The following is a 56,528-nucleotide window of genomic DNA, read 5'->3' as shown; positions in this document are numbered from 1 at the left end:
GAAGATCAGCGTCGGAAACAGGATCTCAAAGTTGAGCTTGTCGAGCCCTTGCCAGGCATTTACCGACAGACGATTGCGCACCAGCCCGCCAAGGATGACCATCAGGAAACTGGGCAAAAGGCCTAGGAGGATCGTGAAAAACACCATGCGCCCATCTAGGCAGAATGACCGCCAACAGCAATCGTCAATGCAACAGAACCGTAGCCCTCTCTGCTCGTAACTGCGCATACCCACGGCAGGTTTGGAGCTTTCGGGCCGTCATGCTAGCGTCACCACTTTCACTTTCAAAGGATCTTTTCATGGCGTTGCATCGTGCGAACCTCCCCCAGACCACAAGCGACGTGTTCCTGGCTTATGTCGGCATGGAGACCGACCTCATCTTTACCCAAAGTATCGACCTGCCCGGCTTTGCGTCGTATCCGCTGTTGGAAACCGAAGAAGGGCGCGAGTTACTTCGCCGATATTTTCGGGAGGTTATGGCCGTTGCACGCGCATCCGGACTGGGCGTTATTCTGGAAAGCCCCACCTGGGTTGCAAGCAGGGATCGCGCCGAACCGCTCGGGTATACGCCGGATCAGCTGGACCGCCTGAACACCGAAGCTATCGCACTGATGGCCGAGGTACGTCAGGCCGAAGGGGACCTGCCAACCGTGATCAGCGCCAACGTCGGGCCGCGAGATGACGCCTATGCGCCCAGCGAACAGATGGATGCGAAAGAAGCCGAGCGCTATCATGCAGCGCAGATGGCCACATTGGCCAAGACAGATGCAGACCTGATCAGCGCCTATACGCTGGCCTATCCGGCCGAAGCCATTGGCATTGTCCGCGCCGCGCAAAAACACAATCTGCCCGTCATCGTGTCCTTTACGGTCGAGACAGATGGCCGGCTGCCCACTGGAACCTCATTGAAAGAGGCGATCGAACTCGTGGACAGTGAAACCGAAGGGTATGCCAGCTATTACATGGTCAACTGCGCCCACCCCGATCATCTTGCGGCACCTCTTGAGGACACAAGCAGGATGCCCCGGCTAAAAGGGATCATTGCCAACGCCTCGCGATGTAGCCACGCCGAGCTGGACGAGGCAACCGAACTTGACGCGGGCAATCCCGAAGAACTGGGGCAGCAGCTCGCCGATATTCGCCGCAGCCACCCTCAGATTTCAATACTCGGAGGATGCTGCGGAACGGACATGCGTCATATGACGCATATCGCGCAGAACGTCAGCTAAAGATATCAGAGCGACGCCGCGAGCCGTGTTCCCTGATTGATCGCGCGTTTGGCGTCCAACTCGGCCGCCACGTCGGCCCCGCCGATCACGTGACAGCTGACACCCTTGGCCTCGAGCGCATCCGCCAGTGACCGCTCGGGCAACTGCCCGGCGCAGATCACGACATTGTCGACCTCGATCACCTGCGGGTTTTCACGGGTCTCACCAAACGAGATGTGCAGGCCGGCATCGTCGATCTTTTCATAGTTCACGCCGCCCATCATCTGCACGTTCTTCATCTTGAGCGCGGCCCGGTGAATCCAGCCAGTCGTCTTGCCCAGCCCTTTGCCCAGCGCCTTGGCCTTGCGCTGCATCAGCGTGACCTCGCGGGCTGCGGCGTGGGGCTGCGGGCCTTCGGGGGCCAGACCGCCGCGAGTTTCCTCGGGATCGCCAACACCCCATTCCTTCATCCATTCCGGCAGGTTCTCGGTCAGGCTCTCGCCTTCGTGCACAAGGAACTCCGAGACATCAAATCCGATACCACCCGCCCCGATCACGGCGACGCGTTTGCCCACGGGTTTCTTGTCGCGCAGGACGTCGAGATAGCTCAGAACCTCGGGGCGGTCGCTGCCCGGGATGCCGGGATCGCGCGGCACGATGCCGGTGGCGATGATCACCTCGTCGTAACCCGCCAAGTCGTCCGCCGTGGCGGAGGTGCTCAGTTTGACCTCGATATCCGACGCCTCGACCATGGCCTCATACCAGTCGACAAGGCCCCAGAACTCTTCCTTGCCCGGGATTTGCTTGGCCACGTTAAGCTGACCACCCAGCTTGTCTGCGCGGTCGATCAGCGTGACCTCGTGGCCACGTTGTGATGCCGTCAGCGCCGTCGAGAGACCCGCAGGGCCCGCACCAACAACCGCAATTTTCCGTGCTTTTTCAGCGGGCTCCACCTGCAAATCCGTTTCATGGCAGGCGCGTGGGTTCACCAGACACGAGGTCAGCTTGCCGCCAAACGTATGGTCCAGACAGGCCTGATTACAGCCAATACAAGGGGCAATGAGCGCGGCTTTGCCTTCGGCGGCCTTGTTGACGAAATCCGCATCCGCGAGGAAGGGACGCGCCATTGAGACCATGTCGGCGCAGCCCTCTGCCAGAACGTCTTCGGCGACGTCGGGCATGTTGATACGGTTCGAGGTGATGACGGGAATGCCGACCTTGCCCATCAGCTTTTTTGTCACCCAGGCAAAGGCACGACGGGGGACCGAAGTGGCAATGGTCGGGATGCGCGCCTCGTGCCAGCCGATGCCGGTGTTGATGATGGTGGCCCCGGCCTCTTCCACGGCCTTGGCGAGCATCACCACCTCTTCATGGGTTGATCCGTTGGGGATGAGGTCGATCATCGACAGACGGTAGATGATAATAAAGTCCTCGCCCACGGCCTCGCGACAGCGGCGCACAACCTCGACCGGCAGGCGCATACGGTTCTCATAAGAACCGCCCCAGCGGTCGGTGCGCTTGTTCACATGGGTGACAAGAAACTGGTTCAGAAAGTAACCTTCTGACCCCATGATCTCGACGCCATCATAGCCAGCTTCGCGTGCACGCACGGTTGCCGTGACGAAATCCTGTATCTGTTTTTCAATGCCCTCTTCGTCCAACTCCTTGGGAGGAAAGGGGGAAATCGGCGACTTGATGGCCGAAGCCGAGACACATTCCGGCCCATAAGCATAGCGACCCGCGTGCAGGATCTGCATGGCGATCTTGCCGCCAGCGTCGTGTACCCGGTCCGTAATGACCTTGTGGTTGGCAATATCCTGGTCGTTGAAAAGTCCCGCCGCACCGGGGAACACACCGCCCTCTTTCGAAGGGGCCATACCGCCGGTGACGATCAGCGCAACGCCGCCACGGGCGCGTTCGGCATAGAATTCGGCGACGCGGTTCCAGTCCTTGGTTTCTTCAAGGCCGGTGTGCATCGAGCCCATCAGGACACGGTTTTTCAGCGTGGTAAAGCCAAGGTCGAGCGGGGCCAGCAAGTGGGGATAATGGGTCATGGGGAGCCTCCTCAGGTTTGCTTCACCAATACGTAAAGCAGAATTTTTGTCACCCCGAACGCCGCGTCAAAGGTTAAGGCGCCGTGCGGTGCCGTTGCGTCGGATTGGGGCAGAGCGGCGCAGAAGGCCATATTTTGCAAGGTTTTCGGCGATCTGTATCGCGTCGGTACAACGTCGGTATTGCGTCGGTGCGGGACCCGACGTCGCACGGAATTCTCAGTCGTTGTCTTGAGCAACACAGGCAAATCGTTAACAGACCCCGTGCCCCGAGGCTCGCTCCGCCCTCGGATCACGCATCTCGCAGGACCTCACCGGTGCGATTGTCGACAACCAAGGGCGTCTCGAAATACTCAAAGCTTGGGCGACTGCCATAGATGTCTTGTGCCATATCGCACCACGCCGCATCATGCGCCGCCAGCGCTGCGGCCTTGGTCTTCCACAGATAGATACCGCCACCGCAGGCGCCATCGGCGTCATAGAGGTATTGCTTGCGGATCAGATCAGGGTTCGATTGCCAGCGCGGAACTGTGGTCTCGAACAGGTCGATCACCCGGGCGCGGGGCATCTCTGCGGGCAGATCAAATCGGACGATTTCTGTAATCATGGGGCACCTCCAGCTGCGTGAGACCCAATGTGCCGGATAGCGGGCCATCTGAAAATGGTTTTCGGGACTGGCCCCATAGTTGACCGGTTGGCATGATGGGCCAAACAAACGGAGATCAAAATGCCCGACTACGGAGCTTTTTCACTGGCAGGACAAAACGCCCTTGTGACCGGATCAAACAGTGGCTTGGGCCTGGCCGCGGCGCAGCTTTTGGCCGAGGCGGGCGCGAAGGTCTGGGTCAATGGGCGCGACAGCCCCAAAACCGAGGCTGCGGCAGAGGTGATCCGGGTCAAGGGCGGCGCGGCCTTTGCCCTGCCTTTTGATGTGGCAGACGTAGATGCCGTGGCAGCCGCCTTTGACACGATCCGCGATCACGGTGGTCTGCATATCCTCGTCAACAACGTCGGCATGCGCGATCGGCGCACCCTGCCCGAGTTCAGCCGGGCTGATGTTCAGCGGCTTTTGGATGTGGACCTGGTGTCGCCCTTCATGATCTGCCAGCGCGCGGCGGCGATGATGGCACCCGGCGGGCGGATCGTGAACATCTCGTCGATTGCCGGTCTGATCGCCCAGCCTGGCGATGCCGTCTACACGGCAGCCAAAGCGGGGATCAACGGCATGACACGCGCGCTTGCCGCCGAGCTTGGCCCGCAGGGTATCAACGTCAACGCGGTTGCCCCGGGGTTTTTCAGGACCGAACCGAACAGGGCCGCGGCTGCGGACCCGGCCATCGCAGCGCGCCTGCAGGGTGCGACGGCATTGGGACGTTGGGGCGATCCAGAGGAACTGGCTCCGGCAATCCTGTTTCTGGCATCGCCCGCCGCCAGTTATGTCACCGGTCAGGTGTTGGCTGTGGATGGCGGATATACAGCGCATTACTGAACCTTGACGAAAGGCGCCGACGGGCCATCCTGAGAGGGAAAGCCCGAGAGAGGACACGCCATGCCCGTCTTGCCCCGCCTGATATGCTTTGCCTTATGTTTGCCGCTTGCCTCGCAAGGCGCCGTGGCAGACTCCTCGGAAACCCCCATTGGCGAGGCGGTGAATGACCTGCCGCTGTTTGATGCCCATATGCACTACAAGGAACCCGCGTGGGATCCCTATCCGGTTGAAAGCGTGATTGAGCTGATGGATCGCAACGGAGTGGCCATGGCGCTGGTGTCGTCCACACCGGACGAGGGCACGATCATGTTGTGGGAACATGCGCCGAACCGCATTGTGCCCGAGCTGCGCCCCTATCACGGAGATGCGAATTCCGGAAATTGGGCCAAGGCCGAAAACATGCGCAGCTATCTTGAAACGCGTCTGGCCGCCTATCCTCATGAGGGCATCGGAGAGTTCCACATTCACCGGCTCGATACCGCGGATGAACCCCTGTTCCGGGACGTTATCCGCATGGCGCGTGCGCGGGATATCTATCTGCATGTGCACAGCGGAACCGAGCCGATCCGATGGCTTTACAGCCTTGATCCCGAGGTCAAGATTATCTGGGCACATGCGGGGCTTGGGGAAAGACCCCCGGCGATCTATGACCTGATGGCCGAGTTTCCCGACTTGTTGGCGGATACCTCTCTCAAGGAATACGCGATTCTCGATAGCGGGCAGATCAGCGCCGATTGGAAAGCGATCATTCACAGGTTTCAGGATCGTCTGATGATTGGCAGCGACACCTGGGTGAACGGGCAATGGGACGATTATGACGCGATCATGCAATCGAACCGCCAATGGCTGTCGCTGTTGCCACGCGCGGTGGCCGAAAAGATCGCCTATAAGAACGCCGAGCGTTACTTTGACCGAACGATCTCGATCGAGCAGATCGGCACGCGGTGACGCGCGCTACATGGTTTCGACGCAATGCCGGCGAAAGGCGCGTTTCAGCATGTCGAGTTCGGCCCGCAGCAGGTCCATTTCCGCACGGATGTCATCTGCCAATACCTCGCCGGAAATCAGGGTAATCTTGTCCAGCAGAGTGTTTTTGGCCGCATCGGTGATCAAAAAGGTCTGAACCCCATCCGCAATGGCTTCGCTCGGGATCGGAACACGCAGGAGCCAGCGGTTTTGGGCGGCGTCCTCTTTCAGGCTGACACCCTGCACGGGGGAATCCAGATAGGTCACCTTGATGTCTGGCGTGGCGGTGCCCGCGTCGGTGCGGGTCAGCGCGCCTTCCCAGATGCCTTCGAACAGGCGGGTCTTTGTCAGGGTCCACTCACTCATGTGCTGTGCTCCTAGAATTCCGCGCGGGGGCGGCGGCTGAATGTGACATCGCGCAGGATCACCTGGTTCATTTCCGGCCCTTCGAAAATCAGGTCGACCCAGGCCTTTTCCACGCGCTTTTCGTTCAGCTTGGAGTAGGCCAGGTCAAATTCGACCACGATCTCTTTTTCGTTCAGGGGCAGTTCGCGCACGATCTGTTCGGTGTTGGGGCCATGTTTGACATTGAGCCGGGCAAAGATTTCCAGCGGTTTCTCAAGCTCGACAATCGTGTCCATGCGGATGACGTGATTGCGTCTGAGCCCGTCAGCGGCCTGTTGCGGCAGGTCGATGACCAGCGACAGGAACGATCCGTCAAACCGGAACACGTCGAGGCGCAGGCCAAAGGGGGCAAGGTCCGCTTCGCGGGTGTTGCGCAGCTGGCGCATGGTCAGTTCCGAGACACGACAGTCATGGAACAGGGTGACCTCATCCCCCAGCATTTCGCGGTTGGGCGCCGATGCCACACCCGGTCGCGAAAGGGGGCGTCTCCACAGGCTCGGGCGCCAGGCCCAGTCGGTGCCGTGCGGTTTGTGAAAGGCATTGGAGTCGACCAGCGGCAGAGCCAGGCGGCTTTCGGACACAGAGATCAGCGTATTGAGATGCTGGCGCAGCTTGCGGGCACGTTCGCGCTGATGGCGCAGCGTGCTGAGCTTGGTTTCGGACGCTTTGCGGGCGTTGCGCGCCCAATAACGTGTCAGCCCTCTTTGATAGAGCCGCTGAATGACCCCTGGTTTACCTTGCCCCATACACACTCTTCTCCACTGCGCTCACGTTTCCAATTCGGAAACAATGCCCTGCCGCGTTTTCCATTATGTACCGGATTGGTTTGCGCGAAACAAACAGGCAATCGTAGTTGCAGAGCATTTTATTCAAATCGTTGCAATCACTTGCCCGTACTGCGTCTGTCCCCTTGCCGGTGGCGCAAAAAACGGGCAAGCCGGAGGCATGAGCCGGTATCGATTGCACGAAGTTCTTGTCGCCCCTGCACGCCCGACCGCCGGGCTGGGACGTCTGGCCGCGGGCATTGGCCTGATCGTGGCAGGGTTCCTGATGCTGAACCTGATCTATTACCGGTTGCTGCAGCAATTGCCGGATTGGCCCGACATCCTGCCAGAGCTGTTTGAAGGCACAACGCCGCGTGCGCTGTGGATCATGCTGGGCAACTTCCTGCCTTTGCTGGTGGTCTTGGCGGTTGTGTTGCGGATGGTGCACGAGCGCAGCCTGCGAACCCTGTTGGGGCCGCGCATCATGCTGCAACTGGATTTTCGTCGGGTGCTGCGTCCGTTGGTGGTGCTTTTTGTGGTGGTGTCCCTGCTGCCGGCCAGGGGGTTTCTCGATCCGGAACCCAACATGGGTTTCAGCAACTGGCTGGTTCTGGTGCCACTGTCCCTGGCGCTGGTCCTGTTGCAGGTGTCCACCGAAGAGCTGTTGTTTCGCGGCTATCTGCAAAGCCAGTTGGCGGCGCGCGTCAATTCTCCTTTGATCTGGATGCTGCTGCCATCGCTGCTGTTCGGCGCTTTGCATTACGACCCGCAGACCTTTGGCCCCAACGCGCTGATGCTGGCGATCTGGTCAGTCGGGTTCGGGCTGGCCGCGGCGGATCTGACGGCGCGTGCAGGCAATCTGGGCCCCGCCATTGCCCTGCATCTGGTCAACAACGTGAGCGCCATGATGATCACCTCGACCCAAGGCTACTGGGACGGTCTTGCGCTGTATGTCGTGCCCTTCGGACCGCAGGATACCGAGATGATGCGCGCGGTGTTGCCGTTGGAGGCGCTGATGGTGCTGTGTTGCTGGCTGACAGCGCGAATTGCGATACGCCGCTGATTGCATTTTCTGACGTTGCGTCTTATCTGACGTCAAGCCGTTCTGTAACGGACCAGACATGAGAAGGATTGTGCATGAACTGGATCACCAACTATGTCCGCCCCCGGATCAACTCGATCTTTTCGCGTCGGGAAACGCCGGACAACCTGTGGTCAAAATGCGATGAATGCGGCACGATGCTGTTTCACCGCGAATTGTCGAGCAATCTGAACGTCTGTACCCAATGCGGGCATCACATGGCGATCACCGCCCGCGACCGGTTCAGTGCCCTGTTTGACGGCGGCATTTTCACCGAGGTCGCAGTGCCTGCGCCAACCGCCGACCCGCTGCATTTCCGCGATCAGAAAAAATACCCTGAACGCATGAAGGCCGCGCAGAAGAAGACCGGCGAAAAAGAAGCCATGCTGGTGGCCGAGGGTGAAATTGGCCGCACGCCGATTGTTGCCGCCTGCCAGGATTTCTCGTTCATGGGCGGCTCGATGGGCATGTATGTCGGCAACGCCATCATTGCTGCGGCGGAACGTGCTGTTGCGCTGAAACGCCCACTGATTCTGTTTTCCGCCGCCGGCGGCGCGCGCATGCAGGAGGGCATCCTGTCGCTGATGCAGATGCCCCGCACCACCGTGGCCGTGCAGATGCTGAAAGAGGCCGGGCTGCCCTATATCGTCGTGCTGACGCACCCGACCACGGGTGGGGTCACCGCGTCCTATGCGATGCTGGGGGATGTGCATATTTCGGAACCCAATGCGCTGATCTGCTTTGCCGGGCCGCGTGTCATTGAACAGACCATCCGCGAGAAGCTGCCCGAAGGCTTCCAGCGGGCCGAGTATCTGCTGGATCACGGCATGCTGGATCGCGTGACCCCACGCACCGAAATGCGCGACGAGCTGATCACCATCACGCGTATGCTGTTGGGACTGCCACCCGCGGTGAAAGGCGACCTGCCATCGCCCGAGGCGGTCGAAAAGGCCGAGGCCGAGGCCAAACCGGACACCCCAGAGGCGGACGACAAAAAGTGAGCGCGCAAGGCTCGGACGCCATCCTCGAGCGGATGATGGCGCTGCACCCGAAGATCATCGACCTGACGCTGGACCGTGTCTGGCGCCTGCTCGCGGCGTTGGACAACCCGCAAGAGCAGCTGCCGCCGGTGATCCATATCGCCGGGACCAATGGCAAGGGCTCGACCCAGTCGATGATCCGCGCCGGTCTGGAAGGTATGGGCATGTCGGTGCACGCCTATACAAGCCCGCATTTGGCGCGGTTTCACGAACGTATCCGCCTGGCCGGCGCGCTGATCTCGGAGGATCACCTGACCGAGATCCTGGACGAGTGCTATGCCAAGAACGGCGGCATCGACATCACCTATTTCGAGATCACCACCTGCGCGGCCCTCTTGGCCTTTGCGCGGACCCCGGCGGATTACACGCTGCTTGAGGTGGGTTTGGGGGGTCGTCTGGACGCAACCAATGTGATCGACACCCCCGCGCTGACCATCATCACGCCGGTGTCCATCGACCATGAGCAATTCCTGGGCAACACGCTGGCCAAGATCGCAGGCGAAAAGGCCGGGATCATCAAGCGGGGCGTGCCTTGTGTCGTTGGTCCCCAGCAGGACGAGGCGCTGGAGGTGATCGAAGCCACAGCCATGCGTCTGGGTGCGCCGCTGTTGGTGTACGGTCAGCACTGGCACGTCTCGACAGAACGCGGGCGGCTGGTGTTTCAGGATGACAACGGGCTGCTGGATCTGCCCTTGCCCGCCCTGCGCGGGGATCACCAGATCCTGAATGCGGGCGCAGCGATTGCGGGCCTGCGGTATCTGGGCGCGGATGAGGCGGCCTGTGAAGCGGCGATGACGAACGCCGAATGGCCCGCACGGATGCAACGCCTGCGACAAGGGCCGCTGGTTGAGGCCGCGCCAGAGGTCGAACTGTGGCTGGACGGCGGGCATAACGCGGCCGCCGGTGAGGCATTGGCCAAGGTGCTGGCCGATTTGCCGAAGCGCCCGACGCATCTGATTTGCGGCATGCTCAACACCAAGGACATCTCGGGCTATCTGCGCCCCTTGGCGGCGCAGGCAGCGAGCCTGACGGCGGTGTCCATTCCGGGCGAGGCCAACACCCTGCCCGCCGATGAGACCGAGGCTGCGGCCAAGGCTGTCGGCATGGTGGCGCGGTCTGCCGCATCGGTTGCTGAGGCACTGGCCGAGATCGTGGCAAAGGACCCCACGGCGCGGGTGCTGATTTGCGGCTCGCTTTACCTGGCCGGGGTCATCCTGCGCGAAAACGGCTGATAAACCCGCCCGCCGCAAAGAAAAAACCGAATCAAATCAAATGATTCGCATTTCTGCGAATCACCCCCCATTGACTGATTCGAATCACCGGGCCTATAGTCAAAAAAATTCGGTCCCCCTGCGAAGCAGAAGCAATGAAACGGGGGATCATGGCAGGCACGACGGGACAGGCAGGCAGGCAAAAAGGGGGGTGCAGGGGCGCCCCCCTAACAATTTGTGCGGTTTGGGTTTTCAGGGGCCTTGCCCCTCTGGGCCTGCGGCCCATTCACCCCAGGATATTTTTGGCCAAAAGAAGGCTCAGGATGCGTCCTGCCCCCATGTGTCGGACTGCATCTCGCGCAGGCGGCTGGCGGTGCGTTCGAATTCAAAGGTGCCGGTGCCCTCGACGTAGAGCATCTCAGGCTCCGCCGCGGCGGAACAGATCAGGCGCACGCGGGCCTCGTAAAGCGCGTCGATCAGGGTGACAAAGCGTTTGGCTTCGTTGAAGTTGTGGCGCGAGAGGCGCGGGATGTCTTCGAGCACCAGCACTTTGACCGCATCGGCGATGGCGAGGTAATCGCCCGGCCCCAGCATGGCGCCGCAGAGATCGAAAAAGCTGGCGCGGGCGACACCATTGCGAAAGGCGGGCAGGACGACCTCGCGACCTTTGACGGTGAGCGTGAGGGGCGCGGCTTCGCCGCCTGTGAGGTCTTTCCAGATGGACAGGATATCGGCGCGGGCCTCGTGGCCGGCCTGAACGAAATAGACCTGATTGCCCTGCAGGCGGTTCTGGCGATAGTCGTTGGGGCTGACCAGCTCCCAGACCCGCAGCTGTTCCTTGATGAGGCGGATGAAGGGCAGGAAAAGCTGGCGGTTGAGACCGTCCTTGTAGAGATCATCCGGCACGCGGTTGGAGGTGGTGACCACCACAACCCCCGCCTCGAACAGTTGTTCGAACAGGCGGCCCACGATCATGGCATCGGTGATGTCGGTGATCTGCATTTCGTCAAAGGCCAGCACCCGCACGGACTCGGCCACGGATTGCGCCACGGGCTGGATCGCGTCTTCGACGCCGCGTTGACGGGCTTCGTGCATTGCCGAATGGATTTCCTGCATGAAGGCATGAAAGTGCACGCGGCGCACCGGCACTGCGAGCGAGTCGACAAAAAGGTCCATCAGCATGGATTTGCCGCGCCCCACCCCGCCCCAGAGGTACAGCCCCTGCACCGGGTCAGGGGTGGCTTTGCGGAACCAGGTTTTCTTGACGGGTTTGTCTATCTCGGCGCGGATGCGTTCAAACTCGGGCAGCACAGCCTCTTGCGCGTCGTCGTGGTGCAGATCACCAGAGGCCACGGCGGCGGCGTATATCTTGGGCAGGGTCGTCATATCCATCCCTTAGCGAATGCAGGAAGCGGTGAAAAGGCAGACATGACGCATGATGATGAATAGCTTCACAAATGGTGAATTGACCCCTTTCGCACGCCCACGCATTCTGTACGGCGCGAACGAGGAGAGTTTCATGGAAACGCGCACGTCCCTGTTTACGCCGGTGTTGATCGTCGGCTGCGTCATCATCCTGGTGTCCTTTGCGATCCGGGCAAGCTTTGGCGTGTTCCAGATCCCAATCGCTGATGAGTTCGGCTGGCTGCGGGCCGAGTTTTCCATGGCGATTGCCATTCAGAACCTTGCCTGGGGCTTTGGACAACCGATCTTTGGCGCGATTGCCGAGAAGATCGGGGATCGCAAGGCGATCGTGCTGGGGGCGTTGGTCTATGCTGCGGGTCTGGTGCTGTCGTCCTTTGCGGTCACGCCCGAGGCGCATCAGCTTTACGAGGTTCTGGTGGGCTTTGGCATCGCGGGCACCGGCTTTGGCGTGATCCTTGCCGTGGTGGGCCGGGCAAGCTCGGATGAGAACCGCTCGATGTCGCTGGCGATTGTCACGGCGGCGGGCTCTGGGGGGCAGGTGTTTGGCGCGCCTGTCGCGGAGTGGATGCTGGGGTTCATGAGCTGGCAAGAGACCTTTGTGGTTTTTGCCGCCGCGATCATGGCCACGCTGTTGCTGTTGCCGGCCATGCGCGCCCCGGCGGCAAGCAAGGCGGAGCTGGAAGAGAGCATGGGCACCATCCTGCGCCGCGCGTTCCGTGATCCGACCTATACGCTGATTTTCCTTGGCTTTTTCTCGTGTGGCTATCAGCTGTCTTTTGTCACGGCGCATTTTCCGGCGATGATCACCGAGATGTGCGCGGCGGTGGACCCTTCGGGAATGCTGGCCTCGGTGGGGATTTCGACAACCTCGCAGCTGGGCGCGATTGCGATTTCGCTGATAGGTCTGGCCAACATCGTGGGCACGCTTTTGGCAGGATGGCTGGGCAAGCGATACTCGAAAAAATACCTGCTGGCAGGCATTTACACGCTGCGGATCATCATTGGTGCGGTGTTCATCCTGATGCCGATCACCCCGACCACCGTAGTTGTGTTCTCTATCGCCATGGGGTCCCTGTGGCTGGCAACGGTGCCGCTGACCAGTGGGCTTGTCGCCTATATCTACGGCCTGCGCTACATGGGCACGCTGTATGGCATCGTGTTTTTCAGCCACCAGCTGGGCAGCTTTCTGGGTGTCTGGTTGGGCGGGCGGATGTATGACGCCTTTGGCGACTACACGCTGGTGTGGTGGATTGGTGTGGGGGTTGGCGCGTTTAGCGCAATTGTGCACCTGCCGATCCGGGAAAAACCATTGCGGGCCGCGACGGCTTAATCCATCAAAAGCCGTGGTTCGAGCTGGTCCCACAGGGTGTCGGTGTGGGTGTAGATCAGCCCATGCCCGGCATCCTCAATCACGATGTGAGTGGCGTCGGGATTCCATGCCGACAGCCTGTTTTTACAGGCGATGGGGATGATGTCATCCGCCCCACCCCACAGCGCGAGAACCGGGATGCCCTGGCCTTGCAGCTTGCGGTGGTCGGCCTCGCGCGGGGTTGCCAGCACGCCGCGAAGTGACGACAGGACGGACCGCAGAAAACCACGATAGCGCAACTCTTCGGGCTGGCGCCTGGTGATGTCGGGCACGCTGGTTGGCAGGTGGGCTTCGGCCTGACTGCCCTGTTTCAGGGTGCGGGGGTACATCAGGTGGAACAGCCAATCGCCGAGAACGGGCAGCTTTTGTGTCACCTTGGCACCAAGACCCAGATCATGACCCATACCCGCAGGCACGCATAGCACAACCTGTCGGATACGGGCCGGATGCCTGGCGGCAAAAGCCGTGGAAATTGCCGATCCCATGGAATTGCCGAACAGGGTGACGGGGTCTGTAATGCCTTGATCTTGCAGGATATCTGTCAGAAGCCTGTCGTAGAATGCATCGTCTTGCAGGCCACGGGGTCGTGCGGACAGACCGCGCCCGTAGAGGTCGAGGCTGAGGACGCGAAAGCCCTTGGTCACGAGGTACGGAATCAGGCCATCCCAGACATATGAAGGCGTGGTGAGGCCGTGGATACACAGGGCGACGGGCCCCTCTGAGGGGCCATGCCAGCGATAGTGAACGCGGCCCTGCGCAAGATCGGCAAAGCGGCTTTCGGGGTCGCTGACGGGTCGCTGAGACACCGGTTTGCGCAGGCCTTCCTGCACAATCGGCATCGCTGCGACGGCGGCCAGACCCCAACGTAGGAGGCTCATGAGCCTTGGAACCGATCAAGGATGAAGCGGCTGGTCATCAGGTCGAGATGCGCGCCGCCGCCGTTCTTGAACAGGGTGATCTCATCGTCAGAGTGACGCTGGAACCGGTCGATCTGATAGTAGTCGGCCAGGACGTCCTCGCGGCTGATAACCCCTTGTTCCAAAGGTGTTTTAATCTCACCGATATGCGCGACCGTGGTGTCGAAACTGTCGACAAAGATGCGCGCCCGTTGCAGGGCGGTGTCGTCGGCCTCGCGCATGTCCGGGCGATAGGCGCCGATCAGGTCGATGTGCTGGCCGGGGCGGAACCACTCGCCGCGCAAAACGGGGTCGGTGGACATGGTGGCAGATGTGACGATGTCGGCCTGCGCCACGGCGGCTTCGAGGTCGGTGGCCACGCGCAGGCCGGGGGTCTCGGCGGCCATTTTCTCGGCGTTGCCGGGGCTGCGGTTCCAGACGGTAAAGCGCGCATCCGGAAAGGCGCTGGAATAGGCGGCGTGCAGGTTGCGCCCCACTGTGCCCGCGCCGACGATCAGGATTTCGCGGCTGTCAGGACGCGCCAGTTTGCGCGCCGCCAACAGGCTGTCCCCGGCGGTTTTCCACTTGGTGACGAGGTGAAAGTCGATCAGCGCCGAAAGGATGCCGGTGGCGTCGTCAAACAGGGTCACGGCACCATGGATCATGGGGATATCATTGGCCGGGTTGTCGGGGAAGACAGTGGCAGATTTCACTGCGATTCCAAGGCCATCGACCCAAGCCTGCCGTTGCAGCAGCGTGTCCTTGCCCCGATAGAGAAAGCTGTCGGAGATTTCGGCCTTGGGCAGATTGTGACCGGCCTCGATCGCGTCTGTGAGACCCAGCCAGTCGAGGGATTTTTCACCGGATTCAAAGTCGATGATCGTGGTCATTTTGCGTCCTCTTCTGTCAGGAGACCTTCGGCGACGAGGCGGTCAGCCCAGCCTTGGGGGTGGTCGAACAGGTGGGTTTGCCAGCCGCGGGCGGCGGCGGCGTCGATGTTTTCGGGGCGGTCGTCGGCGAACAACAGGGTGTGCGGGGCAAGGCCGCAGTCCTGTTCGACATGGGCGTAGATGGCGGGATCGGGTTTTATCAGTTTCAGGCGGCCCGAGACATATTCGCGGTCGAACAGGGTCAGAAAGGGATAGGCCCGCTGCGACAGGGGAAAGTTGTCATGACCAAAATTGGTCAGCGTGAACACCGGGATTTTACGCGTCTTCAGGGCCTCGAGCAGGCGCACGGAATGGGGGATATCCGGCGCGGCGAGGTCGTTCCAATTGTCGTGCCACATACGGATTTCTGCGCGCCAGTCGGGGTACTTCTCGGCCAGTGGATACATCACGTCGCGCAGGGCTTCGCCCTGATCAACCCTTTGATGTTGCTCATGTAATGGCACCTGGGCAAAGAAGGCCTCGCGCCGTTCCTGACCGATGATACGGTCATAAAACGCCTCGGGTCTCCAGCGGATCAGCACGTTGCCGATGTCGAAAATCACGGCTTCAATTGTCATGCGGAAACCCTAGCGGCGGGTGCGCGGGCGCGCCACCCCTTTGGGGCGGCCTTTTATGCTTTCGCGCCAGAAGATGAAGAGCCCCGCGCCGATGATCAGCGACATGCCGAGCCACGACAGCGGTTCGGGCCATTCGCCAAAGATCACCACCCCGAAAAAGATCGCCATGGGCATGGCGGTGTACTCAAGCGGGGCGATGACGCTGGCCTCGGCCAGGCGGTAGGCCTGAGAGATGAAGAACCCGCCCAAAGCGCTGGAGAGACCAAGCAGAAAGAGGATGCCCAGGTCGCGGGTTTCAGCAGGCCAGCTCCAGCCGCGCAGAAGGAATTCGAACATCGGATCCCCCTGCCCTGCGTAGTGTCCGTGGCCCAGGAACAGACCCACTAACCCACTGACAACAATGAAAGTTATCTGGATGTAGACCGACATGGTCGCGGCACTTTCGGTGTTGCCGATCTTGCGGGTGAGGATGTGCAGAAAGGCATAGGCAAAGGCCGCTATGATCGGCAGGAACAGCGCGACGCGGAAGCTTTCCGTGCCGGGGCGCACCATGATGAGCACCCCGATCAGCCCGGCGCCAACGGCAATCCAGCGGCGCGGGCCAACCTGTTCCTTGAGGATCAGAACCGAGAGCGAGGTGATGATCAGGGGCGAGACAAAGAACACCGCCACGGTGTCGGCCAAGGGCAGAACCGAGAGGCCGAGAAAGAAGGTCATATTGGCAAAAACCACGCAAAATCCGCGTATTAGGTGCATTCCAAGGCGCTGGGTGCGCAGCACTTTGAAGCCACCATCCAGCGGCACAATCACCACCAAAAGCAGGATCAGCGCCACCAAAGAGCGGATCAGGACGATCTGGTGCAGCGCGTATCCGGAAGAGAGGAATTTGATCGACGAGTCGTTGAGCGAGAAAAAAAAGGTCGCGGCAAGCGCCGAAATGGCACCGAGCATGCCGGGCGTCATGGTGGATTTTGAGGTCATGTGAGCAGTTGAAACAGGTTTCGGAACACGATCTGGCCCATTCACGACAGCGGCGTCGCAAAGGGCGATTTTTGGAGAAATGACCAATTTGTACAACAAATTTTGGGGCCACTCTCCATTTTGTACAACTTTTTTTGAGGGGACTCTCCAAGTTGTACACCTTGGAGAAAACCGTGCAGTTCACGAAAAACCCCAGAAATCCGCAGCGTGCTTTACGGTTTCTTAGCCATTCGTAATTCGCGTTCCAGCGCATCCAGGAATCGCGAGCGGTCGGCTTTGGTAAAGCCCCTGCCGCCGCCCTGTCGAAAGGGATCGGCGGCGCGCAGGTCGGCCATGAGGTCCCGGGTTGCCAGCACGTTGCCGATATTGGCGGCGGTCAGCGCCTCGCCATTGTGTTTCAGAACCCGCGCCCCGGCCTCGACGCATTTCGCCGCCAACGGAATGTCGCCGGTGATGACCACGTCGCCGGGACCCGCCCGGTCGGCGATCCACATGTCGGCAATGTCGGGGCCCTCGGGCACGATCACGTTTTCGACCAGCGGGTTCTGCGAGGGGCGCAGGCCACCGTTGGAGACGACAAGCATGGGCACGCGGTGGCGGGTGGCCACGCGTTCAGCTTCGGATTTCACGGGGCAGGCATCGGCGTCGATATAGAGCTTGGTCATGGGGGCAGGCTTGGCATGAATTTGCGGATATGAAAAGGGCGCGCGGCGGGTCGTCATTTCATCCACGGGTGTCGGAAAATGGAAATAGCGGAACCGGGCAACCCCATAGCTTTGGGGGGACAAGGGCGCGACCCGAATGCAGAGGCCCATTGGATGACCAGTCTTCTTGATCCGTTTCAGCTGAAACATCTGACGCTGCGCAATCGCATCGTGAGCACATCCCATGCCCCCAACTATGTCGAAGGCGGCCACCCCCGCGACCGTTACAGGGCCTATCACGAGGAAAAGGCCAAGGGCGGCGTTGCCATGACGATGGTGGGCGGGTCCACGAACATCGCGCCGGACAGCCCTTCGGTTTTTGGCCAGCTTTACGCGGGCGACGACAGTATCGTGCCATGGTTCCAGCGGCTGACCGAGGGCGTGCATCAGCACGGGGCCGCCATCATGTGCCAGATCACCCATATGGGCCGCCGCACGGCCTGGGACAATGCCGAATGGCTGCCGGTGCTGGCGCCTTCGGGGGTGCGCGAGCGTGCGCACCGGTCCTTACCCAAGGTGATGGAGCAAGAGGATATCGACCGCGTTGTCGAGGATTTTGCCGCCGCCGCAATGCGCTGCAAGCGGGGTGGCTTTGACGGTATCGAGCTTTTGTCGCATTCGCATTTGCTGGGGCAGTTCCTGTCGCCGCTGATCAACCGGCGCGAGGACGACTATGGCGGCACGCTGGAGAACCGGATGCGCCTGACGGTGCAGGTGATCGAAGCGGTGCGCGCCGAGGTGGGGGCCGGGTTCATCCTGTCGATGCGGATCACCGGGGATGAGCTGGCCGAGGGCGGTCTGGACGCCGAAGACTGCGTTGCCGCCGCGCGGATGCTGGCGGAAACGGGTCAGGTTGACCTGCTGAATATCCTTGCCGGGGCGCCTTATGACGACCTTGGGCTGGCCGAGTGGGTGCGCCCGATGGGGTTGCCTGCCGCGCCGCATATCCCGGTTGCGGGGCGCATCCGGGCGGCGGTGGATCTGCCTGTCCTGCATGCGGGGGGCATTGCCGACATTGCCACGGCGCAGCATGCGGTGGCGGGCGGGCATGTCGATCTGGTGGGCATGACGCGGGCGCATATGGCGGACCCGCATCTGGTGGCAAAGCTGGCGCGCGGCGACGAGGCGCGCATTCGCCCCTGCGTCGGGCTGGGGTATTGCGTGGACCGTGTGAATCAGGGCAAACCCGCGGTTTGCGGACACAACGCGGCCACCGGGCGCGAGGGGGTGTTGCCGCATGTTGTTCCGGCCAGCCACACACGCAAGCGCGTGGTCGTGGTGGGCGGCGGGCCCGGCGGGCTGGAGGCGGCGCGTGTCAGTGCCCTGCGCGGCCATGAGGTCACGCTGTTTGAGGCCACGGATCGGTTGGGCGGACAGCTGGTTCTGGCGGCCAAGGGGAGGACACGCCGACAGGTCTGGGGCGTCGCGGACTGGCTGATGTCCGAAGTGCAGACGCTGGGGGTCGACATCCGCCTGAACACCTATGCCGAGGTCGAGGATGTGCAGGCCGAGGTGCCGGACCTGGTGGTCGTGGCCACCGGCGGCTGGCCCGCACCCCCCGACATGCCCGGCGGCGGGCTGGCGGTCTCGGGCAGAGAGGTTCTGTCCGGCGAGGCGCGGGTTTCGGGCGAGGTTCTGGTGTTCGACGAGGTCGGCGATCACCCGGCGGCGGTTGTGGCGGACGTGTTGTCACGCGCGGGCAACGCGGTGCATTATGTCACCCCGGACCGTGGCCTGCTGCATGATCTGGGCCCCACCACCAGCGCCGTTGCCTTGCGAGACCTGAGCGCACAGGGTGTGTCCTTTGCCTGTTTGCATGAGCTTGCCGGTCTGACCCGCGCGGGGAACCGGATCACGGCATCGCTGCGGCATGTTCTGACCGGTGAGCTTATGCACCGCGAGGTGGATCACGTGGTTGTCGAGCAGGGGCTGGTGGCGATGGACGATCTGTATGCGGCGCTGAAACCGCTGTCGAAAAACCTTGGACAGGTGACGCACGCAGCCCTTGTGACCGGCGGCTTTCCCTTTCCGCAACGCGCGCCCGAGGGGCAATTCCATCTGGCCCGGATCGGCGACGCCATTGCCAGCCGCAACATGCACGCCGCCATCCTTGACGCCCTGCGGGTGTGCGCGGTCTTTTGAGGCGGGTGGGCTTGCGTTGATCGCTGTCTAAGAGGGATCCGCCTCCAAGCCGGATGGATCGGTCTGTATCTGGGTTGTCTCTGTGTGACGGGCAGCCGCCTGTTCCTCATGGGCCGTCATATTGCCCGCGCTTTCAACAGAGATGCGCGCCTGACCCAGCCGGGGATGCAGTTTGCGGGCAAGCAGCCACGTGAACAGCAAGCCCGCGCCCCCGGCGGCAAACACCCCGGTGAGCGGAGCAAACAGAAGCACCATCCAGGCAGCACCAGGGGTGACGATGCCCGAAACATCGCGGAAACTGGAATAGATGGCGGACATTTCCGTGCGCTCGGATGGCTTGACCGCGAGGAGAAACGGCAGGCCCGCTGACACATCGAGCAGGATCAGGAAGATCGAGCCGATCATCAGAAGGATGATCGCAATTTCCGGGACTCCAAACGGAATTCCAGCCACAAGGAACAGTCCCCCCGACATCAGAAAACCGGCCTTCACGGCGGTGCGCACGGAGCTGCGCTGCATGAATCGCAGCATCAGAGGCGTAAAGAACAACGCTGCGTTGGACATCGACAACGCGATGCCGCCAAGCTGGCTGCCAAGCCCGTTTTGGACCGCATAGATCGGCAGATAAACCACATAGACCCACCACCCGCAGGATCTGACCACGGCGAATGTCCACCCGGCCACCAAGCGCGGTTGCGCAAAGAACCTTGCAAAATAGGCAAAGGGGTTGGTGGGCGCGCGGCGGCTCTTGGCGATCAGCTTGCCATTTCCGAGCCGCATCACCAGAAAGATCAGCAGCATGCCGCTGGCGGCAGCGGCCGCGATCAGAAACGGCGCAGGCCGCCACCAGTCGTAGAGAAACGTGCCGAGTGCAGGACCAACCGTCCACCCCAGCGCGCTGTAGAACAGCCGCGACGTTTCAAATTTGCCAAGCTCGATTTTGGCGACATGGTCGAGGACATAGGCGTTGAAACACACAAAAGTCGTCACAACTGCAAACGTCGTGAGTGCCAGCCCGGCAACCGCCGCACCGGGAGTCTCGAGGATCGTGATCCCGGCGCCGGCAATGAACATCATCGCCCCCAGCACATAGACCCACCGTCGCGGGATAAAGCGGATCAGGTAGGGAATGAGCAGGCCGATCACGAGGGAAATCGCACCAACGATGAAGTAGATTTCGGACACGACACGGGCATCCCCGAGCGCCCGGTACATGACGACGGGCATGACAGAGATCAGGATGCCCCTGGCAATGGCTTCAGTTCCGGCCAGGATGGCAAAGCCGCGCACACTGGGCGCAGGCGCATGGCGAAGCCATTCGGGTATTCGGCGCTCGTGCATAGGGATTGCTCACGTTTCCTGTGACCAATCAAATCAGTTTTCTCAGGACTTCTTTCCCACCTGCGACCCGATGTCGTTTTTATCGTATTGTTCGGTAACATTCGCGGGAAACGGGCATCAGAGGCGCCAAAGGCGGTCACCCCAAGGGGGGCCGATAGGACAATTGCCCGTTGCCTCTGGCGCTCCGGGCCTTTGGCAAGCCCCGTGGCGCGGATGTTACGGGGCAGGCATCGGCGTCGATAGAGAGCTTGGTCAAAGGGCGAGATTTGACAGGGTTTGGGGGGGTGTCGGGAAGGGGGGGATGTGTTTGAAGGAGCCGTTGCGGAAGCTGTTCAGCGAGCTCAAAAAACTCCAGTTCGTTGATTTTTCAACCTTAGGTGGATATAATGCAATCCAAAGTAGACAATTCTTATTTGCGATATTGGAGTTTGACGATGTTAAAGAAGTTGTTTTTTGTACTCTTCCTTATTCCCTCAGGCGCTGTTGCACAAGACTGCGACATTACGAGGTTTAAGAAACAGATCGACTTTAACTTGACCGCGGAGAACTACCTTCATTACACTTCGGTCTTCCAGAGTAGACAGCTTCGAGACAGCCGGGATTCCGGAAAAATCAGAATTGATGCATTTGTCGAAGGATTGCCAGTCGGTATTGGCGGATCGAAGGACTCATACGACACGTCGCAAAGTGAGCTGTTTCATACAGTCAACTTTCGCCAAAACCGAAAAACTTCCGTGGCCTTTGTAGGCAACATGTTGAATGACAAAGGGCTGTCGGCATATCTGGCGTGTCTGCAGAACCACCAGGAGGGCATATCAGCCTCGGTCGTTCGGGCAAACGGCAACCACGTTACTGTCTTGTACAGTTACAAAAAGGGACATGGAGATCCAAACAATGCGTCTCTGGACATCGAATTGAGAGGTGTTGTTGGAAACCCGGAAACCAAAATAGCCATCAATGATGTGAACGCGACGCTGGTTGAGTATAATCGCAAAAAAAACTCAGAGTTTCGAGTTGGCTTGTTAAGTGGTAGCGCATCGTTGGTGGGAAACCGAGCACTGCTCGTGGACCGTCAGTACCGGCTCCCGAAGGGCGGACAACTGCTGTTGGTTCAGGCTTGGGCAGACTCAAATTCGTATGAGACCGCGCCAACACCGAGCCACGAATACCGCAGTGAGGTCATGTTCATAAAGCCTTCGGACAATCTGATAAAAGAGTACAACCACGGCGGACCCGCTTTCATGTACGTGAAGGTAGAAGATGACTTGAGCTACTGGACGCGCATAAACTGGCGGGGCGCCTTGAAAGGCAGAGGTCATGAAACTACGCTAGGTCGCTCCACAGCAATCATGGAGAACTGCGACACACCACAGGTCTGCAACTATCGCATCAGCGCCATGAAACTACCTTAAGAAACAACTGAACCACGCGCGGGCTCAAGGCTGAGAGCCTGCGAGCAATCGCCGGACTGCCCACGCAGTCTGGCGGTCGCGCGGCCGCCTCACCCCTTCTTCGCGGTCTTCTTCACCTTGTACTCGTCCGGGATGGGCATGCGATTAAACGCGTCGAGGCCTGCAATGCGGTAGGCCTCGGCCAAGGTGGGATAGTTGAAGGTGTTCTCGACAAAGTAATCCACGGTGCCTTTGAGGTTCAGCACGGCCTGGGCGATGTGGATCAGTTCGGTTGCGCCTTCGCCGACGATCTGCACGCCAAGCAGGCGGCGGGTCTTGAGGCTGACGAGCATTTTCAGCATGCCGTGGTGCAGGCCCATGATGTGCCCGCGCGAGGTTTCACGGAAGCGGGCGATGCCGACTTCATAGGGGATTTCGCGGTCTTTGATCTCTTCCTCGGACATGCCGCAGGTCGAGATTTCCGGCACGGAGTAGATGCCATAGGGGAACCACGGGCTTTCCGGCAGGGTCGGCGTTTCGAGCGCGTGGCAGGCGGCGACGCGGCCCTGTTGCAGGCCCGTTGAGGCCAGCGAGGGGTGGCCGATCACGTCACCGGCGGCGTAGATATGCGGCACCTTGGTCTGGTAGCTTTTGCGGTCAACCTCGATGCGGCCACGGTGGTCGGTTTCAAGCCCCACCTTGTCGAGGCCGAGGCCCGAGGTGGCGCCCATGCGGCCAGCGGCAAAGAGCAGCATTTCGGCACGCACGTGGCGGCCGTTTTCAAGGCTGACTTCGACGTAGTCCCCGGCGTCTTCGACTTTTTCGATGGCCGACCCAAGGCGCAGACTCATGCCGTTGTCGCGCACCTGATGGGTGAACTCGGCAACCGTGTAGCTGTCGATGAAATCGAGGAAGGTTTCGCGGGGTTCGATCAGGGTGACGGTGACGTCCAGCGCGTTGAACATCGAGGCGTATTCGACGCCGATCACGCCTGCGCCCACCACGATCAGCGACCGCGGGATGCGGGCCAGTTCGAGGAATTCGTCACTGTCGACAATCGTCGAGCCGTTGAAGGGCAGGTAATCTGGGCGGTAGGTGATGGTGCCGGTGGAGATCAGGAACTTGTCGCCGGTGAGTTCGACGGTTTTGCCCGCCTCGCGGGTGACCTTGATGGTGTTGGGGCCGGTGAACACGGCGCGGCCCATCATGGTGTCGACGTGGTTGCGGTTGAACTGGTGCTCCAGCGCGTCGACCTCGTGATCCAGCGTCATGTGCAGGCGGGCCTTGAGATCCTCGGCGCTGATCTCTTCCTTGGCGCGGTAGCCACGACCATAAAACGACCGCTCGCGCCAGCCCGAGAGGTTCAGCACGGTTTCGCGCAGGGTCTTGGACGGGATGGTGCCGGTGTGCACCGACACCCCGCCGAGGCGTTCGTTGGCATCCACCACAAGCACGCGGCGCTTGAGTTTACCCGCCTGGATGGCGGCGGCGCGGCCTGCGGGGCCGGAGCCGATGATGATCAGGTCATAGTCGTGTTTGGGCATGAGATCAGTCTGCGTAAAGCGCCTCGGCGTGGAAGGTCACGTGGTCTTCCATGAAGGTGGAGACAAAGAAATAGCTGTGGTCATAGCCGGGCTGCATGCGGTGGATCATCTGCTGGCGGCGGGTGGCGGCAGCCGCGGCGAGGGTTTCGGGGCGCAAAAGGTCGAGGAACTGGTCGTCGGCGCCCTGATCGATCAGGATCGGGCCGTCAAAGCCACGTTCCGCCATCTGCACCGAGGCATCATGCGCGGCCCATTGGCCGGTGTCGTCGCCCAGATAGGCCTGCAGCTGTTTGCGGCCCCAGTCAGCGCCGGTCGGATTGCAGATCGGCGCAAAGGCCGAGACCGAGCGATACCGTCCGGGATGCGCCATGGCGAGCGTCAGGGCACCATGGCCACCCATGGAGTGGCCGCTGATCGACTGGCGGGTCATGTCGAGGGGGAACTCTTCCTGCACCAGCGAGGGCAGGTCTTCGGCGATATAGTCCCACATGCGATAGTGCGGCGCCCAGGGTTTTTCCGTGGCGCTGACATAGAAACCTGCGCCCTTTCCCAGATCATAGGCGTCGTCGTCGGCGACATCGTCGCCGCGGGGGCTGGTGTCGGGAAAGATCAGCGCGATGCCCTGTTCGGCGGCCCAGGTTTGGGCGCCTGCCTTGACCATGGCGTTTTCGTGGGTGCAGGTGAGACCGGAGAGGTACCAGAGCACGGGGACCGGGCCGTCCCGGGCCTCTTCCGGGAGAAACAGGCCAAAGGTCATCTCGCAGCGCGTGGTGTGCGAGCGATGTCCATAGACGCCTTGCACGCCGCCGAATGCCTTGTTTTCAGAAATGATTTCCATGGTGTCCTCCCGGATTTGTCCGCTTGACCATGGCTAACGCAGTTTGCCGGGGGGTCACAAGCGAAACCGCGACGGTTGGGTGCGTTAAAGCGCCGTAACCCAGGCGATCACCACCGGCACGGTGAGAACGCTGATCGCGGTGGAGAACAGGATCGAGGCCGACACCAGGTGCGGGGCCACGCCGTAGTGCTGGGCGAGGATATAGACATTGCCGGCCACCGGCAGCGCGGCGGCGGCGATGATGACGCTGGCGGAATAGGTGTCGACCGGAAACAGCCAGAGTGCGGCGATGGCGACAAACAGCGGGTGCAGCACCAGTTTGCAGAACGACAGCCAGCCGGCGATATGCACCCGCTCGGCGGACTTGGACGCCAGTGAAGCGCCGATGGCAAACAGCGCGCCGGGCGTGGCGGCGCCGCCGAGGATGGCGAGGAATTCGTTCATGGGCACGGGGATCGGGATTTCAAACGCCGACCAGATCAGGCCTGCGGTGATGGCGACAATCATCGGGTTCCTGACCAGGCCAACCCCGACGGTGCGCAACAACCCAAGGCTCATCCGGCCATCCCGCGACCCGGTGATCAGGATCACGATCAGGCTGGAAAACACGATCAGGTCCACCGCCAGCACCAGCATGATCGGGCCAATCGCCTCGGCCCCCATCAGGAGCGTCAGCATCGGCACCCCGAGAAAGCCGGTGTTGCCGATCGCCGCGCATTGCGATTCCACGGCCACGGTGGGCACGTCGAGCCTGCGCAGGAAGCCCACGGCCGAAGCGATGCCATAGGCCGCCGCCGTGCCCCAGAGATAGGCGCCAACCAAGGGCCAATCGAGCACCTCGGAGAGCGACAGGTTGGCGGCGAATCGGAACAGCATCGCCGAGAGGGCAAAGTAGAAGACGAACTTGGTCAGATAGGCGGTGGCCTCTTCGCTGAAAAACCGCGTGCGCCCGGCCCAGTAGCCGACCCCGATCAGGGCGAAAAAAGGCAGGGTTTTGAGGAAGATCGCCAACATGGGGATTGTGTTAACAGGTTCACCGCTTGGGTCAACGGTTTCGCAAGCAATCCTATGGCGTGCCCGCAAGCGGGCACAACAGGTTTTGCGCCCATGGCGCGGGTGAAGGGGCGCTGCCCCTCTTGGCCCTAAAGGTCCAATTCACCCCGGGATATTTTTGGCCAAAAGAAGCCGGGGCGCAGGCGCTAACCTGACCCGATCAGCACGCCCGCGGCGAAGACCAGGGCACCGCCGAGCACGACCTGAAAGGCGGCGCGGAAGAACGGAGTTTCCATGAAGCGGTTCTGGATCCAGGCGATGGCCCAAAGTTCGATGAAGACCACGAGGATGGCGATGGTGGTGGCGGTCCAGAAATCAGTGATGAGGTAGGGCAGCGCGTGGCCAAGACCTCCGACCGTGGTCATGATGCCCGAGGCAAAGCCGCGTTTGACCGGCGAGCCGCGCCCCGAGAGTTCGCCATCGTCCGAGGCGGCCTCGGTAAAGCCCATGGAGATGCCTGCGCCCACGGAGGCGGCGAGGCCCACGAGGAAGGTGGTCCAGGTGTCCTGGGTGGCAAAGGCCGTGGCAAAGATCGGCGCGAGGGTCGAGACCGAGCCGTCCATCAGCCCGGCGAGTCCCGGCTGCACCCAGGTCAGGATGAACTGGCGGCGGGCCTTGTCGTCTTCGCTGTCGCGGGTTGTGTCGTCGAGGTGGGTGTCTTCGAGCGACTGGGCCGCGGCCTGGTGGCCGGCCTCGGCGGCGGCGAGGTCCCCCAGCAGTTTGCGGGTGGCGGCGTCGGTCGAGCGGGCGGCGGCGGCAAGGTAGAAGCGTTCGGCGTCGCGCTCCATGGCGGCGGCCTCGGAGCGGATGCGGTCAATGCCGAGGTTCTGCACCAGCCAGACCGGGCGGCGGGCGTAGAACCCGGCGACATGTTCGCGCCGGATCAGCGGGATGGTCGCGCCAAAGCGGTCCTCGTGCAGGCCAATCAGGCGGCGGCGGTGGTCATCCTCTTCCTCGGCCATGCCTTCGAACACCCTGGCCGTGGCCGGAAACTCGGCGCGCATCTGTTCGGCGTAGTTGCGGTAGATGCGGGCGTCATCCTCTTCCGAGGAAATCGCCAGCGCAATCAGCTCTTGTTCGCTGAGATCGCGAAAGTGGCGGCGGTAAGGGAAGAAACGCATGGGTGGCCTCTGGTTAGAATGATTCTAAGGTATCATCTGGTGATCTGACCACAAGAGGCTTTCGTGTTGGCGAAAATGAACTGAACGGTTTATATTCCGGAATCAGGCTATGTGAGACACGCATGAATATTGAACGGCCCATCAACCGCAAGGGGCGCAAGTACGCGCAGGTTCTGGACGGCGCGCAAGAGGTGTTTCTGCGTGACGGGTTCGAGGGCGCCAGCGTGGACGAGATCGCGCGGGCGTCGGGCGTGTCGAAGGCGACGCTGTACAGCTATTTCCCGGATAAGCGCGAGATGTTCATGGATATGGCGCGCAATCAATGTGAGCGCCATGCCGACAGCATGTTGCAGGAGATTGAGCAGGACGCCTCGGCGGAACACGTGCTGGAGATGGTGGCACGCGGCGTTCTGAAGCTGATCCTGTCCGAGTTCGGGCTGAAGATTTTCCGCATCTGCGTGGCAGAAGCCGACCGATTTCCCGAGTTGGGACAGCACTTTTACGAGACCGGCCCGGCCATGGGGCGGCGGCATCTGGCCGAGTTCCTGCGATGCGCCTGTCTCAGGGGAGAGTTGGAGATTGACGATCCCGAGATGGCCGCCGCGCAGTTTCAGGAGCTGGTTAAGTCTGACCTGTACATGCGGTTCGTCTTTGGGGTGGAGACGGATATTGCCCAGGACGAGATCGACCGGGTGGTGAGCGAGGCCGTAAAGACCTTTATGGCGCGCTATGGCAGCGGCGCAGGCGCGCGCGCCTAGTCGTTGCGCGAAAACGCGTCGTTCAGGGCCTGTTGGATGCGCAGGTAGGCGTCGATTTCGGCTTTGGAAAAAGCTTTGGCAAACTCAGTGAACCGGGCGACTTCGCGGTGTCGGATCGTGGTGATCGTTGCGTGGCTGGTGGCGGTGAGGCGGTAGAATACAGAGCGGCGGTGGCGGGGGTTGTCGCGGGTTTCCACCATGCCCGAGCGCAGCAGCTGTTTGAGCTCGCGGGCGACAAACTGGCGTTTCATATCCAGCAGGGCGGTGAGTTCGGGGGCGGTGGCCTGATCGGCGTGCAAAAGCGCTTCGAGAATGGCGCGTTGTCCGACGGTGACCCCGGTGCCTGCGAGGTCAGCATCAACCCGCGCGGTGATGTTGCGCAGGAGCGGGCGGGTCAGTTGCACGCCGCGATAGAGTTTGTCGGCAGGGGTGAGGTCTGGGTCTGACATGGGGTCCTTGGGCGTGGTTTGCGGCAGGATGGGGGGTGCCGGGCATTTTGTCAACTGAATTGACATATTGTGCCATCGCTGATAGGCACGAGGCCGCATAAAGGAGATGGATCATGACGTGGCGCGATCTGGCAGAGCACCAGATTCAGAAGGCCAGGGCCGAAGGGCAATTGGACGATCTGAAGGGTCAGGGCAAGCCGTTGCGCCCGCGTCCGGGGGGTGACATCGTCTCGGTCGGGATGGGGATCATGGCGGATGCCGGCGTGGTGCCGCGCGAAATTCAGTTGAAGAAGGCGCTGGAGGCCAAGCAGGCCGAGGTGAAGGCCGAGGCTGACCCGGCCGCGAAAAAGGCGATTATGCGCGAGATGGCGGATCTGCAGATGCGCCTGGCCATCGAACAGGAAGCGCGGCGCAAATTCTATCGGACCAGTTGAGGGGGATGTGACATGCAGGAGGTTGCAGGAGGATGCCTGTGTGGCAAGGTGCGGGTCACGGCAAGGGGTGCGCCGGATCGGGTTGGCCTGTGCCATTGTCTGAACTGCCGCAAGCACCATGGCGCGGTGTTCTATGCGGCGGCGATTTTCCCACGGTCGGCGGTTTCGCTGGAGGGGGACACATCGAGCTATGAAGGGCGGCATTTCTGCCCGACTTGCGGGTCGTCGGTGTTTGCTGTGACGGGTGACGAGATTGAGCTGCATCTGGGCGCATTGGATGCGCCAGACCAGTTTCAGCCCGAGTATGAGCTGTGGGCCAAGCGTCGTGAAGCGTGGCTGCCTGCCTTTGACGGGGTTCAGTCCTTTGCGCGGGATCGGGATTGAAAGATCGGGGCAGCTACCCCTCTGCGTGGGTCACGGCCCGCTGGTAGAGGTGCCATGTGGTGTGGCCCAGAATCGGCAGGGTAAAAATCAGGCCCAGAAACGCGGGCACCATCGACACCAGCACGGTGACCGAGATGATCGCCGCCCAGCCCAGCATGACCACCGGGTTTTCCTTGACCACCTGAATGGATGTCAGCATGGCGGAGACAAAATTGGTCTCGCGGTCCAGCAGCATCGGCATGGCGACAACGGTCACCGCGAACAGGACAGCTGAGAGCAGCGCCCCTGCGCAGGTGCCGATTGCCAGAAAGGTCCAGCCCTCGGGCGTGAAAAAGACGGCGTTCAGAAATCCGTCAAAATCCGAGAATGAGGCGTTTTGCAGGGTGATCACCAACCACAGGCGGATCTGGTACATCCACACCCAGAAAATGAACAGGGTGACAAAGGCCATCCAGCCCATCTCGCGTTTGCGTTGATTGGCCATGACGGTGAGGATGTCGGACCAGCCAAAGGGTTCATCCTTTTGCATGCGGCGGGACATTTCGTAAAGCCCGGCGGCGGCAAAGGGCGCGACAAGCGGAAAGCCGACAACGGCGGGGATGATCATCCAGATCTTGCCCAGCCAGACGAGGCTCCAGACCAGAAGAATGCCGAACACCGCGTAGAACAGGCCGAAAAAGCCGCTCATCACGGGGCGGGCGAGAAAGTCGGCAAACCCGGCTTTCAGGGACGCGGTGATGTCGGCGGTGGTGACCCTGTTGACCGATGGCATGGCCGGTTGCGGCGGTGTCAGATTGTCCGGTGATGCGGACCCGTGGCTGTTGGACGTCATGGCGTACTCCTCCCGGAGCATGACGCCGCGCTGACCGCATTGGTTGCGAAGTCAACACTCAAACGGACATCCCTGCCCCACCTGCAAGTGTGCCTTAGCTGCGGCAACGGGGCAAGGGGCGTGGCGGATGGGCTAACGAGGCAGGGCAAGCCCTTGGACTGTCAGAAGCTGTCCATGCAGATGCGGGCGCGTTCGATGGCGTTGCGCGGTGTCTTGAGGCTGACAGTGACGGTGTTGGGCGTATCCTGAAAGGCAACGAATTCGCGGGCTTCTTCGAGATCGGTGATGAAGCGCGGGTTGTTGACGACGATGTAGGCGCCGGTGAACCCGCCCGACAGCGACTGTGACACGGTGGTTGCATTGCCGACATAGAGGTTGCCGTTCAGGACAATGGCGACTTCGCGCTCGCCCTCGGGAAACTCGACATCCTTGAGGAAGGCCCCGAGATACCCGGCGTCCTGGGCCTTGGTCAGACCGGCCTGAACGGCGCTGGTCTCGCCGCGCCACTCGATAAAGCAGGACTGCCGCGTGGTGTTCTTGAAGACCGTCCACCACTTGGCGCTCCAGTAGGTCTCAATGGTGTCGCCTGCGGTCGGCAGAATGCTTTCGTCGGCGGCATGAGACACCGAGGCCGCGCAGATCATGGCGGCTGCCGCTGCACCGGAAAGAAGCGTTCGAACGGATTTCAGGGTGGTCATGGCTTAGGGTCCTCTGTCTGTGCGTTGCGGGCCGATCTGAGTGAGTGCGCCCGCCTTGGGGGATGGTAGGAGATGATCCGGGTCTGGTCTATCGCGGTGCTACGGGCGGTTATGCGGCCTGTCCCTTGGCAACCTCCCCTGCCCGGTTGATGTCGGTGGTTGGAAAGAACTCGACCCAGACGTGCCAGAAGAGACCCGCGCGCAGGCTTTCGACGCGGGTCAGCGGACCCTGATCGCTGTTGCCCCAGAAGTCGCAGGTGGTCACCGGCGCACCGCTGTCGTTGTACCAGACCCCGAGGCTTTCGAACTTGGGGTCATAGCTGACCACCACGGCGCGCCCACCGACGGTGGCGTTCACGAGGTTGTCGTGCTCGATCACGAAGTCATCGGTCCAGCAGACCGCATCAGTGCCGACGGTCACCCCCCAGACATAGGTCTTGTTGGGCAGGCGGTCATCAAAGTGGGTCATGTTGTCCATCACCGGCGCGGCCTCTTGGTGCTGACGTTCGATGCCCCAGCCAAAGGTGATGCCCATCACCATGTCAAACAGCCGCAAGAGGGGGTTCCTGGGCGGCATGTTGATGAACACTTCGCCTGTCGGATAGGCCTTTTGGAAGGCGCGGAAGGACATGCGGAAGGTGGGCCAGGGTTTCATGGCCGCCTCGGGGCGCAGGGGGCAGACGGCCCCATCGCTAGAGGTGTCGGCATCCTTGTCCTTGAACCCATAGATGTGCTGGATCGACTCGCCCGTATTGTTGTCGCGCAGGATCAGGTTATTGCCGTGCTGGGCCATGACCTCGAGGTTCAGCTTTGCGCCCTCGATGCTGGGCGTATAGCCAACGCCAAGGTTGGCCATGGCGCAATAGGTCATGATGACGTCTTCGCCGCCAAGCCCCTGATCGTTGCCGGCCAGGTGCGGGCGCATCATCTGGGCGTCCGAATGCGCGCGGGCGTGGCCGTCGTTGACCACCACCATGACGCTGGCCGAGGGGTTGATATGGTCGCGCGCGACCTCGATCGGGTAATACTGTGCCCGGTCCTTTTGGTTGCGCAGGCCGACATGCACCCAGACCCACGTAAAGGCAAAGAAAAAGGCAGTCAGGACCAGCGCCACCCAGTAGAGCAGACCAAAGCCACCCCCCATGACGTAACCCACCGTCATGGCAAGCGTGGCGGCAAGGCCGAGGCCGATCAGCTTGTACTCGTGTTTGATGAAACGGACGGTGTTCTCGCGTTTGACCTTGAGCAGCATCTGCGAGATGTCGCCAAGATCGCGGAAATAGACAAAGCCGATGCCACAGGACACCAGGAGACCGACATAAAACAAGAGGTTGCCGAGCATGGGGTGGGCCTTTCAATAGAAGCGTTCAAATGGGGCCGGGTTGGGCAGGTCCACTATGGCAGAGCGTTCGGGGGACACAAAGCATTTCGCGGGGTCCTGCGCGCCGGGTCTGCAGGAAACATGGGTCCGGCCCCGCGGTTTGGCTTGTGATTGCGGGTCAGAATGCTAACAGGCGTGGAAAATCTGGCCGAACTTCGTATTCGAGGGGTGTTTGCCCCGAAGGTCAGAGCCGCAGCACGCTTTCCAGCCAGCGATCATACATCATGTCGCGATGCGCCAGCAAACCCCCGGCGGCCTTGAGCGTTGCGGCATCGACGTCGGAAAAGGCCGCGCGGGTGGCGGGACGCATGGCGCAGACCTCTTCCGGCAGGGGCTGAAGCAATCCGGCAAAGGTGGCCGCATAGATGTCCACAGCAGTCATGCCGCAGTCAAAGAAATAGTCCGAGCCCTTGGCCTGTTGTGCTGTCAGACGCGCGGCAAACATGCGCAGCAGCGCTATGACACGGTCATATGAGGCCGCACCGACCTGTTCGGTGTAGCCATACTTCTGCGCCAGGTATTGCGCGACAGGCTCGACAAACCCGCCCTGCCCTTTGAGCCCGATGTGCGTGAGCCACAGGCGGCGGGACCAACCAAGACCGCCCTGGCCGCAAAACTCATGTGCCAGACCAAGGGCAAGTGCGCGCTCTGCCGGATCGCCGGGCAAGAGACTCCGCTCGGGAGCCAGCCGCTCGGCAAGGAAAAGAATGTCGGACCAGCCCGACCGGGCGGGTTCATTTTCGTAGACCACCGAGGGGGCTGATTGGCTTTGGGACCATTTTGCCAGCTCTCGGTTTGCCGGATCATGTCGAACCGCGGACCAATCAAGGCCCTTGACGTGAAAAATCCCCTTGGCGGCTTCGCCCCAGGGGCTGGGCACGTCGCCGACGACGGTCATGCGCAGGCCACCTTGGGTGACAGCTTGTTCAAAGGGGATGTAGTTCCATGTCATGGCCGGATCTTTCAGTTTTTCGCGAAGGGTTATGGGCATGGTCAGGGCCTACGCACCATGTCGGCAAGGAGCGCTTTAAGCAAGGCCGTCAAACCCCGAGGTAGGTGTCGGTCACATCAGGGGTCAGATCGGTGAAATCGCCGTGCCAGACCGACACACCTTTTTCGAGGATCACGGCGGTGTCGGCGACGGTGCCGAGTTCCTTGATGGATTTGTCGATCACCAGAATGGCCATGCCGGTTTCCGCCTTGAGCCGGGCGATGGCGGCCCAGATTTCCTGACGCACCACGGGGGCGAGGCCCTCGGTGGCTTCGTCCAGGATCAAGAGGCGCGGGTTGGTCATAAGGGCGCGGCCGATGGCGAGCATCTGTTGTTCACCGCCCGAGAGCGACGCGGCAAGCTGGTCGCGGCGTTCTTCCAGCCGGGGGAACAGGCGGGCGACGGCGGCAAAGTTCCACTGTCCCGGTCGTGCGGCGGCGATGAGGTTTTCATAAACCGTGAGGTTGGAGAAACAGCGGCGGCCCTCGGGCACGAGGCCAATGCCGGATTTGGCGGCCTGATAGGATTTGAGCCGCGCGATGTCGCGGCCATCAAACATGATAGACCCGCCGCGGTTTTTCATCATGCGGCAGATGACTTTTACGGTGGTGGATTTGCCCATGCCGTTGCGCCCCATCAGCGCCAGCACCTGCCCCGGTTCCAGTGAGAGATGCACATCGAACAGCGCCTGAGAGGGGCCGTAAAAGGCGGAGACGTGGGAGAGTTTCAAGAGGCTCATGCGGCGTCCTCCTCGCCCAGATAGGCCGTTCTGACGACAGGGTTGCCCCGGATGTCGTCGACGCAGCCGGTGGCGATGATCTCGCCGTAGACCAGCACGCTGATCCGGTCGGCCAGCGCAAAGACAGCGTCCATGTCGTGTTCGACCAACAGGATCGGGGCGCGTTGGCGCAAGCCGTCGAGAAAGCCCATCAGGCGCTGGGTGCCTTCGGCGCCGAGACCCGCCATGGGTTCGTCCATCAGGAACGCCTTGGGCTCCAGCGTTAGGGCGACGGCGACCTCAAGCTGGCGGCGCTGGCCGTGGGAAAGCTCGGAGGTGCGGAAGCTGTGGAAGTCTTCCAGGCCCACCTGTTCCAGCGCGGTGTGAGCCTGTTCCAGCAGTTGTTTGTCCTTCATCACGGGGCGGAAGAAGCGGAAGACATCGCCGCGACGGCCCAGCGCGCCGAGGACGACGTTTTGCAGGACGGTGAACTCCATCGCCAGCGACGAAATCTGAAAAGTGCGCCCCATGCCAAGTTGCGCGCGGGCGGCGGTGCTGAGGGGGGTGACGTCCTGTCCGGCGAAATGCACCGTGCCGCTGTCGGGGGTGAGACCGCCTGCGACCTGCTTGATCAGCGTCGACTTGCCCGCGCCGTTGGGGCCGATCAGGGCATGGATTTCGCCGGGGTGCAGGTCGAGGGTGATGTTGTTGCTGGCCTTGAGCGCGCCAAAGCTTTTCGAGATGCCGCGAATGTCGAGGATCGGATCAGTCATGGGCCACCTCCCGTCCCGCAAAAAGGCCAAAGAGGCCACCGCGCGCAAAGAGCACCACGCCGAGAAGGATGGCGCCAAGGTAGATGTGCCAGAACTCGGACAGGCCGCCAAGTTGGTGTTCCAAGAGGATGAAGAGCGCGGCACCGGCGACGGGACCAAAGACGCGCCCTACCCCGCCGAGGATCACAAAGATCATGATCTCGCCCGAGGTCTGCCACGAGAACATGGTGGGGCTGACAAAGCGGTTGAGGTCGGCGAACAGCGCGCCTGCGAGGCCGGTGATGGCGCCGGAAATGACGTAAGCGGTGAGATAGAGGCGGTAGGGTCCCTGCCCCACGGCCTGAATACGGTCTTCGTTCTGGCGCGCAGCACTGAGGGCGAGGCCAAAGGGTGAGTGCGCGGCGCGGTAGACGAAGAACAGAACGAGCAGCAGGATCACGTAGCAGATGGCGTAGAACTGGATCGGGTCCATGGTGTTGAGACCCGGAAAATCGTTGCGGATGTAGATCGAGAGGCCATCCTCGCCGCCATAGGTCGGCCATGAGATGGTGAAGAAAAAGAACATCTGCGCAAAGGCCAGGGTGATCATGATGAAATAGACGCCCGAGGTGCGCAAGCTGAGTGCACCGAGGCCGACGGCGACAAGGGCCGAGGTGATGATTGCCGTGAGCCAGATCACCGGCATGGACTTGGTGCCTTCGATCACGAAAGGGAACTCCATCAGCGGCGTATAGGTCTGGGCGTGATAGGCGAGGATGCCCATGGCATATCCGCCGATGCCGAAGAACGCGGCGTGGCCAAAGCTGACGAGGCCACCAAAGCCCAAGGCAAAGTTGAGACCGACACCGGCGATGGCAAAGATCACGGCGCGGGTGGTGAGGGTGATGATAAAGGGCTCATCCGCCGATTGCGCCCAGAGCGGGATCACCAAGAGGATCAGCAGAAGAGCGGCGTTGAGATAGGTTTCGCGTTTCATGTCAGTGTCCTCCGCCAAACAGGCCGGATGGTTTGAACAACAGGACCCCTGCCATGAGGATGTAGATCGACATGGACGACAGCGACGAGCCGACCGATGTGGCCGCTGATGGCTCCATGAACAGGCCGAAGACTTGCGGCAGGAGCAAGCGGCCCAGCGTGTCGGTGAGGCCGACGAGGATTGCGCCGACGAGCGCGCCCTTGATCGAGCCGATGCCGCCGATCACGATCACCACGAAGGCGAGGATCAGAACGGGTTCACCCATGCCGACCTGAACCGATTGGATGGCGCCGATCAGGGCACCGGCAAAGCCAGCCAGTGCGGCGCCGAGGGCAAAGACCAGCGTGTAGAGGCGGGAAATGTTAACGCCGAGCGCGCCAATCATCTCGCGGTCGTTTTCACCGGCGCGGATCTGGATGCCGATGCGTGTGCGGGCGATCATCCAGAACAGACCCGCCGCCACGACGAGGCCGATCCCGATGATGGTCAGGCGATAGAGCGAATATTCGATACCAAAGGGCAGCATGACGGTGCCTGAGAGCCATGCGGGTTTATCAAGGAACAGCGGGAACGAGCCAAAGACCCAGCGCGTGCCTTCGGAAAAGATCAGGATCAGCGCAAAGGTCGCCAGCACCTGATCGAGGTGGTCGCGGTCATAAAGCCGCCGGATCACGGTCATCTCGACAATGACTCCGGCAAGGGCCGCCGCGATCAGGCTGCCAATCAGGGCAAGGATGAACGAGCCTGTAGCCGCTGCAACCGCCGCCGCCGCAAAGGCACCGACCATGTAGAGCGAACCATGGGCGAGGTTGATCAGGCCCATGACACCAAAGATCAGGGTCAGACCTGCGGCCATGAGGAAGAGCATGACGCCGAATTGTAGCCCGTTCAGCGTCTGCTCGATCAGCAGAAGAGTAGACATGATATCCCACCGTTCCCGTTACACCCGCCCCGGCAAATACCGGGACGGGCGCGGGGTTTGGTTACATCTTGCAGTCAGCCGCGTAGGCGTCTGCGTGATCTTTCAGGCCAACGGCCACGATCTTGTTGGTAAAGACGTCACCTTCCTGGATGACTTCACGCACATAGATCGTCTGGATCGGATGGTGGTTGGGACCGAATTTGAAATCCCCGCGCACAGAGTCGAACTTGGCGGCTTCCAGTGCGGCGCGGAAGGCGTCCTGATCGTTGACGTCTGCCGCATCCATGGCGGACATCAACAGGTTCGCGGTGTCAAAACCCTGGCTGGCATAGAGCGACGGCAGGCGGCCATACTCGGACTGGAACGACGCCACAAAGGCCTCATTCGCGGCATTGCCGAGGTCCTTGGACCATTGCGAGGTGTTCTTCACGCCAAGTGCAGCGGCGCCAACGGCTTGCAGGATGCCCTGGTCAAAGCTGAAGGCCGGGCCCACGACGGGCAGGTCCACGCCACTGTCGGCATATTGCTTGAGGAAGGAAATCCCCATGCCGCCGGGCAGGAAGAAGAACACACTGTCAGCGTCCGACGCGCGGATTTGCGCGATCTCGGCGGCATAGTCGGTCTGGCCGAGCTTGGTATAGACCTCGCCTGCCAGCTCACCCTTGAAGAAACGCTTAAAGCCGGTCAGCGCGTCTTTGCCTGCGGGGTAGTTCGGGGCAAGGATGAACGCTTTTTTGTGGCCCGCATCCGAGGCGTAACCGCCAGCGGCTTCGTGCAGGTTGTCGTTCTGCCATGCGACGTTGAAGTAGTTCGGATGACAGCCTTTGCCCGCAAGCGGGGACGGTCCGGCGTTGGGCGAGAGATAGAATTTGCCCTGTGCGGTCGCCGCAGGCACCACGGCCATGGCGAGGTTCGACCAGATGATGCCGGTCAGCACGTCGACCTTTTCGGACTGGATCATCTTGTCGGCCAGCTGCACGGCGATGTCAGGCTTGCGTTGATCGTCTTCGATCACGACCTCGAGGTCGCTGCGGCCTGCCTGTTTCACGGCCAGCATAAAGCCGTCGCGTACGTCGATGCCAAGACCTGCACCACCGCCGGACAGCGTGGTGATCATGCCGACCTTGACGCCTTCGGCTTGCGCCGCAGCCGCTGCCAGCCCCATCGAGGCCGCAAGTATAAGTTGCTTGAGTTTCATTGGTTTTCCTCCCGTTCGACCAATTTTCTTTTATGGGCCATATCGATACATGTTTTTATTGCCTTGTGTAGGTCTTTGTCCTGTATCGATTGCGCCCGGTGAGCGTGCCTGACCGGGGTCAGGCGGACGTGTCGTGATCGTCTCCTTCGATCTTCCAGATGATGTCGCGCAGGGCGTCGAGATCGTTTTCGTCGAGACCTGCAAAGAGCATGTCGATCTCGGTGGCGTGGGCCTCGGCCTGAGTGTCGAATTCGGTGCGGCCAGCGTCGGTCAGGGTGACCAGCACGGCGCGGCGGTCTGTTTCGGATTGCACGCGTTTGGCCAAGCCGTCCTTTTCCAGACGGTCCACCACGGCGGTGGCGTTGCCGTTCGAGACCAGAAGCGCGCGGCTGAGGTCGCTCATCTTCATGGGCCCTTGGTGACGGTGCAGCGCGGCCATCACGTCAAAGCGCGGCAGGGTGGTGTCGTGGTTCACCCGCAGGAACTCGCGCAGGTGGTTTTCGGTGCCGCGTGTCAGGCGCAAGAGGCGCAGCCAGATGCGCAGGCGGCGGCGTGTGAGATCGTCGCTCATACTTCACCTCCGGCGATGGGGATGGCCTGACCGTTGATGCCTTGGGAGCCCGGCGCGCAGAGCCAGAGCGCGGCGGCGGTGACCTCGGCTGGTTGGATCAGGCGTTTTTGCGGGTTGGTTGCGGCGAGGGCCGCGATGGCGTCGTCGCGGGACTTGCCGGTTTTTTCCATGATGTTGGTCACAGAGCGGTCGGTCATCTCGGTGTCAAGGAAGCCGGGGCAGAGGGCGTTCACGGTGACGTCGCTGCGCGCCACTTCCAGCGCGAGCGATTTTACCATGCCGACCACGCCGTGTTTGGCCGCCGCATAAGGCGCGACATAGGCATACCCCTTCAGCGCTGCGGTCGAGGCCACGGCGATCAGGCGGCCCCATGCGGGCATCTGGTTGAGGCCTTCGCGCAGGGTCAGAAACGTGCCGGTCAGGTTGACCGCCATCATCGCGTTCCAATCGGCGAGCGTCGTGCGTTTAAGCGGCGCGCTGGAGGAGGCGCCCGCATTGGCGATCACGATGTCGAAGGGGCCGGTGGCGAACATGTTCTGCACGCTCGCCTCATCCGTGATGTCGGCCACGACCCAGGAACACCCGGCCTGATCGGCAACCCGCAACAGCGGCTCTTCGCGGCGGCCCGCGATGGTGACATGGGCGCCCGCGGCGGCAAAGGTGCGGGCCATATCGGCCCCCAATCCCGACCCGCCGCCGGTGATCAACACGCTTTTGCCGCTTAGGCTCATACCCGGATAACTTCCTGTGCTTTTTCGGCCAAACGCCGTGCCTGATCCCGGCCTGCATCATACGGCAGGGGCCAGGTGGCCTGCATGTCGCCCAATTCGACCGCAGCATGCAAGGTCCAGTAAGGATCGGCAAGATGCGGACGGCCAATTGCCACGAGATCGGCGCGACCGGCCATCAGGATCGAATTGACGTGGTCGGTTTCATAGATGTTGCCAACCGCCATCGTCGCAATGCCAGTCTCGTTCTTGATCTGGTCCGAAAAGGGCGTCTGGAACATGCGGCCATAGACCGGATCGGCGTCGATTGACGTCTGCCCGGCGGACACGTCGATGATGTCGGCGCCTGCGTCGCTGAACGCCTTGGCGATCTCGACCGCCTCTTCCGGCGTCACACCGTCGTCGCCCACCCAGTCGTTGGCTGAGATACGGACCGACATGGGCTTTTCCGCAGGCCAGACAGCGCGCATGGCGTTGAAGACCTCGAGCGGGTAGCGCAGGCGGTTTTCGAGGCTTCCGCCGTAGTCGTCGTCACGCGTGTTGGACTTGGGCGAGATGAAGGACGAGATCAGGTAGCCGTGGGCGGCGTGCAGTTCGATCATGTCGAACCCGGCGCGGTTGGCCATTTGAGCTGAGGCCACGAATTGCGCGGTCACCTCGTCCATATCCGCACGCGTCATGGGGCGCGGGGTGGCGTTGTTTGGCGACCACGGGATGTCGCTGGCCGAGATCAGATCCCAGTTGCCGTCTTTTAGGGGGGCGTCCATGACCTCCCACCCCAGTTGTGTGGACCCCTTGCGGCCCGAATGGCCGATCTGGCAGCAAAGCTTGGCTTGGGTTTCGGCATGCACAAAATCGGTCAGACGTTTCCAGCCCGCCTCATGCTCTGGTGCATAAAGACCGGGACACCCGAGGGTGATACGGCCCGTGGGCGACACACAGGCCATCTCGGTATAGACCAGGGCTGCCCCGCCTTTGGCGCGCTCGGCGTAGTGGGTGAAATGCCAGTCGCCGGGGATGCCGTCGATGGATTTATACTGCGCCATGGGCGAGACCACGACGCGGTTGGCAAGCGTCATATCGCGCAGCTTGTAAGGGGCAAACATCGGGGCGCGGCCCGGTTCGCCACCGGCCTGGGCCTGAAACCAATCCTCGGCGCTGCCCAGCCAGTCAGGGTCGCGCAGACGCAGGTTTTCATGGCTGATCCGTTGCGAGCGGGTCAGCAGGGAATAGTTGAACTGAACCGGGTCCATGTCGAGATAGCGTTCCACGCGCTCGAACCACTCAAGGCTATTTCGCGCGGCGGATTGCAGGCGCAGCACCTCAAGGCGGCGCTCTTCCTGATAGCGTTCAAAGGCCTGCGTCGTCGTGGGTTCGGAATGCAGGAATTCGGCGAGCGCAATGGCGCTGTCAAAGGCCAGTCGCGAGCCGGAGCCGATGGAAAAGTGCCCGGTCGCCGCGGCGTCGCCCATCAGCACGACGTTCTCGTGGTGCCATGTCTCGCAGATCACGCGCGGGAAGTTCATCCACACGGCAGAGCCCCGCAGGTGCGCGGCGTTCGAGATCAGCTCGTGCCCATCAAGGTATTTCTCGAACACCTTGCGACAGGTCTCGACCGTTTCCTCTTTGGACATGTCCTCGAACCCCCAGTTGTCCCAGGTGTCCTGCTGGCATTCCACGATGAAGGTCGCCGTCTGATCGTCAAACTGGTAGACATGCGCCCACATCCAGCCGTGCTCGGTTTTTTCAAAGATAAAGGTAAAGGCGTCATCGAATTTCTGATGCGTGCCAAGCCAGATGAACTTGCATTCGCGCACGTCGATGTCGGGGCGAAATTTGTCTTCGTATTCCGCGCGCACAGCCGAGTTGATGCCGTCACACCCCACGACGATGTCGTAATCCTTGCGGTATTCCTCGGCGGTTTTGAACTCGGTCTCGAAGCGCAGGTCGACGCCCAGCTCGCGGGCCCGCTGCTGCAGCAGGATCAGCATCGCCTTGCGACCGATCCCGGCAAAGCCATGCCCGCCCGAGACAGTGCGCGTTCCGTTGTGCTCAACCGCGATGTCGTCCCAATAGGCAAAGTTCGAGCGGATCGCCTCGGTGCTTTGCGGATCGTTTTCCTGCATCTGCTCCAGCGCGTCATCCGACAGCACAACACCCCAGCCAAAGGTATCATTGGCGCGGTTGCGTTCGAGCACAACAACCTCGTGCCCCGGATCGCGCAGCTTCATGGAGATGGCAAAATAGAGGCCCGCCGGGCCGCCCCCTAGACAGATGACCTTCACTGTAATTCCTCCACATTTCGGGTCGTACGCGCAGTTTCTCCGGGCGTAGGTTAGGAGGATATCTCATTTGCTTCAAGTTTAAAATTTCAAGCTTGAAGCAAATGGGTAAATTTGTTGACCGGGTTCCGCGCTTTGGCCACGCTCATGCCCAGGGAGATTGAGGAGAGCAAACACATGGACCATTCCTTGGGGTTCGATGCCACCACGGCCAGCGATTTTTTCTTTGCAGAAGAGCACCACATGCTGCGCGCGCAGGTGCGGCGTTTCGTGGAGGAAAAAATCAAACCATACGCCGACGTATGGGAACAGGAAGGCGCAACGCCGCGCGATTTGCTGCGCAGCATGGGAGACCTGGGATTGTTTGGCATCCGCTACCCGGAGGCCTTGGGCGGTGCAGAGATGGACGTCCGCGCCACCGTGGTTCTGGCCGAAGAGCTGGGGCGCAGCACCTATGCCGGGGTGGCGATCACGGCGCTGGTGCATACGGACATGGCCTCGGTCCATATCTGGAACGCCGGCAACGCGGCACAGAAACAGCGCTACATGCCGGGGGTGATTTCGGGCGAGATCATTACGGCGGTGGGCATCACGGAACCGGGCGCCGGATCGGATGTTAAGGGCATCAGGACACGGGCGCAGCGGGTCACTGGTGGGTGGCGTCTGAATGGCGCCAAGACCTTTATAACAAACGGAGTTCTGGCGGACGTCACCTGCGTTGCGGCAAAAACGGACACCTCGGGTCCGGCCAGTCAGGGGGTGACGATGTTCATTCTGGACAAGGGTATGCCGGGCTTTACCGTGACGCGCCAACTGGACAAACATGGCTGGCGCAGCTCGGACACGGCAGAGCTGTCCTTTGTCGATGTCTTCGTACCAGAGGAAAACGTGCTGGGGGCCGAGGGGCGCGGTTTTTACGAGATCATGAAGAATTTTCAGAACGAACGCATCGTGCTCGCCGCCATGGCCATGGGCGAAGCGCAGGCTGCGATTGAACATACGGTAGCGTATGTCAAAGACCGCCAGGCCTTTGGCGCGCCGCTCTGGGACAAGCAGGTGATCCGCCAAAGACTGGCCGAGCTGGCAACCCGGGTCGAGGCGGCGCGGCAGATGACCTATGCCACCGCGGCCCGCATGGCCCGTGGCGAAGACCTGGTGCGCGAGGTCTCCATGCTCAAGGCGCTCTGCGGCGAATTGGTGAACAAGGTCATGTATGACTGTGTGCAGTTCCACGGCGGCACCGGTTTCATGACCGGCACCACGATCGAACGCATGGCGCGGGATGCGCGGGTGCAGGCCATCGGCGGCGGCGCCACCGAGGTCATGCTGGAAGAGGTGGCAAAACGGATGTAAGCCTAAAGATGCGCGTCAAACGCCGCGATCACATTGCGGTAAACCTCGCGTTTGAACGGCACGATCCTGGCGACCAGCTGATCCACCGGCAACCAGCGCCATTCCGAAAACTCGGCATGCTCGGTCTGGATGTTCACATCTGAATCCGCACCATGAAAGCGCAACAGATACCATTTCTGTTCCTGCCCACGGTAACGCCCCTTCCAGATGCGCGGCACCAGATCATGTGGCAGATCATAGGGCAACCAGCCCTCGGTCTCGGCCTCGATGCTCACCAGATCCGCGACCACACCGGTCTCTTCCCACAACTCGCGCAGGGCGGCATCACGCGGATCCTCGCCCTTGTCGACCCCGCCCTGCGGCATCTGCCAGGCGTCGGTGGGATTGTCGATGCGCTGCCCGACAAAGACATGGCCGTCGCCATTGACCAGCATCACACCGACACAAGGACGATAGGGCAGTTTGGCGATCTCTTCTGGCGTCATCTCAACATCCTCTTGTGGAACGCTCAATTCCTACCTGCCAGCCGCGATGGGTGCAAACCCCAAACCTGCTTCGTGTTGCCACAAATACTCTGGGGTGAATTGGCCCTTCAGGGCCAAGAGGGGCAAGGCCCCTGAAAAACAAAAGGGCGCCCCCGGGGACGCCCTTTCACATCTCGCGAGGTCCGGATTACTCTGTCGGACCCAGTGCTGACAAACCTTTCAGGATATCAATGGCATAGGCCAGCTGATAATCCTCTTCCCGCAGCTGGGCGGCGGCTTCGGCCTTGGCGCGATCCTCTTCGATCTGGCGGATCTCGTCCTCGCTCAGGCTGTCATTGTTGAGGCTGCCGCGCAGGTCGGCCTCGGTGCGCAGCTTGCGACCTTCTACCTCTTCCTCGTCATCGGGTTTGCGGCGGGGCTGTTCCACCACGATGTCCGGGCTGACGCCCAGCGCCTGGATCGAGCGACCCGAGGGCGTGTAGTAGCGCGCCGTGGTCAGGCGCATGGCGGCACTGCCGCGCAGCGGCATCACGGTCTGAACCGACCCTTTGCCAAAGCTCTTGGTACCGACCACGATGGCGCGGCGGTGATCCTGAAGCGCACCGGCGACAATCTCGGAGGCCGAGGCCGAGCCGCCGTTGATCAGCACCACGATGGGCTTGCCCGCAGCAAGATCGCCCGGAGTGGCATTGAAACGGTCGCCGTCCTCGGGGTTGCGGCCCCGGGTCGAGACGATCTCGCCCTTTTCAAGGAACGAGTCCGACACCTGGATCGCCTGGTTCAGCAAACCACCGGGGTTGTTGCGCAGGTCCAGCACGATGCCGTTGACATTGTCCATGCCACCAAGCTCTTCAACCTGTTTCTTGAAACCGGCTTCGAGGTTGGGGGTGGTCTGATCGTTAAAGGTGGTGACGCGCAGAATGACCGTGTCGCCCTGGGTGCGCGAGCGCACGGCGGTCAGCTTGATCGTGTCACGGATGATCGAGATATCAAACGGCTCTTCTTCGCCTTCGCGCACAACGGTGATGACAATCTCGGACCCCACCGGGCCGCGCATCATCTCGACCGCCTGATCCAGCGTCAGGCCCAGCACGCTTTCGCCATCGACATGGGTGATGAAATCCCCGGCCTCGATCCCCGCGGTGTCCGCCGGGGTTCCATCAATCGGCGAGACCACTTTGACAAAGCCGTCTTCCTGGGTGACTTCGATGCCAAGACCACCAAATTCGCCCCGCGTATGCACGCGCATGTCTTCGGCGTCGTCAGGCGAGAGGTAGCTGGAGTGCGGATCCAACGAGGTCAGCATGCCGTTGATGGCGGCCTCGATCAGGTCCCCTTCGTCGACTTCCTCGACATATTGCGCGCGGATGCGTTCGAATATGTCACCAAACAGGTCGAGCTGTTCGTAGACGTTGGATGTGCGCGCGGATTCCTGCGCCAGCAGGGGCCCGGCGACCTGTGTCGCCACCAGCACACCCGCCAAGGTACCGCCCAGCGCGGCCGCCACAAATTTCTTCATCAACTATCCATCCTTGTCTGTGCGGAACCAGATTTCCGGGTCGACCGCATCTTTGCCTTGTCTGACCTCTATATAGAGCGTTTCTGAGCGGGTGTTTCCAGTGTCATCACCGCTTGTTGAAAGAATTGAGCCAATTTCCGGGTCTTCTCCGCCCATAAGACCTATGGGAGAGCCTTCGGGGATGACCTGACCGGCCTCACCATAGACCACTTCGAGGCCCGCGAGCACAAACATCAGCCCCGCTTGGGGTTCGAGGATCATGACATTGCCATAGTCGAGCAAGGGGCCACGGTAGCGAATCGTTGCCGCCGTGGGGGAAGTCACCAGCGCATTGGGCCGGGTGGCCAGCACGAGACCGGGGCGGCGGATGCCCGCGGCGTCGGCTTCACCGGCGCTGCGCAGCACCTGTGCTTCGACCGGCAGGGACAGCTCTCCCATGCGATAGGTGATGTCCGATTGGGTGGCGGGCGCCGCGAAACTGTCGGTCTGAATATCGCTGAGGCCGCTGGCAAATCCGGCCAGTGTTTCGGTCGAGGCAATCAGCAGCGCGGTTTTCACCGCGTCATCGGCAAAGCGCAGCGGCAGGTCGGTGCGATCCGAGATGGCCTGGGCCAGCTCGGTGCGGGCGGTCTGCACCCCTGTGAGACCGTCTTGCAATTGCTCCGCCGCGCTTTGTTGCAGATCGCGCAGGATGGCGACCTCTTCCAGATCGTGACGCAGGCGCGCGGCGCGCTGTTCCAGCGCGGGCGTCACATCGGCCAGGATCATGCCCGAGCGCGCGGTGCCGGTCGGCCCCGACGGGTGCAGGAGCATCACCGGCGCAGGCCCCTGCCCCATGCTTTGCAACACGCCCAGAAGCCTCGCGATTTCGTCTTCCTGCACTTTCAGTTCGCGGCCGATCTGGGCTTCGCGAATGGCGGCTCGGCGCAGGCCTTCGCGCAGGGCGGCCAGCCCGGCCTCGAACCCCTGCACGGTCTCGGTCAGCGCCGCCACGCGGTCGCGGGCGCTGTCGGCGTCCTGCAGGGCAAGCGAGGCCTGTTCCAGCTGCTGCACAGCGGCTATCGCGTCGTCAGCCGGACTGGTTTCGGCGCGGGCGATCCCCGCGACACAAGCCACCAGCGTCAGAAGCGCAAACCATTTCATCGTGTTATCAGGCTTTCTCCGGTCATTTCAGCCGGTTGTTCCAGCCCCATCAGATCCAGCAACGACGGCGCAAGGTCAGCCAGACGACCGGCGCGCATCGTGGCGCCTTTGGGGCCGTTCACCAGGATAACCGGCACCAGGTTGGTGGTATGGGCCGTGTGCGGCCCGCCGGTCACAGGGTCAACCATCACTTCGCAATTGCCGTGATCTGCGGTCACAATCATCGCGCCGCCCGCATTGGTCAAGGCCTCGGACACCGCCGCCAGCCCCTGATCCACCGCTTCGCAGGCGCGCATGGCGGCGTTCAGGTCCCCGGTGTGGCCGACCATATCGGGGTTGGCGTAATTGGTGACGATGAGGTCATAGCCCGCCTCGATCGCTCCGACAAACTGCTCGGTGACTTCTGCGGCGGACATTTCCGGTTGCAGGTCATAGGTCGCGACCTTGGGCGAGGCGGCCATGTAACGGTCCTCACCTTGCTCGGGCTGTTCTTTGCCACCGTTCAGGAAAAACGTCACGTGGGGGTATTTCTCGGTCTCGGCCAGGTGGAACTGGCGCAGGCCCTGTTTGGCGACCCATTCGCCCAGCGTGTTGACGATCTCTTGCTTGGGGTAGCAGGTGGTCATGTAGCTGTTGTGGTCCTCGGAATAGTCGACCATGCCCAGGAGCGCGGCCCATGCCGGGCGCGGGCCGGTGTCAAAGGCGTCAAAGCCGGGCTTGCCGATGGCGGCCAGGATTTCGCGGGCCCGGTCGGCGCGGAAGTTGAGACAGAAAAACCCGTCATCCTCCCCGGCCCCCGTGTAGTCGCCCAGTACGGTCGGCGTGATGAACTCGTCACTTTCCGAGCGGTTATAGGCGTTGGACACGGCGGCGTGGGCATCGTCTGAGTGGGTGCCTTCGCCCTTGATCCAGGCGTTATAGGCCTCGGACACGCGTTCCCAGCGGTTGTCGCGGTCCATGGCAAAATAGCGGCCCGACAGCGTGGCGATGCGGGCGTTTTCCGGCAGGCGTTCGGACAGGGTTTCGAGATAGGTAAAGGCGGATTTCGGGGCCACGTCGCGGCCATCTGTGATGGCGTGCAGCGCCACGGGCACGCCCGCGTCGGTCACCGCCTTGGCCGCGGCGAGGATATGCTCGATGTGACCGTGTACGCCGCCGTCCGAGATCATGCCCATCAGGTGTGCGGTGCCGCCGGTCTCTTTCAGCTTCGCGGTGAAGGCGTTGAGGGCTGCGTTATCAAAAAAGGACCCGTCTTCGATGGCGAGGTCGATCTGGCCAAGGTCCATGGCCACCACGCGACCCGCGCCGATATTGGTGTGGCCCACTTCCGAGTTGCCCATCTGCCCGGACGGCAAGCCGACATCGGGTCCGTGGGTGATCAGCGTGGCATTGGGGCAGGTCGCCATCATCGCGTCAAAGGCCGGGGTGTTGGCAAGGGCGGGTGCATTGGCCTCGGTCCTGTCGCTGATGCCCCATCCATCGAGAATACAGAGGACAACGGGTTTCGGCGTGGTCATGGCAGGTGGCTCCAATTGCGGTTTAAGCGCGTTCTAACGCGCTGCGTGTCAGGGGTGAACCGGTTTTCTGGGTTCTGGAGCGAATTGCCGCTTGGCGAGACTGGCGAACCACCGCCCCGGACCGCAGTATTGCCCCCGGGGGACCAGCCCCCCGGACCGCACTGGTAGCCGGGGGGCCAGCCCCCCGGACCCCCCGGGATATTTTTGGCCAAAAGAAGGGGTTAACGGCGTCCTTCCCTGAGCCATCCGCCGAGAATAAGCGCGGCGGTCATGATCAGTACCAGCCAGGGTGGCAGAATTGGGGTGCGGGCGACATCGCGGACCTCAAAGGCACCACGCGGCGTCAGGCCGAGCCAGCCGTTGCCTGCGGCGGGTCGGCCCTCGCGCACCGAGCGGATCGCGGGCAGGCCCTGTTCCAGGGCAAAGCTGCCGCCGCGTTGGGCGTCGAGCGCCGGGGCCAGCACGGTGTCGGTGGCGATGGTTTGCTCGAACTCTTTCGGCGCCGCGGGGCCGAGACCGATCACCGCCTCATGGTCCCCATTGGTGAGCCGGTAGAGGCCGATGGTCGGGCCGGCATAGCGTGCCTCGAAGTGGCCCGGGCGGACCTCGTCCATGGGCAGGGTGACGGTGCCGCCGGACGGCGTGGTGATGGTGAGTTCGCCTACTTCTTCGGCCAGTGAGCGGCGGATCACGCGCATGGTCTGGCCGTTGGCCTCGGCCCAGAGCGCCTCTTCTTCCAGTTCCGGCTCGCCCATCATCCAATGGGCCAGACGGCGCAGCAGTTCCAGTTGCGGACCGCCGCCTTCGTAGCCGCGCGCCCAGAGCCAGGCCTGATCCGAGGAGATCAGCGCCACGCGACCCTCTTCCACGCGGTCCAGTACCAGCAGGGGCAGACCTGCGTGGCCGCTCATCACCACGTCGCCCTCTTCGGTTTCCACTTCGATCTGGCGCAGCCAGCGGCCCCAGGTCTCTTGCTGTGGCAGGTTGGCGGTGACCGGGTGGCGCTGGCCCAGCTCGGTGACTTCGGGGGTATAGGCGCGGTCGATCACGCGGGCCGTGGGTGCGGCGGGCAGGATCTCGGACAGGGGCGAGCGGTAGATGCTGTCGGCGCTGGCGAAATCGGGACCGGCGTTGACCAGCACGGCACCGCCGCCGCGCACATACTGCGCGACATTGTCGAGATAGAGCGAGGGCAGGATGCCGCGCCGTTGGTAGCGGTCAAAGATGATGAGGTCGAAATCCTCGATCTTCTCCATGAACAATTCACGGGTGGGAAAGGCGATCAGCGAGAGTTCGCTGACCGGCACGCCGTCCTGTTTTTCGGGCGGGCGCAGGATGGTGAAATGCACGAGATCAACGGAGGCGTCGGATTTCAGCAGGTTGCGCCATGTGCGGCCTCCGGGATGCGGCTCGCCACTGACCAGAAGCACGCGCAATCGGTCGCGTACGCCGTTGATCTGCACCAGCGCCGCATTGTTGCGGTCGGTGAGCTCATCAGCAGCCGCGGGCACGGTGAACTGGATCACGTTGCGCCCGCCATGTGGCAGGGTCACCGGCATTTCGATGTCCTGCCCGATGGGCACCATGAAGGATTGCGGGGCGTCTCCGTCGATCGAGATGTCGATGGGGGCGCGGCCACCGTTGGCGGGCACGGCGCCGCTGTCCTCGATGCGCAGGGTCAGGGTCACGGGTTCGCCAAGGATGGCAAAGGCCGGGGCACCGGTGATGATCAGGCGACGGTCCCAATCGGCAGCGCGGCCCGTGTGCAAGAGGTGCATCGGTGCGGGCAAAGGTGGCAGACGCTCCATGTCGTGCACCCGGCCATCGCTGAGGGCGAGGATGCCCGCGATGCGGCCACGGGGTTCCTGGGCGAGCGCCTCGGAAAGGGCGCGCATCATCTCGGTGCCCGCATTGCCCGCGCCATCGGGCACGTCGATGCGGCGCACTTCGGTGTTCTGACGGCCCGCAAGGCGGGATTGCAGGGCCTCGGCGGCGGCTTCGGTCAGGTCCGGGCGGTCGCCAAGTTCCTGACTGGCGCTCTGGTCGACAAGCATCAGCACGATGTCGGTCAAAGGCGCGCGGTTTTCCCGTTGCAGGACAGGACCGGAGAGCGCCGCCAGCACCACGGCCATGGCGAGAAAGCGCAGGGACCACCCGGCAAGGCCCCGCCACCAGGCATAGGCCACGGCAACAAGGGTCAGCCCGCCGAGCACGGCGATCACCCAGAGGGGCAGAAGCGGATCAAACAGCACCAGTCCGGTCATTGGCCCAGCCTGTCGAGCAGCGCGGGCACATGCACCTGATCGGATTTGTAGTTGCCGGTCAGCACATGCATCACGAGGTTGACGCCAAAGCGGTAAGCCAGTTCGCGCTGGCGTTCCCCGGCGCGACCGCGTCCGACGGGCACCATCGCGTTGCCGCGCCGGTCCATGGCCCACGCGGCGGCCCAGTCATTGCCGCCGATGATGATCGGCGTGACGCCATCGTTGAGGTTGCGAAAGGGCATGCCTTCGATCCGCACGGCATCGGCGGGGGCGGCCTCGACCCAGACATCGCGGCTGGCGTAGCGACCGGGAAAGTCCTGAAGCAGGTAAAAGGTGCGGGTCAGCACGTGGTCATCGGGCACCACTTCGAGGCCGGGGATATCCAGAGGGGCGGCAAGACGTTGCAGTTTGCGGCCATTGGGGCTGGCAGTGCCATAGCGGGCGACATCGGCGTCGCGGGTGTCAAACAGGATCATGCCGCCAGACCGCAGGTAGGTGTTGAGCTTGGAATAGGCCTCGGACGAGGGCGTGGGCTGGTTCGGGATGATCGGCCAGTAGAGCAGCGGATAGAACGCCAGCTCGTCAGTTTCGAGGTTCACGGCGGCGGGTTCGCTGGGCTCAACCGAGGTGCGGAAGTAAAGCGTTTCGGACAGGCCCAAAAGGCCCGCATGCGCCAGGTCGTCCACCGCTGTGTCGCCGGTGATGACATGGCCCAGCACCACCTCGCGGGTGTCGAGGATGGCGCGGTCTTCCTGGGCGTCAGCGGCGTGCGGCAGGGTCAGGCCCAGCGCCAGAACCGCGGCCACGCGCGCACCCCAGAGACGACCCGAAACAAAGAGCGACGCCAGAACATCCACCGCCAGGAGTACCAGCGCAGCGGCGAGGAACCAGCCGGAGAGGTCCTTGATCGGGGTGATGCTGAGACCTTCGACCGAGGTGCCGAGCGGCCAGTTGGCCGGGGTCAGCACGTCGTCGGCGCCCAGCACGTTACGCGCCAGCAGGCGGGCCTCGTCGCGGTAGAGACCGGGGCGCAGATCGGGGCCAAGTGGCGCTGTCGCAAGCGCCTCGCCCGGCACCCCGGGCAGGGTCTGCCCGTCCGTGAGGCGGCCGAAGCCATCCAGCACACGCACCGGCTGCCATGTGGTGCCGGTCATGCGGGTTTCATCCTGCGCGTCGGTGGCGCTGAGGATGGCGAGGCGATCCAGCATGGACATGAACAGACCCGAAAGCGGCAGGCCGGACCATTCGGCATTGGCGGTGACGTGGAACAGCACAACCTGCCCCTGCCCCAACTCTTTGCGGGTCACCAGTGGGGTGCCGTCGCTGAGTTCGGCCACAACACGGTCAGCCAATGTCGGATCGGGTTGCGCCACGACCTGCGCGCTGACACGGACTTCGTCCGGCACCGACAGGCCAAAGAACGGGCTGGTTTCGGCAAAGGGGGCAAGGGTCTTGGGCTCTCCCCAGCTCATCGCGCCGCCGACGCTGCGGCCCCCGGCGCGCAGGCGCACGGGCATCAGCGGGTCCTCTTCACCGCGCGACAGTCCCGAGGCCGCAAGGCGCGGACCGGCAAAACGCACCAGCAGGCCACCAGCCTCGGCCCAGTCGATCAGCGCGGCCTCTTCGCCCGGAGCCAGAACAGCAACATCAGCGAGGATCACAACATCGGGGTTGGCGGGCAGGACATCCGAGAGCGCGCCTTCGAGCACCTCGGCATTGGGCACCAGGGCCTGACGCAGGTAGTGCAGAGGCGACAAAAGCTGCAGGCCCTCGCGGTCTTCACGGCCTGCGATCAGGGCGATCTCACGCCGTTGCAGGCTGTCGTCCGAGAGGGACACGGCCCCGGCGGTGCCTGCGCCTGCGATCTCGAACCGAGAGATACGGGCGCGCAGTTCGGCGGGCAGGGCAACCTCGGTGCTGGCTTCGGTGGCATCGGCGTCAAAGCTGAGCGGCATGGTCGCCAGCACACGGGCCGCGCCGGATGGGTCGAGGCCATGGGCGTGGATTTCGATGTCGCGAGAAAGCCCCGCCAAGGGGCGTTGAGCGCGCAGGATCAGCACGCCGTTTTCGTAACTGGGCGGCATCATGGCGCGCGTGCCCGCGACGTCCTGCACCACACGCAAGGTGCCGCGATTCTGCAAGGTGCGGGCCAGTGTCTCGCGCCCGTCGAGCGCGAGGCCGTCCGACAGCCAGACGGTATCAACGGCTATGTCCCCAAGGGCATCCTGCAGAGAGGTCAGCGTGTCCGGGGTGGGCTGCCATGGCTGCGGCAGAACGCCGGGCAAGCGGGATTTCCACGTGGCGGCCGGTTGGAACAGAACCTCACCCGGGTCGCTCAGGTTGACCACGGCGGCGGTCTGCCCGGCGCGATCTGCCTCGTCCAGCAGGCCTTCGACCATGGCCATCTGACGCGGCCATGTACCGGCCGAGGCCCAGCTGCCATCCAGCAGCACAAGCAGGCGGTCACTTTGGCCTTGGGGTTTTTCCGTCGGATTCAGGATCGGACCCGCCAGCCCGACGATCACTGCCGCCACGGCCAGCGCCCGCAGCAGCAGCAGCCACCACGGGGTGCGGTCGGTGACGGTATCTTCGTCCTGCAACCCCAAGAGCAGGGCCACACCGGGAAAGCGGCGGCGGATCGGCGCGGGCGGGATGGCGCGCAGGATGATCCAGAGGATCGGCAGCGCCACAAGGGCTGCGAGCACCCAAGGGGCTGCGAAACCTATGGGAAGCCCAAGGATCATTGCCGCCGCTCCATCGCCCGATAGAGCCACAACAGGGCCGCCTGCGCCGATTGCGCCGTATCATGGCTGCTGAATTGCCAACCGGTGGTGCGGCACAGGAGTTGCAGCCGTTCGCGGCGTTCCGCGAGCCGGTCCAGGTAACGGTCGCGCAGGTCCGAGGCCTTGCGGGTTTCGTGGCTGAGGCTGCCGCCCATGCTTTCAAAAATGGCGCGGCCGTGGAAAGGAAAGGTCTCTTCTGCCGGGTCGAGCACCTGATACACCACGCCGCGTACGTCGCGGTCCGCGGCTTTGAACAGGGCCGCTTCGACCTCGGCAAAATCACCAAGGAAATCGGAGATGAACAGCGCGCGGGCATGGGGCAGCATGGCGCGGGCCTCGGGCGCGCCATAGTCGGCGGCCTCATCACTCAACAGCATCTCGGTCAGGCGCAGGATCTGCGCTTCACCGCGACGGGGTGGCAGGCTGGTGCCTGAAAGGCCGACGCGTTCCCCGGCGCGGATCAGGAGGATCGACAGCGCCAGAGCCAGTACGCGAGCGCGGTCAGCCTTGGTTCCGGTTTCGTCATCCGAAGTGAAGGACATCGAGGCCGACTGATCGACCCAGAGCATCACCGATTGCGCCACCTGCCATTCGCGCTGGCGCACGAATTGCGCGTCAGACTTGGCCGAGCGCCGCCAGTCGATCATGCGCAGGGAATCCCCCGGCTGAACCGGGCGGTATTGCCAGAAATCATCCCCCAGCCCGGCACGACGGCGGCCATGCTCGCCCAGCAAAACGGTGCCGGCCAGATGCTCGGCCCGCGCCAAGAGGGGCGGCAGGCGCGCAGCCTCGGTCTCGGCCCGCGTGCGCAGCTGGGGGTACGTGATCACGCGGCGGCTCCGATCCCATCAAAGCTCTTGATGGTGTCGGAAATGAGGTCCGCAAGGGTTTCGCCACGGGCACGGGCGGCAAAGGTCAGCGCCATGCGGTGACTGAGCACCGGTCCGGCCATGTCGATCACGTCCTGCGCGTTGGGGGCAAGACGCCCCTGCAACAACGCCTGTGCGCGCACGGTCATCATCAGCGCCTGCGCGGCGCGCGGGCCGGGACCCCAGGCCACGCTGTCGCGCACGGGTTGGGGTGCGGTGGGATCATCGGGGCGGAAGGCGCGGACAAGATCAAGGATCAACTCCATCACGCTTTCCACCACGGGCATCCGCCGCAAAAGGGTCTGGGCGGCGATCAGTTCGTCGGCGGTAAAGACCGCATGGGCCTGTTCCTCTTCCACGCCGGTGGTCGCCAGCAGAATGTCACGCTCGGTCTCGCGGGTCGGATAGGGCACGTCGATCTGCACCAGGAAACGGTCCAGCTGGGCCTCAGGCAAGGGATAGGTGCCCTCTTGTTCGATCGGGTTTTGCGTCGCCAGCACGTGAAACGGCACATCCAGCGGTCGGTCAGCGCCTGCAACTGTCACCTGCCGTTCCTGCATCGCCTGCAACAGCGCCGATTGGGTCCGAGGACTGGCGCGGTTGATTTCATCCGCCATCAACAGTTGGCAAAAGATCGGGCCCTTTATGAACTTGAACGCGCGGCTGCCGTCGCTGCCGGTCTCAAGCACTTCGGAACCAAGAATATCGGCAGGCATCAGATCGGGCGTGAACTGCACCCGGTTGCCATTCAGGCCCATCACCGTCGAGAGTGTCTCAACCAGCCGTGTTTTGCCCAGACCCGGCAGGCCGATCAGCAAGCCATGGCCACCGCACAACAGGGCCGACAGGGTCAGGTCCACGACCCTCTCTTGCCCGATAAACCGTTTTGTTATCGCCGCTTTTGCCTGACCCAGCTTTACGCCCAGCGCTTCGATGTCTTGCACCAGATCATCGGTTTCGGTCATGACAACCCTCCTGTTTCGGCTATATCTGTCTATGACCTTAACGCGCCCGACAGGAATGGCAAAAGTAATGAGCGGACAAATTCCCGTGAAAGCATCGAAAGACGGACTCGTGGCCTCGGCCAAAGCAGCGCAACAGGGCAAAGGGTTGCCGCCCGTACACCTGTGGAACGCGCCATTTACCGGCGAGATGGACATGCGGATCGCGCGGGATGGCACGTGGTTTCACGAAGGCGCGCCGATCCATCGCGAGGCGCTGGTGCGGTTGTTTTCAACCATCCTGCGCAAGGACGGGGATACCTATGTGCTTGTCACGCCAGTCGAAAAGGTGCGGATCGAGGTCGAGGACGCGCCGTTTGTGGCGGTGGATTTTGACGTGTCCGGAGAGGGAGGTTCGCAGGTTCTGAGCTTTACCACCAATGTGGGGGACACAGCCGTGGCCAGTGCCGAAAACCCGATTCGGGTGGCGCGGGATGCGGCCAGCGACGAACCGGCGCCCTATGTGATGGTGCGCGCCGGGCTGGAGGCCCGGATTGATCGCAAGAGTTTCTACCGGATGGTAGAGTTGGGCGAGCATCAAGACGTCGACGGCCAGAGCTGGTTTGGCGTGATGTCGGGGGGCTGCTTTTTCCCGATGATCCCCTCGGGTGAGCTGGACTAGGCCGCCTCCTCTTTGGGCGTCAGGGCCACCATGGCGTCATATTGCGCCAGATAGACCTGCCCGGTCAGATGCTCGATGAAATGGCTGCGCAACAGGCGGTCCATCACCGGGCCTTTGACCTCGGAGAGGTGCAACCTGATGCCCATATCCCCCAGTAGCCGGTTCAGTTCCTCCAGGGATTCCAAGGCACTGAGGTCGATCTCATTCACCGCTGAACACATCAGTACGATGTTCTTGATCGGCTGCTCACAGGCAACCCGGTTCAAGAGATAGTTTTCAAGAAAGCGGGAGTTGGCAAAGTACAGGCTCTCGTCGATGCGCAGAGTGACAAGGCTGGGATGCGTTTCCACATCGTGCCGCAGGATGTTGCGGAAGTGCTGTGTGCCGGGCACAAGCCCAACCTCGGCCACGTGGGGGCGCGAGGTTTTGTAGAGGAAGAGGGCAAGCGACAACAGGACCCCTGCGGACACACCGGTCTCGACCCCGAAACCCAGCGTCAGGACGATGGTGGCGGCGACGGCAGCGAAGTCAACGCGGGAATATTTCCATGTTTTCCCTAGAATCGAAAAGTCGACGAGGCTCAGGACAGCCACGATGATGGTGGCGGCGAGCGTGGCCTTGGGCAGGAAGAACAAGAGCGGCGTCAGCAGCAGCGCGGCCAGCGCGATGCCAACAGCGGTAAAGGCCCCGGCGGCGGGTGTCTCGGCGCCCGCGTCAAAGTTCACGACCGAGCGCGCAAAGCCCCCGGTGACCGGGTAACCTCCTGAAACTGCAGCGGCAATATTGGAGGTGCCAAGGCCGACAAGCTCCTGATCCGGGTCGATGCGCTGGCGTTTCTTGGCGGCGAGCGTTGTGGCGACGGAAACCGATTCAACAAACCCAATGACCGAGATCAGCACCGCCGAGACAAAGAGAGATGACCAGATATCCGCGGAAAAACTGGGCAGTGACAAGGGTGGCAGGCCGGTGGGCACGGTGCCGACGATCTTTACGCCGTGGCTTTCGAGATTGAAGATCCAGACCGCCAGGGTGGTTACGGCCACGGCTCCAACCGGCCCGGCCTTGGCCAGAATATCGGCAAGGCGGGGCGGCATGCCGGTGTTCAGCAGCACGGGCTTCAGCCCCTTGCGGACCCAGAACAGAAAGCCCAGCGCGGTGAGGCCGATCAGAAGCGTAAAGATGTTGGTCTCTGGCAGATGGGCCATCAGCGAGGTGATCAGATCGACAAGGTTGTGGCCATGGGCATCAACCCCGAGGATGTGTTTCAGCTGTGACGTGGCGATCAGGATCCCCGAGGCCGTGATAAACCCGGCAATCACCGGGTGCGACAGGAAATTGGCAAGGAAACCAAGGCGAAAGAGTCCCATGACCGTCAGGATCAGCCCCGAGATAAACGCCAGCGTTATCGCGGCCGCTGCGTATTCGGCGGTGCCCTGTAGCGCGAGGTTGCCGACGGCGGCGGCGGTCATCAAGGACACCACGGCAACCGGCCCCACCGCCAAAGCGCGCGAGGTGCCAAAGATCGCATAGGCCACCAGCGGCAGGATCGAGGCATAGAGCCCCATCTCGGCCGGAAGACCTGCCAAAAGCGCATAGGCCAGCGATTGCGGGATCAGCATGATGGTGACGATCACAGCCGCCACGAGGTCCGACGTCAGCGTGTCGCGCGAATAGGTTTTTGCCCAGGTGAGGATCGGCAAATGGCGTTCAAGCCGCGCGCGTGTTTGGTTCATATCTGGCATTGCGGTCCCGTCCGGTCGCTGTTTCAGGACTGCATATATATTCCAAATACTGAATAAGTGAAGAGGAGAAATGAACACAGCGTGCGCTGATCTGCGGGAAATACGGGAAATTTGGGGTTAAAGCACTGATATTGCGCAAAAACCGCATTCGGCATTACGTCGGTATTACGTCGGTATTGCGTCGGTGCAAAATCAGGTCCGCACCGTAATTAACCGGACGCACGCCGCATCACCCCATTCGAAAGCGCAATTGAAGCGCTGTTCACCACTTGCAAGACTCAGCTGGGCCGCTGACCTCGAAAAACGCAGTGTCAAAGGACAAGACCTGAGCCCGACCGGGACAAAACAGATCAAAACACAGTTTGCCCGGTTGCGGATTGCGCACCCAGTCGACCTCGAAGCAGCGTTCAGGTCCGCCGTCGACATATCCCGTGACAATCGCATGGACGCTCTTGGCGTCAAATCCCATGTCACGCGACAGGTTATTCAGCCGAACCTCGGCGGTCGCGCTCCACTCGAAACCATCCGATGATGTGTCACTGCTGTTTTCTTGGAGCATGCCGTCGATCGCTTCTTCTGCGACCTTGTCTGGGTCAATGCCCCACTCT

At 62.1% G+C, this 56,528-nt stretch carries 53 protein-coding genes (2 of these 53 only partly in view); 14 read left to right on the top strand and 39 right to left on the bottom strand.

The window, feature by feature from the left end; translation table 11 throughout:
- Positions 1-147: the start of an AEC family transporter gene (locus EK369_RS09875; RefSeq protein WP_127114001.1), read on the bottom strand. 762 nt of this gene lie to the left of the window's left edge; only the first 147 of its 909 coding nucleotides appear in the window; it begins with the start codon at positions 145-147; its stop codon lies off the left edge, out of view.
- A gap of 152 nt (positions 148-299) precedes the next feature.
- Here EK369_RS09875 and EK369_RS09870 point away from each other — a divergent pair, with 152 nt between their 5' ends.
- The gene (locus EK369_RS09870) at positions 300-1,229 is read left to right on the top strand and encodes a homocysteine S-methyltransferase family protein (RefSeq protein WP_127114000.1); all 930 of its coding nucleotides are present in this window, start codon (positions 300-302) and stop codon (positions 1,227-1,229) included.
- A gap of 5 nt (positions 1,230-1,234) precedes the next feature.
- On the opposite strand, the gene EK369_RS09865 is transcribed toward EK369_RS09870, so the two are convergent.
- Together EK369_RS09865 and EK369_RS09860 are read right to left on the bottom strand one after the other, a co-directional pair.
- Positions 1,235-3,262 (bottom strand): NADPH-dependent 2,4-dienoyl-CoA reductase, encoded by a 2,028-nt coding sequence (locus tag EK369_RS09865; protein WP_127113998.1) that lies wholly within the window; start codon positions 3,260-3,262, stop codon positions 1,235-1,237.
- A gap of 289 nt (positions 3,263-3,551) precedes the next feature.
- On the bottom strand, positions 3,552-3,866 hold the full coding sequence (locus EK369_RS09860) for a monooxygenase (RefSeq protein WP_127113996.1): 315 nt from the start codon (positions 3,864-3,866) through the stop codon (positions 3,552-3,554).
- Positions 3,867-3,986: 120 nt separating this feature from the next.
- Between EK369_RS09860 and EK369_RS09855 the strand changes: the two genes are divergently transcribed.
- Together EK369_RS09855 and EK369_RS09850 are read left to right on the top strand one after the other, a co-directional pair.
- Positions 3,987-4,748, top strand: a complete 762-nt coding sequence (locus EK369_RS09855) for an SDR family oxidoreductase (RefSeq protein WP_127113994.1) — start codon at positions 3,987-3,989, stop codon at positions 4,746-4,748.
- 123 nt (positions 4,749-4,871) lie between these two features.
- Entirely contained in the window at positions 4,872-5,696 is an 825-nt protein-coding gene (locus EK369_RS09850) for an amidohydrolase family protein (RefSeq protein ID WP_235871384.1), read from the top strand.
- Between the two features lie 6 nt (positions 5,697-5,702).
- On the opposite strand, the gene EK369_RS09845 is transcribed toward EK369_RS09850, so the two are convergent.
- Together EK369_RS09845 and EK369_RS09840 are read right to left on the bottom strand one after the other, a co-directional pair.
- Entirely contained in the window at positions 5,703-6,080 is a 378-nt protein-coding gene (locus EK369_RS09845) for a hypothetical protein (protein ID WP_127113990.1), read from the bottom strand.
- Between the two features lie 11 nt (positions 6,081-6,091).
- Positions 6,092-6,865 carry a DUF6478 family protein gene (locus EK369_RS09840; RefSeq protein WP_127113988.1) on the bottom strand — a complete coding sequence of 258 codons (774 nt, stop codon included), beginning with the start codon at positions 6,863-6,865 and terminating at the stop codon, positions 6,092-6,094.
- 199 nt (positions 6,866-7,064) lie between these two features.
- On the opposite strand from EK369_RS09840, the gene EK369_RS09835 reads away from it, so the two are divergent.
- The 3 genes from EK369_RS09835 (at position 7,065) to EK369_RS09825 (ending at position 10,236) form a co-directional block, all read left to right on the top strand.
- The gene (locus EK369_RS09835; RefSeq protein ID WP_164726953.1) at positions 7,065-7,946 is read left to right on the top strand and encodes a CPBP family intramembrane glutamic endopeptidase; all 882 of its coding nucleotides are present in this window, start codon (positions 7,065-7,067) and stop codon (positions 7,944-7,946) included.
- Positions 7,947-8,020: 74 nt separating this feature from the next.
- Positions 8,021-8,965 carry an acetyl-CoA carboxylase, carboxyltransferase subunit beta gene (accD, locus tag EK369_RS09830; RefSeq protein ID WP_127113984.1) on the top strand — a complete coding sequence of 315 codons (945 nt, stop codon included), beginning with the start codon at positions 8,021-8,023 and terminating at the stop codon, positions 8,963-8,965.
- On the top strand, positions 8,962-10,236 hold the full coding sequence (locus tag EK369_RS09825) for a bifunctional folylpolyglutamate synthase/dihydrofolate synthase (protein ID WP_235871383.1): 1,275 nt from the start codon (positions 8,962-8,964) through the stop codon (positions 10,234-10,236). The genes accD and EK369_RS09825 overlap by 4 nt, the downstream gene beginning before the upstream one ends.
- A 297-nt stretch (positions 10,237-10,533) precedes the next feature.
- On the opposite strand, the gene zapE is transcribed toward EK369_RS09825, so the two are convergent.
- Complete coding sequence (zapE, locus tag EK369_RS09820; protein ID WP_127113982.1) at positions 10,534-11,601, bottom strand: cell division protein ZapE; 1,068 nt, start codon at positions 11,599-11,601, stop codon at positions 10,534-10,536.
- Positions 11,602-11,734: 133 nt separating this feature from the next.
- On the opposite strand from zapE, the gene EK369_RS09815 reads away from it, so the two are divergent.
- On the top strand, positions 11,735-12,970 hold the full coding sequence (locus tag EK369_RS09815; RefSeq protein ID WP_127113980.1) for an MFS transporter: 1,236 nt from the start codon (positions 11,735-11,737) through the stop codon (positions 12,968-12,970).
- Here EK369_RS09815 and EK369_RS09810 read toward each other — a convergent pair.
- The 5 genes from EK369_RS09810 to EK369_RS09790 form a co-directional block, all read right to left on the bottom strand.
- A complete protein-coding gene (locus EK369_RS09810; protein WP_127113979.1) occupies positions 12,967-13,887 on the bottom strand; it encodes an alpha/beta fold hydrolase in 921 nt (306 codons plus the stop codon). The genes EK369_RS09815 and EK369_RS09810 overlap by 4 nt on opposite strands.
- A complete protein-coding gene (locus EK369_RS09805; protein WP_127113977.1) occupies positions 13,884-14,795 on the bottom strand; it encodes an ornithine cyclodeaminase family protein in 912 nt (303 codons plus the stop codon). The genes EK369_RS09810 and EK369_RS09805 overlap by 4 nt, the downstream gene beginning before the upstream one ends.
- Positions 14,792-15,412, bottom strand: a complete 621-nt coding sequence (locus EK369_RS09800; RefSeq protein WP_127113975.1) for an HAD family hydrolase — start codon at positions 15,410-15,412, stop codon at positions 14,792-14,794. The genes EK369_RS09805 and EK369_RS09800 overlap by 4 nt, the downstream gene beginning before the upstream one ends.
- 9 nt (positions 15,413-15,421) lie before the next feature.
- Entirely contained in the window at positions 15,422-16,393 is a 972-nt protein-coding gene (locus EK369_RS09795; protein WP_127113973.1) for a DMT family transporter, read from the bottom strand.
- Positions 16,394-16,605: 212 nt separating this feature from the next.
- Positions 16,606-17,058, bottom strand: a complete 453-nt coding sequence (locus EK369_RS09790) for a YaiI/YqxD family protein (RefSeq protein ID WP_127113971.1) — start codon at positions 17,056-17,058, stop codon at positions 16,606-16,608.
- Positions 17,059-17,136: 78 nt separating this feature from the next.
- On the opposite strand from EK369_RS09790, the gene EK369_RS09785 reads away from it, so the two are divergent.
- Complete coding sequence (locus EK369_RS09785; RefSeq protein WP_235871382.1) at positions 17,137-19,239, top strand: NADH:flavin oxidoreductase; 2,103 nt, start codon at positions 17,137-17,139, stop codon at positions 19,237-19,239.
- Between the two features lie 27 nt (positions 19,240-19,266).
- Here EK369_RS09785 and EK369_RS09780 read toward each other — a convergent pair whose 3' ends face one another.
- Entirely contained in the window at positions 19,267-20,580 is a 1,314-nt protein-coding gene (locus tag EK369_RS09780; RefSeq protein WP_127113969.1) for an MFS transporter, read from the bottom strand.
- Between the two features lie 434 nt (positions 20,581-21,014).
- Here EK369_RS09780 and EK369_RS09775 point away from each other — a divergent pair, with 434 nt between their 5' ends.
- Complete coding sequence (locus tag EK369_RS09775; RefSeq protein ID WP_127113967.1) at positions 21,015-21,992, top strand: hypothetical protein; 978 nt, start codon at positions 21,015-21,017, stop codon at positions 21,990-21,992.
- A gap of 89 nt (positions 21,993-22,081) precedes the next feature.
- On the opposite strand, the gene sthA is transcribed toward EK369_RS09775, so the two are convergent.
- From sthA to mbfA, 4 genes are all read right to left on the bottom strand, one after another.
- The gene (gene sthA / locus EK369_RS09770) at positions 22,082-23,515 is read right to left on the bottom strand and encodes a Si-specific NAD(P)(+) transhydrogenase (RefSeq protein ID WP_127113965.1); all 1,434 of its coding nucleotides are present in this window, start codon (positions 23,513-23,515) and stop codon (positions 22,082-22,084) included.
- A 4-nt stretch (positions 23,516-23,519) separates the two neighbouring features.
- On the bottom strand, positions 23,520-24,353 hold the full coding sequence (gene fghA, locus EK369_RS09765) for an S-formylglutathione hydrolase (RefSeq protein ID WP_127113963.1): 834 nt from the start codon (positions 24,351-24,353) through the stop codon (positions 23,520-23,522).
- An 84-nt stretch (positions 24,354-24,437) separates the two neighbouring features.
- The gene (locus EK369_RS09760) at positions 24,438-25,367 is read right to left on the bottom strand and encodes an AEC family transporter (RefSeq protein WP_127113962.1); all 930 of its coding nucleotides are present in this window, start codon (positions 25,365-25,367) and stop codon (positions 24,438-24,440) included.
- A 185-nt stretch (positions 25,368-25,552) separates the two neighbouring features.
- Positions 25,553-26,527, bottom strand: a complete 975-nt coding sequence (gene mbfA / locus EK369_RS09755; protein ID WP_127113960.1) for an iron exporter MbfA — start codon at positions 26,525-26,527, stop codon at positions 25,553-25,555.
- A gap of 122 nt (positions 26,528-26,649) precedes the next feature.
- Here mbfA and EK369_RS09750 point away from each other — a divergent pair, with 122 nt between their 5' ends.
- Positions 26,650-27,285, top strand: coding sequence for a TetR/AcrR family transcriptional regulator (locus EK369_RS09750; RefSeq protein WP_127113958.1), 636 nt, complete (start codon positions 26,650-26,652; stop codon positions 27,283-27,285).
- Here the strand turns inward: EK369_RS09750 and EK369_RS09745 are convergent.
- Positions 27,282-27,734 (bottom strand): MarR family winged helix-turn-helix transcriptional regulator, encoded by a 453-nt coding sequence (locus tag EK369_RS09745; RefSeq protein ID WP_127113956.1) that lies wholly within the window; start codon positions 27,732-27,734, stop codon positions 27,282-27,284. The two genes, EK369_RS09750 and EK369_RS09745, sit on opposite strands and share 4 nt — an antisense overlap.
- Before the next feature lie 113 nt (positions 27,735-27,847).
- On the opposite strand from EK369_RS09745, the gene EK369_RS09740 reads away from it, so the two are divergent.
- Both EK369_RS09740 and EK369_RS09735 read left to right on the top strand, forming a co-directional pair.
- The gene (locus tag EK369_RS09740; protein WP_127113954.1) at positions 27,848-28,168 is read left to right on the top strand and encodes a DnaJ family domain-containing protein; all 321 of its coding nucleotides are present in this window, start codon (positions 27,848-27,850) and stop codon (positions 28,166-28,168) included.
- Between the two features lie 12 nt (positions 28,169-28,180).
- Complete coding sequence (locus tag EK369_RS09735) at positions 28,181-28,552, top strand: GFA family protein (RefSeq protein ID WP_127113952.1); 372 nt, start codon at positions 28,181-28,183, stop codon at positions 28,550-28,552.
- Positions 28,553-28,565: 13 nt separating this feature from the next.
- On the opposite strand, the gene EK369_RS09730 is transcribed toward EK369_RS09735, so the two are convergent.
- The 12 genes from EK369_RS09730 to EK369_RS09675 all read right to left on the bottom strand — a co-directional run bounded on the left by EK369_RS09730 (position 28,566) and on the right by EK369_RS09675 (position 40,625).
- Entirely contained in the window at positions 28,566-29,405 is an 840-nt protein-coding gene (locus tag EK369_RS09730; RefSeq protein ID WP_235871381.1) for a DUF2189 domain-containing protein, read from the bottom strand.
- 140 nt (positions 29,406-29,545) lie between these two features.
- A complete protein-coding gene (locus EK369_RS09725; RefSeq protein ID WP_127113950.1) occupies positions 29,546-30,082 on the bottom strand; it encodes a hypothetical protein in 537 nt (178 codons plus the stop codon).
- Between the two features lie 109 nt (positions 30,083-30,191).
- On the bottom strand, positions 30,192-31,424 hold the full coding sequence (locus EK369_RS09720) for a DUF3179 domain-containing (seleno)protein (protein WP_127113949.1): 1,233 nt from the start codon (positions 31,422-31,424) through the stop codon (positions 30,192-30,194).
- Positions 31,425-31,647: 223 nt separating this feature from the next.
- Positions 31,648-32,454 carry a glutathione S-transferase family protein gene (locus tag EK369_RS09715; protein WP_206198064.1) on the bottom strand — a complete coding sequence of 269 codons (807 nt, stop codon included), beginning with the start codon at positions 32,452-32,454 and terminating at the stop codon, positions 31,648-31,650.
- 49 nt (positions 32,455-32,503) lie between these two features.
- Positions 32,504-33,193, bottom strand: coding sequence for an ABC transporter ATP-binding protein (locus tag EK369_RS09710; RefSeq protein WP_127113947.1), 690 nt, complete (start codon positions 33,191-33,193; stop codon positions 32,504-32,506).
- On the bottom strand, positions 33,190-33,945 hold the full coding sequence (locus EK369_RS09705; RefSeq protein WP_127113945.1) for an ABC transporter ATP-binding protein: 756 nt from the start codon (positions 33,943-33,945) through the stop codon (positions 33,190-33,192). Before EK369_RS09705 ends, EK369_RS09710 begins: the two co-directional genes overlap by 4 nt.
- Positions 33,938-34,921, bottom strand: coding sequence for a branched-chain amino acid ABC transporter permease (locus tag EK369_RS09700; protein WP_127113944.1), 984 nt, complete (start codon positions 34,919-34,921; stop codon positions 33,938-33,940). The genes EK369_RS09705 and EK369_RS09700 overlap by 8 nt, the downstream gene beginning before the upstream one ends.
- A gap of 1 nt (position 34,922) precedes the next feature.
- Positions 34,923-35,843, bottom strand: coding sequence for a branched-chain amino acid ABC transporter permease (locus EK369_RS09695; RefSeq protein ID WP_127113942.1), 921 nt, complete (start codon positions 35,841-35,843; stop codon positions 34,923-34,925).
- Between the two features lie 61 nt (positions 35,844-35,904).
- Positions 35,905-37,041, bottom strand: coding sequence for an ABC transporter substrate-binding protein (locus EK369_RS09690; protein WP_127113940.1), 1,137 nt, complete (start codon positions 37,039-37,041; stop codon positions 35,905-35,907).
- 118 nt (positions 37,042-37,159) lie between these two features.
- A complete protein-coding gene (locus EK369_RS09685) occupies positions 37,160-37,612 on the bottom strand; it encodes a MarR family winged helix-turn-helix transcriptional regulator (RefSeq protein WP_127113938.1) in 453 nt (150 codons plus the stop codon).
- Positions 37,609-38,343 carry an SDR family NAD(P)-dependent oxidoreductase gene (locus EK369_RS09680; RefSeq protein ID WP_127113937.1) on the bottom strand — a complete coding sequence of 245 codons (735 nt, stop codon included), beginning with the start codon at positions 38,341-38,343 and terminating at the stop codon, positions 37,609-37,611. Before EK369_RS09680 ends, EK369_RS09685 begins: the two co-directional genes overlap by 4 nt.
- Positions 38,340-40,625: a bifunctional salicylyl-CoA 5-hydroxylase/oxidoreductase gene (locus EK369_RS09675; RefSeq protein ID WP_127113935.1), complete on the bottom strand. Its 2,286-nt coding sequence runs from the start codon at positions 40,623-40,625 to the stop codon at positions 38,340-38,342. Before EK369_RS09675 ends, EK369_RS09680 begins: the two co-directional genes overlap by 4 nt.
- Positions 40,626-40,799: 174 nt before the next feature.
- Here EK369_RS09675 and EK369_RS09670 point away from each other — a divergent pair, with 174 nt between their 5' ends.
- On the top strand, positions 40,800-41,975 hold the full coding sequence (locus EK369_RS09670) for an acyl-CoA dehydrogenase family protein (protein WP_127113933.1): 1,176 nt from the start codon (positions 40,800-40,802) through the stop codon (positions 41,973-41,975).
- 2 nt (positions 41,976-41,977) lie between these two features.
- On the opposite strand, the gene EK369_RS09665 is transcribed toward EK369_RS09670, so the two are convergent.
- The 8 genes from EK369_RS09665 to EK369_RS09630 form a co-directional block, all read right to left on the bottom strand.
- A complete protein-coding gene (locus EK369_RS09665) occupies positions 41,978-42,460 on the bottom strand; it encodes an RNA pyrophosphohydrolase (protein ID WP_127114074.1) in 483 nt (160 codons plus the stop codon).
- Between the two features lie 187 nt (positions 42,461-42,647).
- On the bottom strand, positions 42,648-43,979 hold the full coding sequence (locus tag EK369_RS09660; protein WP_127113931.1) for a S41 family peptidase: 1,332 nt from the start codon (positions 43,977-43,979) through the stop codon (positions 42,648-42,650).
- A gap of 3 nt (positions 43,980-43,982) precedes the next feature.
- Positions 43,983-45,122, bottom strand: coding sequence for a murein hydrolase activator EnvC family protein (locus tag EK369_RS09655; protein WP_127113929.1), 1,140 nt, complete (start codon positions 45,120-45,122; stop codon positions 43,983-43,985).
- A complete protein-coding gene (gpmI, locus tag EK369_RS09650; RefSeq protein WP_127113927.1) occupies positions 45,119-46,639 on the bottom strand; it encodes a 2,3-bisphosphoglycerate-independent phosphoglycerate mutase in 1,521 nt (506 codons plus the stop codon). Before gpmI ends, EK369_RS09655 begins: the two co-directional genes overlap by 4 nt.
- A gap of 221 nt (positions 46,640-46,860) precedes the next feature.
- Entirely contained in the window at positions 46,861-48,903 is a 2,043-nt protein-coding gene (locus EK369_RS09645) for a hypothetical protein (protein ID WP_127113925.1), read from the bottom strand.
- The gene (locus tag EK369_RS09640) at positions 48,900-51,647 is read right to left on the bottom strand and encodes a DUF4159 domain-containing protein (RefSeq protein ID WP_127113923.1); all 2,748 of its coding nucleotides are present in this window, start codon (positions 51,645-51,647) and stop codon (positions 48,900-48,902) included. Before EK369_RS09640 ends, EK369_RS09645 begins: the two co-directional genes overlap by 4 nt.
- The gene (locus EK369_RS09635; protein WP_127113921.1) at positions 51,644-52,516 is read right to left on the bottom strand and encodes a DUF58 domain-containing protein; all 873 of its coding nucleotides are present in this window, start codon (positions 52,514-52,516) and stop codon (positions 51,644-51,646) included. The genes EK369_RS09640 and EK369_RS09635 overlap by 4 nt, the downstream gene beginning before the upstream one ends.
- The gene (locus EK369_RS09630; RefSeq protein ID WP_127113919.1) at positions 52,513-53,520 is read right to left on the bottom strand and encodes an AAA family ATPase; all 1,008 of its coding nucleotides are present in this window, start codon (positions 53,518-53,520) and stop codon (positions 52,513-52,515) included. The genes EK369_RS09635 and EK369_RS09630 overlap by 4 nt, the downstream gene beginning before the upstream one ends.
- 67 nt (positions 53,521-53,587) lie before the next feature.
- Between EK369_RS09630 and EK369_RS09625 the strand changes: the two genes are divergently transcribed.
- Positions 53,588-54,178: a DUF1285 domain-containing protein gene (locus EK369_RS09625; RefSeq protein WP_127113917.1), complete on the top strand. Its 591-nt coding sequence runs from the start codon at positions 53,588-53,590 to the stop codon at positions 54,176-54,178.
- Here EK369_RS09625 and EK369_RS09620 read toward each other — a convergent pair.
- Together EK369_RS09620 and EK369_RS09615 are read right to left on the bottom strand one after the other, a co-directional pair.
- Positions 54,175-55,911 carry a SulP family inorganic anion transporter gene (locus tag EK369_RS09620; protein WP_127113915.1) on the bottom strand — a complete coding sequence of 579 codons (1,737 nt, stop codon included), beginning with the start codon at positions 55,909-55,911 and terminating at the stop codon, positions 54,175-54,177. The two genes, EK369_RS09625 and EK369_RS09620, sit on opposite strands and share 4 nt — an antisense overlap.
- Before the next feature lie 271 nt (positions 55,912-56,182).
- Positions 56,183-56,528 carry the 3' end of an SEL1-like repeat protein gene (locus tag EK369_RS09615; protein WP_127113913.1) on the bottom strand. It continues 605 nt past the right edge of the window, so only the last 346 of its 951 coding nucleotides appear in the window; the start codon falls outside the window, past its right edge; the stop codon is at positions 56,183-56,185.

The sequence above is a fragment of the Shimia sediminis genome (assembly GCF_003990645.1).
Taxonomy (GTDB): Bacteria; Pseudomonadota; Alphaproteobacteria; order Rhodobacterales; family Rhodobacteraceae; genus Shimia; species Shimia sediminis.
The sequence above is the reverse complement of the archived record's forward strand: the minus strand, read 5'-3'. Positions and strand labels throughout refer to the sequence as shown.

Excerpts from the sequence above, each read along its gene's own strand:
- EK369_RS09730 (WP_235871381.1), bottom strand. The coding sequence starts at position 29,405 with ATGCTCCGGGAGGAGTACGCCATGACGTCCAACAGCCACGGGTCCGCA.
- EK369_RS09790 (WP_127113971.1), bottom strand. The coding sequence starts at position 17,058 with ATGACCAAGCTCTATATCGACGCCGATGCCTGCCCCGTGAAATCCGAA.
- EK369_RS09785 (WP_235871382.1), top strand. The coding sequence starts at position 17,137 with ATGGAAATAGCGGAACCGGGCAACCCCATAGCTTTGGGGGGACAAGGG.
- EK369_RS09805 (WP_127113977.1), bottom strand. The coding sequence starts at position 14,795 with ATGACCACGATCATCGACTTTGAATCCGGTGAAAAATCCCTCGACTGG.
- fghA (WP_127113963.1), bottom strand. The coding sequence starts at position 24,353 with ATGGAAATCATTTCTGAAAACAAGGCATTCGGCGGCGTGCAAGGCGTC.
- EK369_RS09715 (WP_206198064.1), bottom strand. The coding sequence starts at position 32,454 with ATGCCCATAACCCTTCGCGAAAAACTGAAAGATCCGGCCATGACATGG.
- EK369_RS09775 (WP_127113967.1), top strand. The coding sequence starts at position 21,015 with ATGTTAAAGAAGTTGTTTTTTGTACTCTTCCTTATTCCCTCAGGCGCT.
- EK369_RS09800 (WP_127113975.1), bottom strand. The coding sequence starts at position 15,412 with ATGACAATTGAAGCCGTGATTTTCGACATCGGCAACGTGCTGATCCGC.
- sthA (WP_127113965.1), bottom strand. The coding sequence starts at position 23,515 with ATGCCCAAACACGACTATGACCTGATCATCATCGGCTCCGGCCCCGCA.
- EK369_RS09685 (WP_127113938.1), bottom strand. The coding sequence starts at position 37,612 with ATGAGCGACGATCTCACACGCCGCCGCCTGCGCATCTGGCTGCGCCTC.
- EK369_RS09750 (WP_127113958.1), top strand. The coding sequence starts at position 26,650 with ATGAATATTGAACGGCCCATCAACCGCAAGGGGCGCAAGTACGCGCAG.
- EK369_RS09795 (WP_127113973.1), bottom strand. The coding sequence starts at position 16,393 with ATGACCTCAAAATCCACCATGACGCCCGGCATGCTCGGTGCCATTTCG.
- EK369_RS09655 (WP_127113929.1), bottom strand. The coding sequence starts at position 45,122 with ATGAAATGGTTTGCGCTTCTGACGCTGGTGGCTTGTGTCGCGGGGATC.
- EK369_RS09865 (WP_127113998.1), bottom strand. The coding sequence starts at position 3,262 with ATGACCCATTATCCCCACTTGCTGGCCCCGCTCGACCTTGGCTTTACC.
- EK369_RS09670 (WP_127113933.1), top strand. The coding sequence starts at position 40,800 with ATGGACCATTCCTTGGGGTTCGATGCCACCACGGCCAGCGATTTTTTC.
- gpmI (WP_127113927.1), bottom strand. The coding sequence starts at position 46,639 with ATGACCACGCCGAAACCCGTTGTCCTCTGTATTCTCGATGGATGGGGC.
- EK369_RS09695 (WP_127113942.1), bottom strand. The coding sequence starts at position 35,843 with ATGTCTACTCTTCTGCTGATCGAGCAGACGCTGAACGGGCTACAATTC.
- EK369_RS09690 (WP_127113940.1), bottom strand. The coding sequence starts at position 37,041 with ATGAAACTCAAGCAACTTATACTTGCGGCCTCGATGGGGCTGGCAGCG.
- EK369_RS09725 (WP_127113950.1), bottom strand. The coding sequence starts at position 30,082 with ATGACCACCCTGAAATCCGTTCGAACGCTTCTTTCCGGTGCAGCGGCA.
- EK369_RS09630 (WP_127113919.1), bottom strand. The coding sequence starts at position 53,520 with ATGACCGAAACCGATGATCTGGTGCAAGACATCGAAGCGCTGGGCGTA.
- EK369_RS09740 (WP_127113954.1), top strand. The coding sequence starts at position 27,848 with ATGACGTGGCGCGATCTGGCAGAGCACCAGATTCAGAAGGCCAGGGCC.
- EK369_RS09760 (WP_127113962.1), bottom strand. The coding sequence starts at position 25,367 with ATGTTGGCGATCTTCCTCAAAACCCTGCCTTTTTTCGCCCTGATCGGG.
- EK369_RS09860 (WP_127113996.1), bottom strand. The coding sequence starts at position 3,866 with ATGATTACAGAAATCGTCCGATTTGATCTGCCCGCAGAGATGCCCCGC.
- EK369_RS09845 (WP_127113990.1), bottom strand. The coding sequence starts at position 6,080 with ATGAGTGAGTGGACCCTGACAAAGACCCGCCTGTTCGAAGGCATCTGG.
- EK369_RS09705 (WP_127113945.1), bottom strand. The coding sequence starts at position 33,945 with ATGACTGATCCGATCCTCGACATTCGCGGCATCTCGAAAAGCTTTGGC.
- EK369_RS09640 (WP_127113923.1), bottom strand. The coding sequence starts at position 51,647 with ATGATCCTTGGGCTTCCCATAGGTTTCGCAGCCCCTTGGGTGCTCGCA.
- EK369_RS09700 (WP_127113944.1), bottom strand. The coding sequence starts at position 34,921 with ATGAAACGCGAAACCTATCTCAACGCCGCTCTTCTGCTGATCCTCTTG.
- EK369_RS09840 (WP_127113988.1), bottom strand. The coding sequence starts at position 6,865 with ATGGGGCAAGGTAAACCAGGGGTCATTCAGCGGCTCTATCAAAGAGGG.
- EK369_RS09710 (WP_127113947.1), bottom strand. The coding sequence starts at position 33,193 with ATGAGCCTCTTGAAACTCTCCCACGTCTCCGCCTTTTACGGCCCCTCT.
- EK369_RS09720 (WP_127113949.1), bottom strand. The coding sequence starts at position 31,424 with ATGCTCGGCAACCTCTTGTTTTATGTCGGTCTCCTGGTGTCCTGTGGC.
- EK369_RS09625 (WP_127113917.1), top strand. The coding sequence starts at position 53,588 with ATGAGCGGACAAATTCCCGTGAAAGCATCGAAAGACGGACTCGTGGCC.
- EK369_RS09735 (WP_127113952.1), top strand. The coding sequence starts at position 28,181 with ATGCAGGAGGTTGCAGGAGGATGCCTGTGTGGCAAGGTGCGGGTCACG.
- EK369_RS09680 (WP_127113937.1), bottom strand. The coding sequence starts at position 38,343 with ATGAGCCTAAGCGGCAAAAGCGTGTTGATCACCGGCGGCGGGTCGGGA.
- EK369_RS09780 (WP_127113969.1), bottom strand. The coding sequence starts at position 20,580 with ATGCACGAGCGCCGAATACCCGAATGGCTTCGCCATGCGCCTGCGCCC.
- EK369_RS09855 (WP_127113994.1), top strand. The coding sequence starts at position 3,987 with ATGCCCGACTACGGAGCTTTTTCACTGGCAGGACAAAACGCCCTTGTG.
- EK369_RS09815 (WP_127113980.1), top strand. The coding sequence starts at position 11,735 with ATGGAAACGCGCACGTCCCTGTTTACGCCGGTGTTGATCGTCGGCTGC.
- EK369_RS09810 (WP_127113979.1), bottom strand. The coding sequence starts at position 13,887 with ATGAGCCTCCTACGTTGGGGTCTGGCCGCCGTCGCAGCGATGCCGATT.
- EK369_RS09620 (WP_127113915.1), bottom strand. The coding sequence starts at position 55,911 with ATGAACCAAACACGCGCGCGGCTTGAACGCCATTTGCCGATCCTCACC.
- EK369_RS09660 (WP_127113931.1), bottom strand. The coding sequence starts at position 43,979 with ATGAAGAAATTTGTGGCGGCCGCGCTGGGCGGTACCTTGGCGGGTGTG.
- EK369_RS09665 (WP_127114074.1), bottom strand. The coding sequence starts at position 42,460 with ATGACGCCAGAAGAGATCGCCAAACTGCCCTATCGTCCTTGTGTCGGT.
- zapE (WP_127113982.1), bottom strand. The coding sequence starts at position 11,601 with ATGACGACCCTGCCCAAGATATACGCCGCCGCCGTGGCCTCTGGTGAT.
- EK369_RS09745 (WP_127113956.1), bottom strand. The coding sequence starts at position 27,734 with ATGTCAGACCCAGACCTCACCCCTGCCGACAAACTCTATCGCGGCGTG.
- mbfA (WP_127113960.1), bottom strand. The coding sequence starts at position 26,527 with ATGCGTTTCTTCCCTTACCGCCGCCACTTTCGCGATCTCAGCGAACAA.
- accD (WP_127113984.1), top strand. The coding sequence starts at position 8,021 with ATGAACTGGATCACCAACTATGTCCGCCCCCGGATCAACTCGATCTTT.
- EK369_RS09645 (WP_127113925.1), bottom strand. The coding sequence starts at position 48,903 with ATGACCGGACTGGTGCTGTTTGATCCGCTTCTGCCCCTCTGGGTGATC.
- EK369_RS09870 (WP_127114000.1), top strand. The coding sequence starts at position 300 with ATGGCGTTGCATCGTGCGAACCTCCCCCAGACCACAAGCGACGTGTTC.
- EK369_RS09835 (WP_164726953.1), top strand. The coding sequence starts at position 7,065 with ATGAGCCGGTATCGATTGCACGAAGTTCTTGTCGCCCCTGCACGCCCG.